At 67.6% G+C, this 53442-nt stretch carries 63 protein-coding genes and 1 riboswitch (2 of these 64 cut by a window edge); of the genes, 32 read left to right on the top strand and 31 right to left on the bottom strand.

The genetic code is table 11. The annotated features are described in order from the left end of the window. The 20 genes from AC3WR5_RS28715 to AC3WR5_RS28620 all read right to left on the bottom strand — a co-directional run. Positions 1-206, bottom strand: the beginning of a protein-coding gene (locus AC3WR5_RS28715) for a flagellar hook protein FlgE (protein ID WP_492488930.1). Its footprint begins 1003 nt before the window's first position; only the first 206 of its 1209 coding nucleotides appear in the window; its start codon is at positions 204-206; the stop codon falls past the left edge of the window. 49 nt (positions 207-255) lie between these two features. Further along, positions 256-657 carry a flagellar hook assembly protein FlgD gene (locus AC3WR5_RS28710; RefSeq protein ID WP_492488929.1) on the bottom strand — a complete coding sequence of 134 codons (402 nt, stop codon included), beginning with the start codon at positions 655-657 and terminating at the stop codon, positions 256-258. Continuing rightward, positions 654-1469 (bottom strand): hypothetical protein, encoded by an 816-nt coding sequence (locus AC3WR5_RS28705; RefSeq protein WP_492488927.1) that lies wholly within the window; start codon positions 1467-1469, stop codon positions 654-656. Before AC3WR5_RS28705 ends, AC3WR5_RS28710 begins: the two co-directional genes overlap by 4 nt. After that, the gene (locus AC3WR5_RS28700) at positions 1456-1926 is read right to left on the bottom strand and encodes a hypothetical protein (protein WP_492488925.1); all 471 of its coding nucleotides are present in this window, start codon (positions 1924-1926) and stop codon (positions 1456-1458) included. The genes AC3WR5_RS28705 and AC3WR5_RS28700 overlap by 14 nt, the downstream gene beginning before the upstream one ends. A gap of 32 nt (positions 1927-1958) precedes the next feature. Beyond that, on the bottom strand, positions 1959-3275 hold the full coding sequence (locus AC3WR5_RS28695) for a FliI/YscN family ATPase (RefSeq protein ID WP_492488923.1): 1317 nt from the start codon (positions 3273-3275) through the stop codon (positions 1959-1961). Next, the gene (locus AC3WR5_RS28690) at positions 3275-4042 is read right to left on the bottom strand and encodes a FliH/SctL family protein (RefSeq protein WP_492488921.1); all 768 of its coding nucleotides are present in this window, start codon (positions 4040-4042) and stop codon (positions 3275-3277) included. The genes AC3WR5_RS28695 and AC3WR5_RS28690 overlap by 1 nt, the downstream gene beginning before the upstream one ends. A gap of 29 nt (positions 4043-4071) precedes the next feature. Beyond that, complete coding sequence (locus tag AC3WR5_RS28685) at positions 4072-4623, bottom strand: hypothetical protein (RefSeq protein ID WP_492488919.1); 552 nt, start codon at positions 4621-4623, stop codon at positions 4072-4074. A 20-nt stretch (positions 4624-4643) separates the two neighbouring features. Continuing rightward, the gene (fliF, locus tag AC3WR5_RS28680; protein ID WP_492488917.1) at positions 4644-6050 is read right to left on the bottom strand and encodes a flagellar basal-body MS-ring/collar protein FliF; all 1407 of its coding nucleotides are present in this window, start codon (positions 6048-6050) and stop codon (positions 4644-4646) included. Positions 6051-6172: 122 nt separating this feature from the next. Then, positions 6173-6502, bottom strand: coding sequence for a flagellar hook-basal body complex protein FliE (fliE, locus tag AC3WR5_RS28675; protein ID WP_492488916.1), 330 nt, complete (start codon positions 6500-6502; stop codon positions 6173-6175). After that, positions 6499-6915: a flagellar basal body rod protein FlgC gene (locus AC3WR5_RS28670; RefSeq protein ID WP_492488914.1), complete on the bottom strand. Its 417-nt coding sequence runs from the start codon at positions 6913-6915 to the stop codon at positions 6499-6501. Before AC3WR5_RS28670 ends, fliE (AC3WR5_RS28675) begins: the two co-directional genes overlap by 4 nt. A 54-nt stretch (positions 6916-6969) precedes the next feature. Beyond that, positions 6970-7323, bottom strand: a complete 354-nt coding sequence (locus tag AC3WR5_RS28665) for a flagellar basal body rod protein FlgB (RefSeq protein ID WP_492488912.1) — start codon at positions 7321-7323, stop codon at positions 6970-6972. A 25-nt stretch (positions 7324-7348) separates the two neighbouring features. Continuing rightward, positions 7349-8455, bottom strand: coding sequence for a flagellar basal body P-ring protein FlgI (locus AC3WR5_RS28660; RefSeq protein WP_492488911.1), 1107 nt, complete (start codon positions 8453-8455; stop codon positions 7349-7351). Positions 8456-8490: 35 nt separating this feature from the next. Beyond that, entirely contained in the window at positions 8491-9114 is a 624-nt protein-coding gene (locus tag AC3WR5_RS28655) for a flagellar basal body L-ring protein FlgH (RefSeq protein WP_492488909.1), read from the bottom strand. Continuing rightward, entirely contained in the window at positions 9111-9731 is a 621-nt protein-coding gene (flgA, locus tag AC3WR5_RS28650) for a flagellar basal body P-ring formation chaperone FlgA (protein ID WP_492488907.1), read from the bottom strand. The genes AC3WR5_RS28655 and flgA (AC3WR5_RS28650) overlap by 4 nt, the downstream gene beginning before the upstream one ends. Before the next feature lie 155 nt (positions 9732-9886). Beyond that, positions 9887-10684, bottom strand: coding sequence for a flagellar basal-body rod protein FlgG (flgG, locus tag AC3WR5_RS28645; RefSeq protein ID WP_492488906.1), 798 nt, complete (start codon positions 10682-10684; stop codon positions 9887-9889). Positions 10685-10728: 44 nt separating this feature from the next. Then, positions 10729-11490, bottom strand: a complete 762-nt coding sequence (locus tag AC3WR5_RS28640; RefSeq protein ID WP_492488904.1) for a flagellar hook-basal body protein — start codon at positions 11488-11490, stop codon at positions 10729-10731. A gap of 30 nt (positions 11491-11520) precedes the next feature. Further along, positions 11521-13605, bottom strand: coding sequence for a flagellar biosynthesis protein FlhA (locus AC3WR5_RS28635; RefSeq protein WP_492488902.1), 2085 nt, complete (start codon positions 13603-13605; stop codon positions 11521-11523). Beyond that, positions 13602-14702: an EscU/YscU/HrcU family type III secretion system export apparatus switch protein gene (locus AC3WR5_RS28630; RefSeq protein WP_492488900.1), complete on the bottom strand. Its 1101-nt coding sequence runs from the start codon at positions 14700-14702 to the stop codon at positions 13602-13604. The genes AC3WR5_RS28635 and AC3WR5_RS28630 overlap by 4 nt, the downstream gene beginning before the upstream one ends. Next, on the bottom strand, positions 14693-15445 hold the full coding sequence (locus AC3WR5_RS28625; protein WP_492488898.1) for a flagellar biosynthetic protein FliR: 753 nt from the start codon (positions 15443-15445) through the stop codon (positions 14693-14695). The genes AC3WR5_RS28630 and AC3WR5_RS28625 overlap by 10 nt, the downstream gene beginning before the upstream one ends. Positions 15446-15502: 57 nt before the next feature. Then, a complete protein-coding gene (locus AC3WR5_RS28620; protein ID WP_492488897.1) occupies positions 15503-15769 on the bottom strand; it encodes a flagellar biosynthetic protein FliQ in 267 nt (88 codons plus the stop codon). A gap of 339 nt (positions 15770-16108) precedes the next feature. Between AC3WR5_RS28620 and AC3WR5_RS28615 the strand changes: the two genes are divergently transcribed. Further along, positions 16109-16702 (top strand): hypothetical protein, encoded by a 594-nt coding sequence (locus tag AC3WR5_RS28615; protein ID WP_492488896.1) that lies wholly within the window; start codon positions 16109-16111, stop codon positions 16700-16702. Positions 16703-16712: 10 nt separating this feature from the next. Here AC3WR5_RS28615 and AC3WR5_RS28610 read toward each other — a convergent pair whose 3' ends face one another. From AC3WR5_RS28610 to dapF, 3 genes are read right to left on the bottom strand one after another with little or no spacing between them, the layout of a single operon-like run. Continuing rightward, entirely contained in the window at positions 16713-17666 is a 954-nt protein-coding gene (locus tag AC3WR5_RS28610; protein ID WP_492488894.1) for a tyrosine recombinase XerC, read from the bottom strand. 8 nt (positions 17667-17674) lie between these two features. Next, positions 17675-18361, bottom strand: coding sequence for a DUF484 family protein (locus tag AC3WR5_RS28605; protein WP_492488892.1), 687 nt, complete (start codon positions 18359-18361; stop codon positions 17675-17677). Continuing rightward, entirely contained in the window at positions 18358-19215 is an 858-nt protein-coding gene (gene dapF, locus AC3WR5_RS28600) for a diaminopimelate epimerase (protein ID WP_492488890.1), read from the bottom strand. Before dapF ends, AC3WR5_RS28605 begins: the two co-directional genes overlap by 4 nt. Positions 19216-19377: 162 nt before the next feature. Between dapF and AC3WR5_RS28595 the strand changes: the two genes are divergently transcribed. The 6 genes from AC3WR5_RS28595 to AC3WR5_RS28570 all read left to right on the top strand — a co-directional run bounded on the left by AC3WR5_RS28595 (position 19378) and on the right by AC3WR5_RS28570 (position 25555). Next, on the top strand, positions 19378-20241 hold the full coding sequence (locus AC3WR5_RS28595) for a flagellin N-terminal helical domain-containing protein (RefSeq protein WP_141289263.1): 864 nt from the start codon (positions 19378-19380) through the stop codon (positions 20239-20241). A 142-nt stretch (positions 20242-20383) separates the two neighbouring features. Further along, on the top strand, positions 20384-21250 hold the full coding sequence (locus AC3WR5_RS28590; RefSeq protein ID WP_141289262.1) for a flagellin N-terminal helical domain-containing protein: 867 nt from the start codon (positions 20384-20386) through the stop codon (positions 21248-21250). A gap of 142 nt (positions 21251-21392) precedes the next feature. Next, positions 21393-22298, top strand: coding sequence for a flagellin N-terminal helical domain-containing protein (locus AC3WR5_RS28585; RefSeq protein WP_141289261.1), 906 nt, complete (start codon positions 21393-21395; stop codon positions 22296-22298). A 142-nt stretch (positions 22299-22440) separates the two neighbouring features. Then, positions 22441-23316, top strand: coding sequence for a flagellin N-terminal helical domain-containing protein (locus AC3WR5_RS28580; protein ID WP_141289260.1), 876 nt, complete (start codon positions 22441-22443; stop codon positions 23314-23316). A gap of 142 nt (positions 23317-23458) precedes the next feature. Beyond that, a complete protein-coding gene (locus AC3WR5_RS28575) occupies positions 23459-24316 on the top strand; it encodes a flagellin N-terminal helical domain-containing protein (protein ID WP_231010088.1) in 858 nt (285 codons plus the stop codon). Between the two features lie 39 nt (positions 24317-24355). Next, positions 24356-25555: a hypothetical protein gene (locus tag AC3WR5_RS28570; protein ID WP_492488887.1), complete on the top strand. Its 1200-nt coding sequence runs from the start codon at positions 24356-24358 to the stop codon at positions 25553-25555. On the opposite strand, the gene AC3WR5_RS28565 is transcribed toward AC3WR5_RS28570, so the two are convergent. Genes AC3WR5_RS28565 through AC3WR5_RS28535 form a run of 7 tightly spaced genes read right to left on the bottom strand, consistent with a single transcriptional unit; the run spans position 25462 to position 31820 of the window. Next, entirely contained in the window at positions 25462-27555 is a 2094-nt protein-coding gene (locus AC3WR5_RS28565; RefSeq protein ID WP_492488885.1) for a flagellar biosynthesis protein FlhA, read from the bottom strand. The two genes, AC3WR5_RS28570 and AC3WR5_RS28565, sit on opposite strands and share 94 nt — an antisense overlap. After that, positions 27552-28715, bottom strand: a complete 1164-nt coding sequence (locus AC3WR5_RS28560; RefSeq protein WP_492488883.1) for an EscU/YscU/HrcU family type III secretion system export apparatus switch protein — start codon at positions 28713-28715, stop codon at positions 27552-27554. Before AC3WR5_RS28560 ends, AC3WR5_RS28565 begins: the two co-directional genes overlap by 4 nt. Then, positions 28708-29499: a flagellar biosynthetic protein FliR gene (fliR, locus tag AC3WR5_RS28555; protein WP_492488881.1), complete on the bottom strand. Its 792-nt coding sequence runs from the start codon at positions 29497-29499 to the stop codon at positions 28708-28710. Before fliR ends, AC3WR5_RS28560 begins: the two co-directional genes overlap by 8 nt. Before the next feature lie 19 nt (positions 29500-29518). Continuing rightward, complete coding sequence (locus AC3WR5_RS28550; RefSeq protein ID WP_141289233.1) at positions 29519-29791, bottom strand: flagellar biosynthetic protein FliQ; 273 nt, start codon at positions 29789-29791, stop codon at positions 29519-29521. Between the two features lie 13 nt (positions 29792-29804). After that, on the bottom strand, positions 29805-30563 hold the full coding sequence (fliP, locus tag AC3WR5_RS28545; protein WP_141289235.1) for a flagellar type III secretion system pore protein FliP: 759 nt from the start codon (positions 30561-30563) through the stop codon (positions 29805-29807). Beyond that, on the bottom strand, positions 30560-30925 hold the full coding sequence (locus tag AC3WR5_RS28540; RefSeq protein WP_141289237.1) for a FliM/FliN family flagellar motor switch protein: 366 nt from the start codon (positions 30923-30925) through the stop codon (positions 30560-30562). The genes fliP and AC3WR5_RS28540 overlap by 4 nt, the downstream gene beginning before the upstream one ends. A gap of 4 nt (positions 30926-30929) precedes the next feature. Beyond that, the gene (locus AC3WR5_RS28535; RefSeq protein WP_492488879.1) at positions 30930-31820 is read right to left on the bottom strand and encodes a FliM/FliN family flagellar motor switch protein; all 891 of its coding nucleotides are present in this window, start codon (positions 31818-31820) and stop codon (positions 30930-30932) included. A gap of 438 nt (positions 31821-32258) precedes the next feature. Next, positions 32259-32359: riboswitch (cyclic di-GMP riboswitch) on the top strand. Between the two features lie 584 nt (positions 32360-32943). Between AC3WR5_RS28535 and fliE (AC3WR5_RS28530) the strand changes: the two genes are divergently transcribed. The 17 genes from fliE (AC3WR5_RS28530) (at position 32944) to AC3WR5_RS28450 (ending at position 46718) form a co-directional block, all read left to right on the top strand. Then, positions 32944-33285 (top strand): flagellar hook-basal body complex protein FliE, encoded by a 342-nt coding sequence (gene fliE / locus AC3WR5_RS28530; RefSeq protein WP_211361658.1) that lies wholly within the window; start codon positions 32944-32946, stop codon positions 33283-33285. Between the two features lie 7 nt (positions 33286-33292). Beyond that, positions 33293-35008, top strand: a complete 1716-nt coding sequence (fliF, locus tag AC3WR5_RS28525; RefSeq protein WP_492488877.1) for a flagellar basal-body MS-ring/collar protein FliF — start codon at positions 33293-33295, stop codon at positions 35006-35008. Continuing rightward, positions 34992-36035, top strand: a complete 1044-nt coding sequence (locus tag AC3WR5_RS28520) for a flagellar motor switch protein FliG (RefSeq protein WP_492488875.1) — start codon at positions 34992-34994, stop codon at positions 36033-36035. The genes fliF (AC3WR5_RS28525) and AC3WR5_RS28520 overlap by 17 nt, the downstream gene beginning before the upstream one ends. Continuing rightward, positions 36035-36772 (top strand): flagellar assembly protein FliH, encoded by a 738-nt coding sequence (fliH, locus tag AC3WR5_RS28515; RefSeq protein WP_231010084.1) that lies wholly within the window; start codon positions 36035-36037, stop codon positions 36770-36772. The genes AC3WR5_RS28520 and fliH overlap by 1 nt, the downstream gene beginning before the upstream one ends. Continuing rightward, positions 36769-38079 (top strand): flagellar protein export ATPase FliI, encoded by a 1311-nt coding sequence (fliI, locus tag AC3WR5_RS28510; protein WP_492488873.1) that lies wholly within the window; start codon positions 36769-36771, stop codon positions 38077-38079. Before fliH ends, fliI begins: the two co-directional genes overlap by 4 nt. Beyond that, the gene (gene fliJ, locus AC3WR5_RS28505) at positions 38076-38537 is read left to right on the top strand and encodes a flagellar export protein FliJ (RefSeq protein ID WP_492488872.1); all 462 of its coding nucleotides are present in this window, start codon (positions 38076-38078) and stop codon (positions 38535-38537) included. Before fliI ends, fliJ begins: the two co-directional genes overlap by 4 nt. 120 nt (positions 38538-38657) lie before the next feature. After that, positions 38658-40016: a flagellar filament capping protein FliD gene (gene fliD, locus AC3WR5_RS28500; RefSeq protein ID WP_492488871.1), complete on the top strand. Its 1359-nt coding sequence runs from the start codon at positions 38658-38660 to the stop codon at positions 40014-40016. A gap of 41 nt (positions 40017-40057) precedes the next feature. Beyond that, positions 40058-40444 (top strand): flagellar export chaperone FliS, encoded by a 387-nt coding sequence (gene fliS / locus AC3WR5_RS28495; RefSeq protein WP_492488870.1) that lies wholly within the window; start codon positions 40058-40060, stop codon positions 40442-40444. Next, the gene (locus AC3WR5_RS28490) at positions 40437-40787 is read left to right on the top strand and encodes a hypothetical protein (RefSeq protein ID WP_231010082.1); all 351 of its coding nucleotides are present in this window, start codon (positions 40437-40439) and stop codon (positions 40785-40787) included. The genes fliS and AC3WR5_RS28490 overlap by 8 nt, the downstream gene beginning before the upstream one ends. Beyond that, entirely contained in the window at positions 40784-41965 is a 1182-nt protein-coding gene (locus tag AC3WR5_RS28485; RefSeq protein WP_492488868.1) for a flagellar hook-length control protein FliK, read from the top strand. Before AC3WR5_RS28490 ends, AC3WR5_RS28485 begins: the two co-directional genes overlap by 4 nt. Before the next feature lie 5 nt (positions 41966-41970). Further along, positions 41971-42420 (top strand): flagellar basal body-associated FliL family protein, encoded by a 450-nt coding sequence (locus AC3WR5_RS28480; protein WP_141290324.1) that lies wholly within the window; start codon positions 41971-41973, stop codon positions 42418-42420. A gap of 2 nt (positions 42421-42422) precedes the next feature. Next, complete coding sequence (locus AC3WR5_RS28475; protein ID WP_141290325.1) at positions 42423-43160, top strand: FliA/WhiG family RNA polymerase sigma factor; 738 nt, start codon at positions 42423-42425, stop codon at positions 43158-43160. Positions 43161-43198: 38 nt separating this feature from the next. Next, complete coding sequence (gene motA / locus AC3WR5_RS28470; protein ID WP_141290326.1) at positions 43199-44116, top strand: flagellar motor stator protein MotA; 918 nt, start codon at positions 43199-43201, stop codon at positions 44114-44116. Continuing rightward, positions 44103-45191 (top strand): flagellar motor protein MotB, encoded by a 1089-nt coding sequence (locus AC3WR5_RS28465; protein ID WP_492488865.1) that lies wholly within the window; start codon positions 44103-44105, stop codon positions 45189-45191. The genes motA and AC3WR5_RS28465 overlap by 14 nt, the downstream gene beginning before the upstream one ends. Positions 45192-45222: 31 nt before the next feature. Further along, positions 45223-45513, top strand: coding sequence for a flagellar biosynthesis anti-sigma factor FlgM (gene flgM, locus AC3WR5_RS28460; RefSeq protein WP_492488863.1), 291 nt, complete (start codon positions 45223-45225; stop codon positions 45511-45513). A 7-nt stretch (positions 45514-45520) separates the two neighbouring features. Further along, positions 45521-45964 carry a flagellar export chaperone FlgN gene (gene flgN, locus AC3WR5_RS28455; protein ID WP_231010079.1) on the top strand — a complete coding sequence of 148 codons (444 nt, stop codon included), beginning with the start codon at positions 45521-45523 and terminating at the stop codon, positions 45962-45964. Then, entirely contained in the window at positions 45951-46718 is a 768-nt protein-coding gene (locus AC3WR5_RS28450) for a glycoside hydrolase family 73 protein (RefSeq protein ID WP_492488862.1), read from the top strand. Before flgN ends, AC3WR5_RS28450 begins: the two co-directional genes overlap by 14 nt. On the opposite strand, the gene flgA (AC3WR5_RS28445) is transcribed toward AC3WR5_RS28450, so the two are convergent. Further along, positions 46703-47452, bottom strand: a complete 750-nt coding sequence (gene flgA / locus AC3WR5_RS28445; RefSeq protein WP_492488861.1) for a flagellar basal body P-ring formation chaperone FlgA — start codon at positions 47450-47452, stop codon at positions 46703-46705. The genes AC3WR5_RS28450 and flgA (AC3WR5_RS28445) overlap by 16 nt on opposite strands. Here flgA (AC3WR5_RS28445) and flgB point away from each other — a divergent pair. The 8 genes in view from flgB to AC3WR5_RS28405 are tightly spaced (at most 34 nt apart) and all read left to right on the top strand, a layout consistent with a single transcriptional unit that may run on beyond the window. Next, positions 47451-47813, top strand: a complete 363-nt coding sequence (flgB, locus tag AC3WR5_RS28440) for a flagellar basal body rod protein FlgB (protein WP_141287862.1) — start codon at positions 47451-47453, stop codon at positions 47811-47813. The genes flgA (AC3WR5_RS28445) and flgB overlap by 2 nt on opposite strands. Before the next feature lies 1 nt (position 47814). Continuing rightward, positions 47815-48225 carry a flagellar basal body rod protein FlgC gene (flgC, locus tag AC3WR5_RS28435; RefSeq protein ID WP_141287863.1) on the top strand — a complete coding sequence of 137 codons (411 nt, stop codon included), beginning with the start codon at positions 47815-47817 and terminating at the stop codon, positions 48223-48225. A gap of 2 nt (positions 48226-48227) precedes the next feature. Further along, positions 48228-48881: a flagellar hook capping FlgD N-terminal domain-containing protein gene (locus tag AC3WR5_RS28430; RefSeq protein WP_492488859.1), complete on the top strand. Its 654-nt coding sequence runs from the start codon at positions 48228-48230 to the stop codon at positions 48879-48881. Between the two features lie 22 nt (positions 48882-48903). Further along, complete coding sequence (locus AC3WR5_RS28425) at positions 48904-50091, top strand: flagellar hook protein FlgE (protein WP_141287865.1); 1188 nt, start codon at positions 48904-48906, stop codon at positions 50089-50091. Positions 50092-50101: 10 nt separating this feature from the next. Then, positions 50102-50827 (top strand): flagellar basal body rod protein FlgF, encoded by a 726-nt coding sequence (locus AC3WR5_RS28420; RefSeq protein WP_141287866.1) that lies wholly within the window; start codon positions 50102-50104, stop codon positions 50825-50827. 34 nt (positions 50828-50861) lie between these two features. Next, positions 50862-51650 carry a flagellar basal-body rod protein FlgG gene (flgG, locus tag AC3WR5_RS28415; RefSeq protein WP_492488857.1) on the top strand — a complete coding sequence of 263 codons (789 nt, stop codon included), beginning with the start codon at positions 50862-50864 and terminating at the stop codon, positions 51648-51650. Between the two features lies 1 nt (position 51651). Then, complete coding sequence (gene flgH, locus AC3WR5_RS28410; protein WP_492488855.1) at positions 51652-52320, top strand: flagellar basal body L-ring protein FlgH; 669 nt, start codon at positions 51652-51654, stop codon at positions 52318-52320. Between the two features lie 14 nt (positions 52321-52334). After that, positions 52335-53442, top strand: partial view of a flagellar basal body P-ring protein FlgI gene (locus AC3WR5_RS28405; RefSeq protein ID WP_492488854.1) — the 5' portion only. Its footprint extends 23 nt past the window's final position; 1108 of the gene's 1131 nt are visible here — the first part of the coding sequence; it begins with the start codon at positions 52335-52337; its stop codon lies off the right edge, out of view.

The following is a 53442-nucleotide window of genomic DNA, read 5'->3' as shown; positions in this document are numbered from 1 at the left end:
GTCGCCAAACCCTGTCCCATCTGGTCAGTGCCGTTAACCGACATTGCACCGCCCCCCTGACCGTTGGCATAGAACAAGTCGCCAAATTGCAGTGTGGCGCCCTTGAAACCGGGGGTGTTGATGTTCGCCGTGTTGTTGGCAATGACCTGCAGACCCTTGGAGTAACCCATCAAGCCGCTCATGCCGATGAAAATCGTGTCCAACATTTGTGAATGCTCCCGCCCTGGCTGTTGAATCGGTGGTCTAAAGGGTTTCTCAGCGAATCACAGTGACCTGGGACAGGCCGATGTCGCTTACCGTAGTGCCCCCGGTGACGTTGATGCTGAGTTGGGGCGTTGTACCTGCCCAAGACAACGACGCGACTGTGCCGGTCTGCGTGCCTTGATCCGAAGTGAACTGCACGGTGCGGCCGATCAATCCAATCGCCTGCATTGAAGACTGGGTCGACAGCAGCGCATCGACCTTGCTGCTCAGGTCCTGCGTCTGACCAAGCGTCGTGAACTGCGCCAACTGAGCCATGAATGCCTCGTTGTCCATCGGCTTGAGAGGATCCTGATAGGTCAACTGCGTCAACAGGATGTTGATGAAGTCGTCCATGCTGACGCTGGTCGACTGGACGCTGGTGGAACTGGCTCCGATGGCGCCGATGGAACTCATTGAGACTCTCCTTGGGTAGGCTTGGAAACGAAATCGGCGGTAGACGAACTGGGCAAGTCCCTGTCAAGAGAAAACGGCACTGCTGGCCTTTGCGAGTGGGGCGGGTCGATCACCCGCCCGTTGCAAACCCAGGTGGCCGGGCCGTAGCCTGTGCGGGCGAGCCAACGGCCGATGACATCCTTCGCAGCAGCGAGTTCGATGGCCACCGAAGCGTTCATGCCCAGCCACACGGTGGCGGCTTCTGCGTCGCCTTCGATGTGCACCCGAATCGGCAGCTCTTCGGCGGCACGCGCGGAGGCTTCGCGAGCGGATCCTGGCAATGCGTCAAACGGCTCACTGTCGGACTCGCGAGATGCGACAGGCCATGGCCGGGCCATGAAGCGGCTGGCCGCTGCGGCGTCTGGCACTGGCATCTCGGCCATGAACACCCTGGCACCTGGTGCGATCTGGCCGACGAAAGCTGCGCCGCCCGCGACCAGGCGCCCCGCAGCCGCGGAAGCTTCGTGTGCCTCAAGCCGGTTGCCAGGCAGCGCGGCATCCGCGAATGGCCGCATCGTGGTGTCCACATGGCGTTGGCCTTGAAAAGGCTCGGCTGCGTTCGCCTCCGGTTTGCCGTCGGCCCGGCGGTCGGCCTGGCCATGCTGGGATGCCAACTCCCGGTGCTGAGGCAGCACGCCATGGAACCAGCTGTCTGCCTGGGCGCGCTCCATTTCCTTGCGCCATCCCTGGGGCTCGGCCACCACTTGCGAAGCTGGTTTTCTCACCTGCGCGCCCAGCGTCTGTGCGACAAGGAAGGGGTCAAGTCGGTTCATGGGTGCTCCCCTGCGCATTCGCCTGCAACGCGCGAATCCGCAACACGTGATCGCGAGCGATCCAGTCCTGGTCAATGGCCACCTGCTGCCGCCTCAGCATCTCGATGCCGAACGCTTCCAGGGCTTGCGTGTGGTGCGCATCGAAGCCCTCTTGCGACACCCGTGCCTGCTTCAGCGCAGCTTGTGCGACTTGCACGGCATCTTCGTGCTGGCGCAGCTCGGCTTCGCCCTTGGCAATCGACTCCGCGAGCGAAAGGGCGTGGCCGGATGCGGCCATGGCACGCCAGGGGTCGATGACACCCTTGACCAGCGGCGTGATCCGGCGGGCCAGCGCGGCGTAGTCGTCGCGGCGCTGCTGCAAGTCCCGCTGTGCCGCAATCAAGCGCTGCTGGCAGGCCCCCAGTTCAGCCGTTGCCAACTCCACCTCGTGCTGCGCCCGCTGGCGTGCCGGTGCCAAGGCGTAGCTGAAGCTTCGCGTGTCCACGCCGCTCATGTGCGCCCCCCGGAGGCCACGATGCGCGCCAGGGACTGCAAGGCCTCGGACCTGGCAACACCTCCCTCGTGTTGTTGCAGGAAGGCTTGCAGCGAGGGCTTCATGCGCAGTGCGCGATCCAGCTCCGCATTGCTGCCTGCCGCATAGGCGCCAATCTCCACCAACTGGCGGTTGCGCTCCAGCAAATCCAGCGTCGCGGCGGCAAACCGCGCGGACTGCAGCTCGTCCTGGGTGGCGAGATCGCTCATGACCCGGCTTGCGCTCTTGAGCACGTCGATGGCCGGGAAATGCGCCTGCTGCGCGAGCTGCCGCGACAGCACGATGTGGCCATCCAGGATCGCGCGCAGGTTGTCGGCGATGGGTTCATTCGGATCATCGCCCTCCACGAGCACCGTGAGCAAGGCGGTGATGGCGCCACCGGACGGGGCGCTGCCGCAGCGTTCGCACAGCTCGGGCAGCTCGGCGAAGACCGATGGGGTGTAGCCGCGCGCGGTGGGTGGCTCGCCTGCGGACAGGCCAATTTCCCGCCGCGCCATCGCGAACCGGGTGATGGAGTCCATCGTCAACACAACCTGCTTGCCCTGGTCGCGGAAGGCCTCGGCAATGGCCACCGCGGCATAGGCGGCGTGCAGCCTTGCCAGAGCCGGCTGATCGGACGCAGCTACCACCACCACCGAGCGCTGCAAACCCTCCGGCCCGAGGTGCTTGTCGATGAATTCCTTGACCTCGCGGCCGCGCTCGCCGATCAGGGCGATGACGTTCACGTCGGCCTTCACGTGCCTGGCGATCATGCCCAGCAAGGTGCTCTTGCCCACCCCGCTGCCCGCGAAGATCCCCACGCGCTGCCCGCGGCCCAGCGTGAGCAGTGCATCGATGGCCCGCACGCCGGTCTCCAGCACGGTGTCCAGCCGCGGTCGCTGAAGCGGATTGATCGGCAAGGCCTTGACCGGCCGGGTCTGCAGCCGAGGCGGATCGGGCAGCCCGTCCAGCGCGTGGCCGAAACCGTCGATGACCCGGCCCAGCAGCGCGGGCCCCACCGGGACCTCCGCGCTGGTGCCGGTTGCTTCGACCCGGCAGCCCGCCGCCAGGCCTTGCGCTGCCTTGAAGGGCATCAGCGTGACCACGCCACGCCGCAGGCCGACGACCTCGGCCAGCACCCGGTCCTTGCCAGAGCGCGGCGTGATGATGCACAGCTCGCCCAGGCTGACATCTGGCCCGTCCGACTCGATCGCCAGCCCGCCGACCTGGCGGACCGTGCCCAGCCGGCGCATCAGCTCCGCCCCGGCCGTGGCCTGACGCAATGCGGCCAGCATCAGGTCGCTCCTCCTGCACCAGCCCCGGCTGGCGGCACGCCAGCAGCCACCCACAGGTCCCTAAGCCGCGTCAGCTGGGTGTTCAACCCCACGTCCAACTGACCATGGTCGGATTGGATCACCACGTCCAGCGGGGCCAGCGACGGATCGATGACAAGTGGCATTTCGGGATGGCGCTCGCTCAGGGCGCGGCCCGCTTCGCTGTTCATCAGCGCTGCATGGTCCTGCGCGCTCAACTTCACGCCCAGCCAAGCCTGTCCTTTGAGCTGACGCATGCCCTGTTGCAACAGATCAGCCAGCAGCCCTGCACGGCCATGCACTGGTTCACCAGCCTGCGGTCCGAGGATCTTGCAAAGCGCCTCATAAGCCAATTCCACCGCTTGGCGCTCGAGCACCAGGAAGCGTTCCGGCATGGCCTTCTGCACAGCCTGCAGCAAGGCTTCGAGCGTTGCCTGCCGCTGTGCGTGCTCTTCCTTGCGCCGCTGTTCTGCCTGTTCCCACTGGGTCTTGAGGACCTGCACCCGAGACTCGACCTCGCGGGCCAGCAAGGCTTCGGCGTCAGCCAGCCCTTGCTGCAAACCTGCGGCGCGGCCTTCTTCGAACCCTGGCTGGGCAGCGGAGGGCGCTTCAACGGGTTGCATCACCGATCTCTCAGCCGATGAAGGCTGATGTGGCGCGGCGGCAGCCGGCACTGGCGGAACACGCGCCACGGTTGCCGGTGCCGACGGGCCACCAGCGACGAGAACCTTCCGGTCCTGCCGCAGCATCGGGCTGCGCATCACGGAGCCAGGGACACTCATGCGATGGCCCGCCTGGCTGTGAGCCACCATCGCCGCCAGCCGGGCTGCACCGGCTGACGCGCGGGGGCCTGCCGCCCTTCCGAGGGCGACAGCCTGCCGGCAACGGCCGCGAGCAGCGCATGGTCCAGTGCCGGACTTTCACCGGCCTGCGCACGCGGCTCCACCAAACCGAAGGCCTGGCCGCGACGAGCGCGCAGGAGGCCCAAGGCTTCTCCAGCCCAGGGCCAAGGGCCGAGCGCCAGCAGTTTGTGCACCAGTGCTGCTGGCTCGTGCATCAACACCTGCACGACCTGCCCGACCGGCGCTGCCGCAATGATCGCCCGTGGCCCGCCGTCATGGCGAGCGGGCTGCCCCAGCAGATTGCGCACATGGGCGAGGTCCGCCGCAACACCCAGTGCCTGCAACTCGGACAGCAGCGGCGCCAGCGCGGACCGCTCAGCAGCGGACAGGCGTTGCAGCGCCCAGTCACGATCGAGCTCGCTCATCGCGTGCAGCAGCAGCGCCGCGTGGCGGCGAGGCGTGGACGCGAGATCGCCGGCCTGGCTCATCTCGTCAGAAAAAAGGCGGCTCATCGGCTGCCACTCCCCGGCGTTGGCGCGTCCTGGTGAAGCCAGGTCTTCAGCTGGGCAAGCGCCAGCTCGCGTTCGCCCTCGCTCATCACCGCAGTTTGCAGACGCCGTGAGCGTGCACGCCCGCGCAGGAACACGGCAGCAAGCCCCAGCACCACCAGGGCCAGCAACAGCTCGATGACCTGAACCACGCTGATCGATGTGCCCTGTCCGGCCACCACACGAACGGGCGGCAAAGGCGCAGCGGCAGAAGCCAGAGGCTGAGTCGTTCCCATTTCGCCCTGCGCAGGCTTCGGTGCATCGGCCAACGCGCCCGCCAGACCCATCAGCGGCTGCACGACCACCACGTCGCCACGCTCACGGCTTGCACCGACGGAACTGCCCACCAGCTGGCTGGCCTGCTCGGTCTGCGTGGCGCTCAGCGGCATGCGCAATACCGCCAGCACCTGCAGCTTGGCAATGGCACCCGGCGTGGAGATCACCTGCTCGACACGACGGCCAAGTTGGTAGTCCACCTCGCGGTTCACGTTGGAAGGCGCACTGGTGTCGCTCGGGTTGCTGGCGCCTTCCCGGCCAGTCTCGCGCACCGTTTCGCGCTCGTGCAGCACCAGGCCGACAGGGCCTTCGCCATTGCTGCCGGCGGGTGCGGTCACGTCCTCCGTCGTCACCTTGACCTGGTTCAGGTCCAGCGTCACGTCGACGCTGGCGAAGGCCTGCGCCGGGCCAAACGCCTTGTCCAACACCGCATTGGCCTTCTGCGCGAGGTATTGCTCGATTTCGCGTTTCAGTTCGAGGCGCGCCGACGCAGCCCCTGCGGGCTCGGCGTCGTCGCTCTGCGTCAGCGCCACGCCCTGGTCGTTGACCAGGGTCACGTCGCGGGCTTCGATGCCAGGAACCGCTGCCGCGACCAGACGCTGGATCCCCCGAACCTGATCGCGCCTCAATGCCTTGCCGTCCTTCAAGGTGAGCGTGACAGACGCCTTGCTGTGGTCCTGGTCACGCTTGAAAAGACTGTCTTGCGGGAAGGCCAGATGCACACGCACAGCCGCCACTTCGGACAAGGACAGGATGGTGCGCGTCAGTTCGCCCTGCAGTGCGCGCTGGTAGTTCACCTTCTGCGCGAACTCGGTCATGCCGAAGTCGGAGTTGTTGAACAACTCGAAGCCGACTGCGCCATGCAGCGGCAAGTCCTTGCCCAGCAGCTTCATCCGCGTCTGCGGCACGCTGTGGCTGTCCACCAGGATCGTGCCGCCATCGTCGCTGAGCTGATAGGGCACTTTCATCTGGTCGAGCTCATGCGTCATGGCCGACGCATCCTGCGGCGACAGGTTGGCAAACAACACCGCGTAGTCGGTGCGCAAGGCCCAATAGCCCAAGGCCACCGTGCCCGCCAGGACCACAGCCACACCCAGCCCCAGGGACCAGCGCGCCCCTCGACCCATTCCCTCCCACATCGCCCCGATTCCCATCACACCCTCTGCTTCAAAACTGCGTTCTCGTTCTCATCGCTACTTGCATGGCGCCAGGCTCATACCTGCATGCGCATGACTTCCTGGTAGGACTCGAGCAGGTGGTTGCGAACCTGCAGCATCAGCTGGAACGACAGGCGGGACTCTTCCATCCGGATCATCACCTGGTGCAGGTTGCTGGTGTCGCCACTGGCAAGTTGCTGCATGTCGAGCTGGCTGGCGAGCAGGCTGCTGTTCACCTGGCTCAGGCCTTGCACCACCATGTCGCTGAAGCCATTGCCAGCGGCCGCCGCGCTCACGGTGCCAGCCTGAAGCGCGGCCGTCACGGGGGCCGGGTCAGCCACGCCGGCGATGGCCGTGAGCGGTGGCAGGAACGACGCGGCGCTCATTGGCCGCCCCCGATTTCCAGGGCCTTCATCGCCAGCATGCGGCTCATGTTCATCGCAGCGACGTTGGCCTCGTAGGCCCGCATCGCCCCCATCATGGACATCATCTGGGTCGTCTGGTCCACCGCCGGATAGCGAACGAAACCCTTGTCGTCAGCCAGCGGATGGCCGGGCTCCAGCACCTGCCGCGGCGAAACACCGGTCGGCTGGACGCTGACCTGCGGCGTCCTCATCCACTGCTCGAACTGCAGGCCGGCACTGGGCAGCGATCTGGCCACGACCTGCAGCGGCTGAAAGCCTTGCTCGTTGGGCGCGATGGCCAGATTGGCGTTGGCGAGGTTCAGGGCGGCCACGTCGACGCGCAGCCGCTCGACGTCCATGCCCATGGCGGAGATGGCGAATAGGTTGTAGCTCATGGCGGAAGGTTGCTGTCAGCGTTGATCAAAGGAGGAAACCGAACACAGGCGCGATCAGCGCTTGCCTTCGGAGACCGCGGTGGCCAGCAAGGACAGGTGCCGGTTCACCGCCTTCAACAGCGCCTGGTATTGCGTGCCGTTTTGCGCCATGGCGGCCATTTCGCTGTCCAGCCGCACGGCACCATCGACACTCAGCGCCACCTGTGGCTGCAAGCGCGCCGCGACGCCCCCGCCCTGTGCCGCGTTCGCCTCATCGAAGGCCACGTCGAAGCTGACGCGCTGGGCACTGAAGCCGGCCGTGTTGGCGTTGGCGATGTTGTTCGCAATGACCTGGTGCCGCATCACCGCCGCATCCAGTGCGGCGGACAGGACGGGCAGGGTCAGCGATTCGATGCCGGGCGTGTTCATGTGCGGTCCTCTCTAAGCCTTGGGTTCACTGCACAACCAATTCGGCTTGCAGCGCGCCTGCAGCCTTGACGGCCCGCAGGATGGAAATGATGTCGCGCGTGTTGACCCTCAGGCGAGCCAGCGCCTGCACCAGATCGGCAACCGTGTTGCCACCGGCAACGAAGCCTGCCCCCGCAGGTTCGGACACGTCGACCTGACTGTTCGTCACCAGCGCAGTGCGCGCGCCGGCGGGCGAGCCGCCCAGCACCAGCGGCTGAGAAACCGAGGTTTCCGACGTGATCGACACCCGCAGGTCACCGTGCGAGACGGCGACCTTCTGGATGCGCACGTCGCCGCCGGCCACCACCGTGCCCGTGCGTTCATTGATGACCACCTTGGCACGGCGGTCGGGTTCGACCCAGATGTTCTCGATCCTGGCAAGGAAAGGCACTGCATGCCACTGCTCGTCTTCGGGCACGCGGATCTCGATGCCAGACGCATCGCGTGCATCCGCCATGCCCTCGCCCATCGTCCGGTTGATCGCTTCGGCCACCCGTGCGGCCGTCGTGTAGTCAGGATTCGCCAGCACGAAGGTCACCGAAGGCAGCGGCGCGGCCGTTCGTGGCATGCCCACCTCCACCGTTGCGCCACCGGGAACCGCCCCCACCGTCGGATGGTTCTTCTGCACCACGTTGCCATTGGCGTCGTAACGGTAGCCGCCGACCGCGAGTGGCCCCTGGGCAATGGCGTAGGTCCTGCCGTTGGCCGCCCTCAGAGGTGTCAGCAGCAGCGAGCCACCGACCAGGCTGCGCGCGTCGCCGCCAGAGGTCACGGTCACGTCCAGCGTGTCGCCCTCTCGCGCCAGCATGGGCAGCGCCGCGGTGACCATCACCACCGCGACGTTGCGGCTCTGCAGCTGGTCTGCGGCAATGGTCTGATTGAACTGCGAGAGCAGGTTCGACAGCGCCTGCCGTGTGGCCTTGTTGGACGGCGAGTCGCCCGTGCCAGCGAGGCCGGTGACCAAGCCATAGCCGACCAGCGCGTTGTCACGCCAGCCTTGCAGCCGGCCCAGGTCCTTGATGCGGACCGAGCCTTCCGTAGGCGCACCAGCCGCAAAGACGAGTTGGCAGGACAGCGGCAGCAGGAGGGCCATGACCCGGAGCAGTTGAAGCACAAACACCTGCATGTTCAGAATCCGACGAAATCCGCCAGTTGCCGCCACCAGGCCGGCTTCTGTCGGTCTGCAAGATGACCCTCGCCCACGTAGACGATGTCAGCGTCGGCCACCCTGGAGGACAGCACGACATTGGCCTCGGAAATGTCCTGGGGCCGGACACGGCCGGTGACCGAAATGCGTTGCCGTTCGTCGTTGATCATCAGTTGCTGCTCACCGGCAATCAGCAGGTCGCCATTCGGCAGCACGTCGCGTACCGACACGGTCAGCTGGGCCACGAGCCGGCCCGCACGCTGGGTGCTGCCGCCCCCGTCGAAGTCACCGCTGACGGCAGCATTGGCCGTTGCAGTCTTCTGGTTGATGCGCGGCGGGTAAGAGAGCGCGAGATCCAGGCCCAGGTTGTTGCGACGCTGCGTGCCGGTGTCGGCATTCGCGGTGGCGGTGGCGCTTTCAACGACCTGGACGGTCAGCGCATCACCGACGCGAAATGCCTTGCGGTCCGCAGTCAAGGCGCGGAAGGTGGTCTCGTCATAGAGGCTCTGCGCCAGCGCGGGTCGCCCCTGCAGACCTGCTGCTGCAACCATCAGCAGCAGCGCACTCAGCGGCAGCCGCTTGCTTGTCAAGGTACGAAGGTTCATTTGATCAGTTCCACTTTGCCTGCCGACATCACGCGCGCGAGCACCGCGCCACCAGCAGCCTGCAAGCGCACCTGGACATGCTCGCCAGGCTCGCCGTCCTGAAGCGCCTCTGCGGACGCCAGCACCTCGACCGCGCCCATGCGGTGCAACAACTCGACGCGATCCCCGCGCTGCACAGCCTTGGCCTGAACCGTCTGCAGCGCACCGACGTAGCGGCCGGCGAGCAGCATCGAGCGCAGCACGCGACCCGCGGGCTCGACCTGGGGAATTGAGCCGCCTGCCGCCACGTCCACCTCATCCTCGCGAAGTTGGTCGGCGCTCAGCACCGTGCCTGCCGGCAGGTCACGCCGGGCCACCCAGCCCCGCTGCCAGGCCTTCACCAGCAACGGCACCAACACCGAGCGGCGAAGCTCGCCCTTTTGCATCACGTCGACCCAAACGGACAGCCTCGGCGACCAAGGTCGCTCGGCGGGCAACGACTTGGCCACGAGCTGCAACGCGCCGCCGGCCACCACCAAGCCGCGGATACCTTCCTGCGGCATCGCCAGTTCGAGCCGAGTGGCCGGCCCCTGCTCGGCCCGCTGGCGCACCGCTTGGGCTGCGGCATCGAACAGCATGTCCGGCGACACCCATTGCTCGCCAGGCGCCAACGGAGGCACGGTCGCTGCGGTGGGCACAGGCATGTCCCTGGCCAAGGCGCTTGCACCCTGGCCAAGCCCGACCGCCAACACGATGAAACAGGCGCAGCCCAGACGGCACCGATGAGCGTTGTTCATTTGCGGAGGTTGTTCACCATGCCGAGCATCTCGTCCGATGCCTGGATGACTTTCACGCTGGCCTCGTAGGCACGCTGGGCCACCATCAGGTTGACCATTTCCTCGACCAGCTTCACGTTCGAGCCTTCAAGGTAGCCCTGCTTGATCGTGCCCAGGCCGTCTTCGCCCGCCCGGCCCGTGATCGGCTCGCCGGCCTGCTCCGTCGCGCGAAACAGGCCATCGCCCATGGGCTCCAACGAAGAAGGCGCAATGAAACGCACCATGTCCAACTGGCCTGCCTCGATCGCCTGTGGATGCCGTGCACTCTTGACCTGCACGCGGCCATCGCCGGTGATGGCCAGGTCCTGCACATCATCCGGAATGGCAATGCCAGGCTTCAGCGGCATGCCGCTGAGCGTGGCCAGTTGGCCGTCCGGTGAGACACGCAGGGTGCCGCCCCGCGTGTAGGCCTTGCTGCCATCCGGCAGCGTGACTTCGATGAAGCCGTCGCCTGCGATGGCGATGTCATAGGGCGAGTCCGTCTTGCGAGCTTCGCCCGCGTCGAAGGAATGCAGGACCTTCCCGACAGACACGCCTGCACCGCTGGTGGCCAGGCTCGCAAGACCGAGGTCGGCATGCGGCTGCGCTTCGGTTGCCGCACCGGCCTCGGCTTGTCGCGCCACCATGTCGGAGAAGCTGACTCGGGCCTTCTTGAAGCCCGAGGTGTTGACGTTGGCCAGGTTGTTGGCAATGGCGTCCACACTTTGCTGCTGGGCGTGCATGCCGGTGGCGGCGATCTGCAGGGCGTCGAACATGAGGGCGTTCCTGTGATGTCAATCGGTGTGCGTGCTGCGACGGCTCAGACTTCGCCAAGCTTGTGAATGGCCGTGCCGAGCAGTTCATCCCGTCCCTGCGTGGCGCGCAGCATGGCTTCGAAGTGCCGCATGGTGGCAGTCAGGCCGACCATCTCGCTGGCCAGGTCCACATTGGCGTTCTCCAGGAAACCCTGCCGGACACCAGCTTTGCCAACGGGAATTTCAACCGCCGGCAGGTTGGAGGTGTAGAGGCCATGCCCTTGGGCCTGCAAGCCTTCGTCCGGCAGGTCGACCACGCGGATCTGCGCAACCTGCCGATCCCCTTCGTAGATGCGGCCGCTGGCATCGATCCTGGGATGGGCGTCGCTCAAGGCGATTTCGCCGCCTGTGCCCAGCACAGGCAAGCCATCGGCGGTCGTGAGGCGTCCCCTGGCATCGACCTGGAAGTCACCCCTGCGGGTGTAGGCCGGGCCATGCTCGGTTGCCACCTCGAAAAATCCACGGTCCGCCAAGGACAGGTCCAAGGCGCGTCCGGTGGACTTGGCGGTGCCAACGCTCATGTCACGGCCAATCGAGGCGGCGGCCATGTCCGCACTGAGTGAGGCCTGCCGGCCAACCCCAAGCTGAGATGCGAGTTGCTGGTCGAGCTGTTGATCGAACGAAGTGCCCGCCACGCCGCTGCGCGCCACCCAGATCTCGCGCTTGTAGCCCGGTGTCTGGACGTTGGCGATGTTGGTTGCGACACGATCTAGGCGCGCCTGGTCGTTGGCCATCGAAGTCAGGGTGAGTGCAGCAATGGAACTCATGGTGGTCCTGGGTCAAGAATCTCTGAACGATCAACTGGCTTGGCTCGTGGGCGCGATCACGGCGTACGAGCGAAGCTCTACCGTTGACGGCACTTCTGTCATGGCCACCACCCGCAAATGGGGCAGCACGCGTTCGCTCAACAGCCTCAGGTGACGGCGCAACTCCGGCGCGCACAACAGGACCGGCAGCAGATTGCTCTTCATCATTTTTTCGGCCTGCTGGATCAGTCGCGACAGGAACTGCTCGGTCAGCACCGGGTCAAGGGCGGGGGCCACAGCCGGCTCCGCGGCACGCAGCGCACGCAGGAACTGCCCTTCGGTCTGGGGGTCCAGCGTCAGGACTTGCAGCGCATTCCCCTCGCCCACCAACTGCTGACAGATGGCTGCACCGAGCCGCTGGCGCACGCGCTCGACCAGCGCAGCAGCCTCCTTGGTGTGCCGGCCGGCATCCGCCAGCGTCTCGAGGATGGCGTCCAGATGGCGGATGCTCACCTTCTCTTTCAGCAGGCCTTGCAGCACACGCTGCAAGTCGCTCACCGAGAGCACCGTTGGAATCAGTTCTTCCACCAGCGAGGGCTGCGACTTGCGCACGCGGTCGATCAGCCGCTCGGTTTCGGCGCGCGTCATCAGCGTGGCCGATTCGCGGCGCAGCACTTCGGTCAGATGCGTCAGGAACACGGTTTGCGCATCGACCAGCGTGTAACGCGCAGCCACCGCGGCCTCACGCTGCCTGGGTTCCACCCACAGGGCTGGCAAGCCGTAGGTGGGATCCCTCGTCGCTTCGCCCGGCACCGACTTCAAGTCGCCAGCGGGATGAATCGCCAGCAGCCGATCGCCCCTGGCCTCGCCCTTGCCCGCCAACACGCCATCGATGTGAATTTCGTACTGGTAAGGCGTGAGCTTGGGCTGGTCTCGGAACCTCACGCGCGGCAGCACCACGCCGAGCTCCAACGCATGCTGCTTGCGGAAACTGGCCACGCGCTCCATCAGCGCTGCGCCCGCAGCGCTGGCCTGGGCGGCCCAATGCGAGCCGACGTGCACTTCGATCGCCTCGACCGACAGCGCGGCATAGGGATCGTCCGCTGGGTGACCGTCCTCCGCGCCGGTAGGTGCTGCGTCCTGGCTCGCCTGCATGGAGGCAGCCGCGAGGCGCGACTTGCGGTACGCAAAGAAGGCCGCCATCCCCACCAGGACAAGCAGCACCGCGGTGGGCAGCGCCGGAATGCCGGGCAATGTCAGCAGCACCAACAGGGCACAGGCCACCAACAGCAGCGTCTTGGGGAACGAGGTGATCTGCTTCAGCACCTCCTTGCTGAGATTGCCATCGGCAGCGGAGCGCGTGACGATGATGCCGGTGCCAACCGCGATCACCAATGCAGGCACCTGGGTGACGATGCCATCGCCAATGGTCAGCAAGGTGTAGGTCTTGAGCGCCTGATCCCAGCGCATGCCAGCCTGCATGACACCGATCACCATGCCGCCCACGATGTTGATCAGCAGGATCAGGATGCCTGCGATGGCGTCGCCTTTCACAAACTTGCTCGCACCGTCCATCGCCCCGTAGAACCCGGCCTCCTTCTCCAGGTTTTTCCGGCGGCGCTGCGCTTCAGCCTGATCGATGAAACCCATGTTCAGGTCGGCGTCGATGCTCATTTGCTGGCCAGGCATGCTGTCCAACGTGAAGCGAGCTGCCACTTCTGACACCCGCTGCGCGCCGTTGGTCACCACGACGTACTGCACGACGATGAGGATCAGAAAGACGATCAGGCCAATGACGTAGTTGCCGCCCACGACGTGCGCACCGATGGCGGCGATCACCTTGCCTGCGTCCGCCTGGGACAGGATCAAGCGTGTGGCCGCGACGTTCAGGGACAAGCGGAACAGCGTGGCGATCAAAAGCAGTGAGGGAAAGGTCGAGAACTCGACCGGCCTTGCCATGTAGAACGTCAGCAGCAGGATCAGGAACGCGAAGCTGAAGTTCGACAGGATCAGAAAGTCCAGGACACCTGAGGGTATCGGCGTGAACAGCACGACCAGGACACCCATGACCAATGCCACCATGGCAATGTCGCTGTGCCGGCCCAGCACGCCCTGGTCAGAAGGAATGGCGCTCATCTGACAGTACCCTTTGCCTTTTGCGAAGCGGGCGATTTGAGGCTCAACACCCAGACCAGCAGCCGTGCAACGCCCGGATACAGGTGCGTTGGAATGGGCGCGTCCAGTGGCGTGGTCGCGTGCAAGGCCCGGGCGAGGCTGGGGCTGCGCAAAACCGGAATCTTGTGGCGCGCGGCAAGGAGTCGAATGGCTTGCGCAAGCATGCCGGCGCCTTTGCTGACGACCACCGGGGCCGCCATTTCGCCATGGCGATAGCGCAAGGCCACCGCAATGTGTGTCGGGTTGGTGATCACGATGTCGGCCTCGGCGGTCCGCCGGATGGCCTTGCTGCGCTTGAGCATTTCCCTGCGCAGTTCTCTCAGCCTGGCGCGAATCCTGGGATCGCCTTCCCGATTCTTAGACTCGTCGCGCATCTCTTTCCGGCTCATCCTCATCTTCTTGGCGAACTCGCGGTTCGAGAAAATGAAGTCGAGCGATGCAATGAGCAACAAAGCCAGCGCGATGCGCAGCGCGAGCGCCGCCAAGTCTCGAACCAGCAGCCCAGCCTGCCCATAAGGCGTCACATCCCCCAGCTGAACGAAGCTGGGCAACATGCCCCACAAACTCGCGCCCACCACCACGCTCAGGACCACCAGTTTGATGACCGCCCGCAAAGCATCAAATAGCGTTCTCAACGAAAACACGCGCTTGAAGCCCGTCACGGGATTGATGCGCTGCAGGTCGGGCTTCAAGGGGTGCCAGGACCAAAGAGGCCCGGTTTGCCCGACGTTGGACAGGATGGCCGCGACAAGCACGAAACCCATGCCTGGCAGCAGTAATTGCAGGCCACCGTCCAGGATGCGAACAGAGAGCTGAATGAGCCGTGCCGCCGAAGGGTCGGTGTCAGCTCCCAATGCCGCGAGCGCACGATGGTCGAACTTGAACAGTGCAACCAGGCCATCCCAGCCCTTTGCATAGAGCAGTACCGCGCCCACCATGAACACGATGGACGAGACGATGTCGGCGCTCTTCGCGACTTGCCCGCGTTTGCGCGCCTCGGCAAGTTTGTGCGGCGTCGCATCTTCGTTGCGATCAAGATCACCTTCGCTCATCGCCATAGCGCGCTCCAGGCAACGAAGGTGCTGTCGTAGGCCTTTTGCATGGGATGAGTGGCCATCGATACCCAAAACCCCAGCGCCGCGACACCCACCACGATCTTGACCGGCACCCCCACGACCAAGGTATTCATCTGGGGCAGATTGCGCGACAGCACACCCAGGCCCAGCTCCGCCAACATCAGGCAAAACACGATGGGCGCGACCATGGCGAACCCGAGGCTGAACATCTGTCCGGCTTGCCGCGTGATGGCCTGCAGCAAGGCTTCAGGCGGCCAGTGCGCCCCAGGCGGTATCGCGTCGATGCTCAGCGCGAGCCCTCTCAGCATCGCGTGATGAATGTCCAGCAGGAAGAAACACACGCCTGCGAGCTGGCTGTACAGCACGCCAAGCACGGGCGACTGCTGACGCGTCAAGGGGTCAAAGACCTGTCCGATGCCGAACCCGATCTGCACGTCCAGCAAGCGCGCACCAAGCGAAAACATGGCGAACGCCATGTTCAGACCCAGCGCCATGACCGCGCCGAGCATGGCCTCGTTCGCCGCACCCAACAGCAAATTCCCCAGCGAAGGTGGCCATTGCAAGCCGGTGCTGGTGCCCGGCGTGGCGCCAGCCAAGGCGGCGAAAACGGCAGACCACGACAGGACGATGGCGACCCGCACGGAAGCGGGAATCATCCCGCCCGCCAGCGGCGGCGCCAACAAGGCCACCGCTCCGATCCTGATCGACAGGAAAAAGGCAGCCAAGGCCCAACCAGGGTCTATGCCTGACATGACGAACCCGCGCGTTCGGCGTTGGTCGGGTCAGAGCATGGCTGGAATGCCCGTCCATAAACGGACGGCAAACGCAGACAGGGTGCGGAGCATCCACGGGCCAAACATGACCAGCGTGAGGCTCGCGACCACCAGCTTCGGTACAAAGGTCAGCGACATCTCCTGCACCTGCGTCACCACCTGCAAGACGCTGATCAGCACACCAACCAGCATCGTCAAGCCCAACACAGGAGCGCAGATGAGCAACCCCGTCCAGAACAGATCGCCCAGCGTCTGAAGCGCAAGGTCTGCTTGCATGAACTCACTCCCTCTCCCTGCCGGCTCCATTGCAGAACCGGCACACCCTCTGATCGCTGTTCGTGAACGAACGCGTACTGCTATGTTATTTTTTGTGGCTTGAGTGTAATTGACGCTTTTCGCCTGCGCGCCACCTGCGCCCAACGCATTTTCGTGTGAAAAATCACACTCCGAGTTCGCGTTGTTGTAGCAAATCGCAGGCTCGTCAGCGCCCGGTCAGTCCGCGCCATGCGCCTTGTTCATGGCCTTGTCCATGGGATAGCTCAATGCACGCAGTCGTAGCAACATCCGGACCGCTTGCAGTCCACGCTGCCAAACCTCAGACACCAGGAGACCCCGATGTACTTTGCCTTGCTGCCCGCCGCCACGGCTCGCCTGCGCCGATCAGCCGCCCTCCTCATCTGCATGATGGCCGGCCTCACCGCCTGCGGCAAGGTCCAGGAGGTGGCCACGCAGAAGGCGACCGAGAAGTTGATCGAGTCTTCGATCAACAAGGATGGCAACACCAATGCCAAGGTGGACCTGGGCAGTGGTGGGATGAAGGTCGAAGGTCAGGACGAACACGGCAAGGCCTTCAAGATGGAAATGGGCTCGGCCCAGATCAGCGAGAAGGAACTGGGGTTGCCGTTCTACCCCGGCGCCAAGCCGGCCGACAACAAGGGCACGCGCATTGTCAACGGCGACGGCATGATGATGCAGGTGGAGCTGACCAGCAGTGACGACCCGAAGAAGGTTTCGGAGTGGTACCGCGCGCAGCTCAAGTCCAGCCAGGCAGACAAGCTGGTGATGGACCAGGGCAAGGAAAAAGGCATGACGCTGAGCATCTCGGACACCAAGGCCGAGAGCAACGTGATGGTCGACGTCAGCGACGACGGCAACAACGGCAGCCACATCTCGCTGATGTACAGCGCGAAAACCAAGCCGGGCGCCTGACAAGGCCGCTTCAGGTTTCGCCGGCCTTGCGCTTGGCCCGCGGATGGGCGGCGTCATACGCCTTGGCCAGGTGCTGGAAGTCCAGCTTGGTGTAGATCTGGGTGGTGCTGATGCTGGCGTGGCCCAGCAGTTCCTGCACCGCGCGCAGGTCGCCGCTGGACTGCAGCAGGTGCGAGGCGAAGCTGTGGCGCAGCATGTGCGGGTGGACCGACGTGGGCAGGCCGGCGCTCAGCGCCAGGGCCTTGAGCCGCGTGCGCACCTGGCTGGTGGACAGGCGGGTGCCGCGGTTGCTGACGAACAGTGCCGGCTCGCCGGGGCTGGCGACCAGGTCGCGCTCGGCGCGCCAGGCGGCCAGCGCTTCCAGCGCCTTGCGGCCGACCGGCACGGCGCGGCGCTTGCTGCCCTTGCCGAGCACGTGCACCGTGGCGTCCTGCTCGTCGATCCAGCCGACCGCGGCCGGGCCGGGAGAGGCGTCCAGGCTGACCAGTTCGGCCACGCGCAAGCCGCTGCTGTAGAGCAGCTCGACGATGGCATGGTCGCGTGCGCCCAGTGCTGGGTCGCCGGTGTCGGGCTGGGCTTCGGCCAGCGCCACGGCCTGGTCCACCGCCAGCGCCTTGGGCAATGGCTTGGGGGCCTTGGGCGGGCGCACGCCATCGACCGGATTCAACGGCACGCCGCCTTCGCGGCCCCACCAGCGGTAGAAACCGCGCCAGGCCGAGAGCTGCAGCGCCAGGCTGCGCGGCGCCAGGCCCTGGCCATGCAACTGGGCGGCCATGCGGCGCACGTGGTGCGTGAGCAGCCGGTCCAGCGGCAGGTTTTGCGCGGCGGCGGCGGCGGCCAGCCGGGTCAAGGCGTCGGTGTAGAGGGTGAGCGAGCGTTCGGCCAAGCGCCGGTCCACGCGCAGGTGGCTGAGGTAACGCGGCAGCGGGTCCGGCAACGCCGCAGGCTGAACCTCGTCATCCATCGCGGCGCTTATTCGCCCACCAGCAGCCGGCCCAGCGCGGCGCCGGCAATGTCGCCGACCTGGACCAGGAACTCGGTGCCCATGTCGCTCTGGTAGCGCAGCGCGTCAGGCGAGCCCAGCACCAGCAGGCCGAAGCATTCGCCAGCGGACTTGCCCAGGCGCAGCGGCACCAGCGCGACGGACTGCGCCGGCGTCGGGTCGCCCAGCCAGCTGGTGGCCTCGAACTGGGCGTTCAGGCCGCAGTACGGTTGGGTCAGGCTGGACGCGAAGGTCTTGATGTCGTCGCTCACGGCCTGCGCCCACGGCAGGTGGCTGTGGCCGGCCGAGACGCCCCAGACCCGCACGGCGGCCTGCGGGATCAGGAACTCGTGCTTCAGCTCCTCGATCAGCACCTGGCCCAGCAGCGAGGCGCTGCGCGCCAGCATCACCGCGCAGGTCCAGCGGTGCATGCGCTCGGCGATCACCACGTTGTCCTGCCCGGCGCGGATCATCTCGATGATCTTGCGCTCCAGCCCCTTGATGCGCTCGCGCAGCATTTCCATCTGCCGCTCCTGCAGCGAAACGGCGCGCAGCCCGTGCGGGCTGGTGAGCTGCACGGTGGAGAGCAGTTCGGCATGGCGCTCGAAGAAGCCGGGCGTGTTGACCAGGTAGTTGGCGATGTCGTCTTCGGTGATGCCTTGCAGCGGGGTGGTCACAGTTCGATCTCTCCTTCAAACACGGTCACCGCGGGGCCGGTCATCAAGACCGAATGCCCGGGGCCGTTCCATTCAATCGTCAGCACGCCGCCGCGGGTGTGCACGTCCACCTTGCTGTCCAGCCAGCCCAGGCGGATGCCGGCGACGACCGCCGCGCAGGCGCCGGTGCCGCAGGCCAGGGTCTCGCCCGCGTCGCGCTCGAAGACTCGCAGCTTCACTTCGCTGCGGCTCAGCACCTGCAGGAAGCCAGCGTTGACCTTGCGCGGGAAGCGCGGGTGGGCCTCGATGCGCGGGCCCCAGCTGGCCACCGGGGCAGCGTCCACCTCAGGCACGCGCAGCACGGCGTGCGGGTTGCCCATCGAGACGACGGCCACTTCGGCGGTGTCGCCCGCCCCCAGGTCCAGCGGCCAAAGCTCGAAGCCATTGACCCGGCGCGGCACCAGGCCGGCGGGGTCGAACGGCAAGCGGGCGGGCTCGAAGACCGGCTGGTTCATGTCCACCGAGACACGGCCATCGGCCTGCAGGCGCAGTTCCAGCTCGTTGTTGACGGTGGCCACGCGGATGGTGTCGCGCTCGCTCAAGCCATGGTCGCGCACATAGCGCACGAAGCAGCGCGAGCCATTGCCGCACTGCTCGACCTCGTCGCCACTCGCGCCATTGAAGATGCGGTAGCGGAAATCCACGCCGGGCCGGTCCGCGGCCTCGACGACCAGGATCTGGTCCGCACCGACGCCAAAGCGCCGGTCGCCCAGCAGGCGCAGCTGATCGCGGCTCAGCGCCAGCGGCGCCTGGGTCGCGTCCAGCACGACGAAGTCGTTGCCGGCGCCGTGCATCTTGGTGAATCGCAAACGCATGGCGCGATTATCCGCGCTCGCGCGCTGCCGGCCCCTCGGTTCGCGGGGTTTGCCCAGGGATTTTCGACCGGCTGGCTTAAGGGCCGCGCCAGCACCGACGCCTAGTCACGGTGAGGGCGTCGCAAGGCGGCCCTGACTTCCAACCCAGCCAAGGAGTTCCCCATGCTCAGCCTGAACACCAATGCCGCCGCCCTGTCGACGCAAAGCGCCCTGGCCAACAGCCAGAAAGCCCTGACCACCTCGATGACCCGCCTGGGCACCGGCAACCGCGTCAATTCCGCGATGGACGATGCCGCCGGCCTGCAGATCGCCACCCGCCTGAACGCGCAAACCCGCGGCATGGCCGTGGCCCAGCGCAACACGCAGAACGGCATCTCGATGATGCAGACGGCCGAAGGCGCGTTCAGCGAGGTCACCGACATGCTGCAGCGCATGAAGGACCTGGCCACCGAAGCAGCCAACGGCACCTCGTCTGCCGACGACAAGACCGCCATGCAGTCCGAATACGACGCGCTGGGCCAGGAGCTCTACAACGTGATGAACAACACCACCTTCGGCGGCGCCAAGCTGCTGGCCGGTGGCACGCTGGGCGCCGGTGGCGTGACCTTCCAGATCGGCGCCAGCGCCAGCGAAACCATGGCGGTGAACGTCTCGACCGACATGACCACGCTGGGCACCGACCTGCTGGCCGCCACCGCCAACTACGCGGCAGCTGGCAGCACCGGCACCGAACTCACCGCCGCCGGTGGCGCCAATGCCGCCATCACCAAGCTGGACACGGTGCTGAAGGACGTGGGCAAGGTGCGCTCGGCCCTCGGTGCCGCCTCCAACCGGCTGGACCACGTCTACAACAACCTTGCCAACATGAGCACCAACACGACCGCCGCCAAGGGCCGCATCATGGACGTGGACTACGCCACCGAAACCTCCAACATGACCGCCAAGCAGATGCTGCTGCAGGCCGGCACCTCGATGCTCAAGCAATCGGGCTCGATGTCGCAGATGGTCCTGTCGCTGATGCAATAAGCCTCGGCCCCTCCCATGAGCAAGCCACCTCCGGGTGGCTTTTTTCATGCCCTGCTTTAAGCGCCGAGCGCCACCGGTCGCCTATCAGGGGTGAGGGCGTCGACACGAGGCCCCGACTTTCCAACCCAGCCAGGAGTTCCCCGTGCTCAGCCTCAATACCAACGCCGCCGCCCTGTCGACGCAAAGCGCCCTGGCCAACAGCCAGAAGGCCTTGACCACCTCGATGACCCGCCTGGGCACCGGCTATCGCGTGAATTCCGCGATGGACGATGCCGCAGGCCTGCAGATCGCCACCCGCCTGAACGCCCAGACCCGCGGCATGGCCGTGGCGCAGAAGAACACGCAAAACGGCATCTCGATGATGCAGACGGCAGAAGGCGCGTTCAGCGAAGTCACCGACATCCTGCAGCGCATGAAGGACCTGGCAACCGAGGCGTCCAACGGCACCTCGTCGGTTGACGACCAGGATGCCATGCAGTCGGAGTACGACGCGCTGGGTCAGGAAATCGGCAACATCATGAAGAACACCACCTTCGGCGGCGCCAAGCTGCTGGTCGGCGGCACGATGGCCGCAGCGGTGACCTTCCAGATCGGGGCCTCGGCCGCCGAAACCATGACCGTCAATGCCAGCACCGATCTGGCCACGGCAGTGACGGACATCACCGCCGCCACCGCCAACTACGCGGCCGCCACGGCGCACGCCACCGGCACCGGTGAAATCAATGCCGCCAACGCCAATGGCACGATCGACAAGCTGACCACGGCGCTGAAATCCGTCGGCGCGGTGCGCTCCACCCTGGGTGCAGCGTCCAACCGTCTGGACCATGTGTACAACAACCTGTCCAACATGAGCACCAACACGACCGCCGCCAAGGGTCGCATCATGGACGTGGACTACGCCACCGAAACGTCCAACATGACTGCCAAGCAGATGCTGCTGCAGGCCGGCACTTCGATGCTCAAGCAATCGGGCTCGATGTCGCAGATGGTGCTGTCGCTGATGCAGTAAGCCTCCGCTTTGTCAGCCGCCAAGCCACCTTCGGGTGGCTTTTTTCATTCCCGGGTTTAAGCCCGATCGAAACCTCGTCGCCTATCCGGGTTGAGGGCGTCGACACGAGGCCCCGACTTTCCAACCCAGCCAGGAGTTCCCCATGCTCAGCCTCAATACCAACGCCGCCGCCCTGTCGACGCAAAGCGCCCTGGCCAACAGCCAGAAGGCCTTGACCACCTCGATGACCCGCCTGGGCACGGGCTATCGCGTCAATTCCGCGATGGACGACGCCGCCGGCCTGCAGATCGCCACCCGCCTGAACGCCCAGACTCGTGGCATGGCGGTCGCACAGCGCAACACGCAGAACGGCATTTCGCTGATGCAGACCGCCGAAGGCGCCTTCAGCGAAGTGACGGACATCCTGCAGCGCATGAAGGACCTGGCCACCGAAGGTGCCAACGGCACGGCTTCGACCGACGACAAGACCGCCATGCAGTCGGAATACGACGCGCTGGGCCGCGAGCTGAAGAACGTCATGGACAACACCAGCTTCGGCGGCCAGTCCCTGTTCGCCACCGGCACCAACGCCGCGGCCGTGACCGGCGGCACCAGCACGCTGGGCAAGACCGGCGGCGTGACCTTCCAGATCGGCGCCAGCGCCAGCGAAACGATGACGACCAACGTCTCGGCATCGGTCGCCGGGCTGACGAACGACGGCGGCACGCTGGGCCTGGCCAGCGCCGCCTACAAGACCACGGCCACCGCGGCCACGGTGGGCACCGAGATCGGTGCCGCGGCGACCATCACCTTGCTGGACAACGCACTGAAGGACGTCGGCACGGTGCGCTCGGCCCTCGGCGCGTCCTCCAACCGCCTGGACCACGTCTACAACAACCTGGCCAACATGAGCACCAACACCACGGCTGCCAAGGGCCGCATCATGGACGTGGACTACGCCACGGAAACGTCCAACATGACTGCCAAGCAGATGCTGCTGCAGGCCGGCACTTCGATGCTCAAGCAATCGGGCTCGATGTCGCAGATGGTGCTGTCGCTGATGCAGTAAGCACCGGCCCATCCATCACCAAGCCACCTCCGGGTGGCTTTTTTTCATTCCGGCGTTTAAGTGCGGTTCGCTGCCTGTCGCCTTGACTGGTTAAGGGCATCGAGACGAAGCCCACCCTTCCCCACCAGCCCAGGAGTTCCCCATGCTCAGCCTCAATACCAACGCCGCCGCCCTGTCCACGCAAAGCGCCCTGGCCAACAGCCAGAAGGCCTTGACCACCTCCATGACCCGCCTGGGCACCGGCTACCGCGTCAACTCCGCGATGGACGACGCCGCCGGCCTGCAGATCGCCACCCGCCTGAACGCGCAAACGCGTGGCATGGCCGTCGCCCAGCGCAACACGCAGAACGGCATCTCGATGATGCAGACGGCAGAAGGCGCGTTCAGCGAAGTCACCGACATCCTGCAGCGCATGAAGGACCTGACGACCGAAGGCGCCAACGGCACCGCGTCGACCGACGACAAGGCCGCCATGCAGTCCGAATACGACGCGCTGGGCCAGGAGCTCTACAACATCACCGCCAACACCACCTTCGGCGGCGCCAAGCTGCTGGACGCCGCGACCGGCTCGTTGGCCGCCACCACCGGAGTGACCTTCCAGATCGGTGCCAGCGCCAGCGAAACCATGAAGGTGGACGTGTCGGCCAGCCTGAAGACTGGCGGCACGCTGGACGCCGCGCTGAAAGCCGCCAGCGCCAACAACTACAAGGCCTCGGGCTGGACGGCCGGCACCGAAATCGGCTCTGCCGCGTCGATCACGCTGCTGGACACTGCACTGAAGGAAGTTGGCACCGTGCGCTCGGCACTGGGCGCTGCGTCCAACCGGCTGGACCATGTCTACAACAACCTGGCCAACATGAGCACCAACACCACCGCTGCCAAGGGCCGCATCATGGACGTGGACTACGCCACCGAAACCTCCAACATGACTGCCAAGCAGATGCTGCTGCAGGCTGGCACTTCGATGCTCAAGCAATCGGGCTCGATGTCGCAGATGGTGCTGTCGCTGATGCAGTAAGCCTCGGCCCATGTCACAAGCAAGCCACCTCCGGGTGGCTTTTTTCATGCCCTGCTTTAAGCGCCGAGCGCCACCGGTCGCCTATCAGGGGTGAGGGCGTCGACACGAGGCCCCGACTTTCCAACCCCGCCAGGAGTTCCCCGTGCTCAGCCTCAATACCAACGCCGCCGCCCTGTCCACGCAAAGCGCCCTGGCCAACAGCCAGAAGGCCCTCACCACCTCCATGACCCGCCTGGGCACCGGCTACCGCGTCAACTCCGCGATGGACGATGCCGCCGGCCTGCAGATCGCCACCCGCCTGAACGCGCAAACGCGTGGCATGGCCGTCGCACAGCGCAACACGCAGAATGGCATCTCGATGATGCAGACGGCCGAAGGCGCGTTCAGCGAAGCCACCGACATCCTGCAGCGCATGAAGGACCTGGCGACCGAGGCGTCCAACGGCACCTCTTCGACCGACGACAAGACGGCCATGCAGTCCGAATACGACGCGCTGGGCCAGGAACTCGGCAACATCATGAGCAACACCACCTTCGCCGGCGCGAAGCTGCTCAAGGGTGGCACGCTGGCCACCGCCGCGGTGAAGTTCCAGATCGGCGCCAGCGCCAGCGAAACCATGTCGGTCGACGTGTCCACCGCGCTCGGCACCACGCTGGAAGCCTCGCTGACCGCTGCTTCGAGCAACTACACGGCGGCCGGCACCGGCACCGAACTGACGGCCACCGCCAACGCCACCATCACCAAGCTGGACACCGCGTTGAAGGACGTGGGCACGGTGCGCTCGGCCCTGGGCGCCGCGTCCAACCGGCTGGACCACGTCTACAACAACCTGGCCAACATGAGCACCAACACGACCGCCGCCAAGGGCCGCATCATGGACGTGGACTACGCCACCGAAACGTCCAACATGACCGCCAAGCAGATGCTGCTGCAGGCCGGCACCTCGATGCTCAAGCAATCGGGCTCGATGTCGCAGATGGTCCTGTCGCTGATGCAATAAGCCTGACCCCGCGCCACCCCACGCACTGGAGCGCCCGCCATGCTGGTCACCCCCCGTGTCGGCCCGGTGCCCATGCTGCGCGCGGCGCTGCCGGCCGGCCCCTGGACCGGCCAGGGGCCGCGGCCGGGCGACGTGCTGTGGCTGCGCCTGGCCGGCGCGCCCGGCGGCGAGCGCCAGTTGCTCGCGCAGGATGGCCGGCCGCTGCAGCTGGGCCGGCTGCCGGCCGAGCTGGCGAACCTGCCGGCCGGCACGCCGCTGGCCTGGACCGTCGTCGGCACCGCACCGCAGCTCATGCTCAGCCTGGGGTCGCTGGACCCGGCCCGTGCGGCGCCGCCGCTGCCAGCCGCGGTGCCCGCCGAAGCCCCCTCCCCCGAACGCGGCACCGCCGCCGAAACGCTGCGGCCTGACGCGCAGGCGCTGCGACTGCAGCATGCCTTCAGCGACGAAGCCACCCGCCTGGCCCTGCGCTGGCGCCAGCGCGCGCTGGCCGGCGTGGACACGCCACCGGACCGCCGCAGCCCCGGGCGCCAGGCGGCGGCGACCGGCCGCTGGCCCTGGTCGCTGCTGCCGCTCGACGGGGAACCGCCACCGCCTCCTTTGCCCAGCCCCGCTGCGGACACGCCCCTGCCCACCCTCGCCGATGCGGCGCGCTGGCAGTTCGAGCTGACCGAAGGCGCCCAGCGCCTGGGCCTGCTGCTGGTGGAGCCCGACCTGTTGATCACCTCGCCACCGCCGCACGACAACGAGCCTGGCTCAGGCCACGCCCCGCTGATGCGAGCCCTGGCGCTGCGCCTGCTGCTCACGCTGCCTGGCCTGGGCCTGGTCGTGCTGCAGCTGCAATTCACCCGCGGCGGCACCGGCCTGGCGCTGCGCATGGCCGCCGGCCAGGCGCAGGCCTTGGCCACGCTGCGCCGTTGCCTGCCGGCCATGGCCTCAGCGCTGGCCCGCCTGGACCTTGCGCTGCAACACTGCCAGCTCGACCTGAATGGACCGGGCCTGCGCCCGTGGTCGCCCGCGCCTCGGCTGCTGCAGGCCGAAAGGCTGCCGCCGCTGCTGTTCCGTGCGGCAACCGAGCTGGTGCTGTGCCTGTGGCAGGCCAGCGGTGTCGTGCAACCCGCCTCGGCGGCGCGGCAGCCGCCTGCAGCTCAGCCCAAGGAGCCGACGATGCTGACGTCCCGCTGCTCGGGCATCTCGTTGTACGACAGCACATGCAGCCCCGGCGCAAAGAGCCGCGCATAGCGGGCCAGCAGCGGTCGGATCTGCGGCATCACCAGCAGCACCGGCGTGGCCGCCTGCTGCTTCATCTGCTCGCGCACCGAAGGCATGTTGATCTGCAGCTGCGAGAGCAGCTGCGGGTCGACCGGGAAGTTGTCCAGCGCGACCTTGGCCCCGCCCTGGCGGGCCTGGTTCAGCGCGCCCAGCAGCATGTTCTCCAGCTCGCCGCTGAGGTTGAAGGCCTTCATCTCGGCGGACGGGCCGCACAGGGCCTGGACGATCTGCCGGCGCAGCGTGCAGCGCACCTCGGCGGCCAGCATCAGCGGGTCCTTGGTGGCCTCGGCATGTTCCAGCAGCGTGGTGGCCACCGGCACGATGTCCTTCAGCGACACGCTTTCGGCCAGCAGCACACGGAAGACCTTCAGCAACTGGCTGTGGTTCAGCGCCTTCTCCAGCGCGGCGGCCAGCTTGGGCGCCTGCGCGGCCAGCCGCTCCTGCAGCGCCGCCACGTCGTCATGGCGGATCAGCTCAGGCAGTTGCTCGCGCACCAGCTTGGACAGGTGCGTGGCAATCGCGCTGGGCACGTCCACCACCTGGTAGCCCAGGCCCAGCGCATGGGCCTTGTCGGCCGGCGCAATCCAGACCACCGGCATGCGGTACGCAGGCTCGACACCTGGAATGCCATCGACCTCGCCATAGGTCTGCGGTGACGGAATGGCCATCAAGCGTTCGGCCTGCACGTCGCCGGTGGCCAGCACCGTGCCATTGAGCAACACCGCGTACTGCGAAGGCTTCAGCGCCAGGTCGTCGCGCACGCCGATGGCCGGCAGCAGCAGGCCCATCTGCTCGCTGAGCGTCTGGCGCAGGCCCTTGACGCGCTGGGTCAGCGGCGCGCCGTGCGCCTGGTCGATCAAGCCGACCAGCTTGTAGCCCACGGTCAGCGTCAGCGGCTCCACCACCGGCAGGCTGCGCCAGTCCAGCTCGGGCGGGCGCTCCATCACCAGCGCGGACTGCAGCGCCAGCTCGGTGGACGGTTCGGCCGGCGCCTTCTTGCGCTGGCTCATGCGCCAGCCGGCGTAGCCCAGCAGCGCGGCAAAGGCCAGGAAGGTGTGCCAGGGCATGCCCGGGATGCTGGCCAGCAAGGCCATCATGCCGGCGGCGCTGAACAGCACGCCGGGCGAGGCCAGCAGCTGCTCGCCGACCTGCTCTTCGAAGTCGCCCGAATCGCTGATGCGGGTGACGATGATGGCCGCGGCCGAGGACAGCAGCAGCGCCGGGATCTGCGCCACCAGGCCGTCGCCGATGGTCAGCAGCGCGTACTGGCGGAAGGACTCGGCGAACGACAGGTCGTGCATCAGCGAGCCGATGGCCACGCCGCCGATCATGTTGATGACCAGGATCAGGATGCCGGCCACCGCGTCGCCGCGCACGAACTTCGAGGCGCCGTCCATCGCGCCATAGAAGTCGGCTTCCATGCCCACGTCGCGGCGCCGCGCCTGGGCTTTTTCCTGGTTGATCAGGCCGGCGTTCAGGTCGGCGTCGATCGCCATCTGCTTGCCGGGCAGCGCGTCCAGCGTGAAGCGTGCCGAGACTTCCGAGATGCGCTCCGCGCCCTTGGTGACCACCACGAAGTTGATGATCATCAGGATCACGAAGACCACCAGGCCGACGACGATGTTGCCGCCGATCACCACGTTGCCAAAGGCCTCGATGACCTGGCCGGCCGCGTGCGTGCCCTCGTGGCCGTGCAGCAGCACCACGCGCGTGGAGGCCACGTTCAGCGTCAGCCGCATCAGCGTGGTCGCCAGGATCACGGTGGGGAAGACCGAGAAGTCCAGCGGCCGCTTGGCGCCCACGCTGACCAGCACCACCACCATCGCCAGCACGATGTTGAAGGTGAACAGCACGTCCAGCAGCAGCGGCGGCAGCGGCAGCACGATCATGGCCAGCACGGCCAGCACGAACATCGGCGTCGCGATCTTCTGGCGGCGCAGTTCGGTGATCAGGCGAGTCAGGGTGTTCATCGGGAGGGGGCTGGTTCAGGGGATTCGGTGGTGACGGGGTCGGCCAATTGGGCCGGCACCGGCAGTTCGGTGGGCAGCACCGGCGCCAGCGGCCGTTTGCCGTTGTGGAAGGCCTGCAGCTGCATCAGGTGGTTCAGCACCAGGGCCACAGCCTTGTAGAGCGCGGCGGGGATCTGCTGCTGCACCTGGCTGGTGTTGTAGATGGCACGCGCCAGCGGCGGCAGCTCCAGCACTTCCACCTTGTGCTCGCGCGCGATCTGGCGGATGTAGAGCGCCATCTCGTCCACGCCCTTGGCCACCACATAGGGCGCCTGGGCGCGGCGCTCGTCGTACTTCAGCGCCACGGCGTAGTGCTCGGGGTTGACGATCACCACGTCGGCCTCGGGCACGGTCTTGCGCGCGCTGCGGCGCGACAGCGCCATCTGCAGCTGGCGGATGCGCTGGCGCACCTCCGGCCGGCCTTCGTTGCTCTTGTGCTCTTCCTTCTGGTCCTGCTTGCTCATGCGCTGCTGGCGCATGAACAGGAAGCGCTGCAGCGGCATGTCCAGCACCGCGAACAGCACGAAGATCATGCTCATCGTGAAGATGCCGTCCAGCATCAGGCCAGCGCCTTCGGCCACCGCCTCGCCCAGCGGCAAGGCCTGCAGCCGCAGGTGCTGGGCCATGCTGGTGCGCACCACGTGCAGCAGCACGGCAATCAGCAGGCAGGCCTTGAGCAGGGACATGCCGAAGTCGCTGTAGTGCTTGCCCGAGACCATGCGCGCCAGGTTGCTCAAGGGGTTCAGCCGCTCGAACTTCGGCGCCAGGTTGGCGCTGCTCATGACCCAGCCGCCCGGCCACAGCGAGCCCAGCACGATGGCCAGCGGGATGACGGCCAGCGGCGCCAGCATCTTCAGCAGCAGGCCGATCACCGCCGGGAAGATCAGCGTGCAGAGGTTCTCCAGCGCGCCGTCGCCGTCCAGCGGCGAGATGACCAGGCCGAACAGGCTGCGGAAGTCGGCCAGCCAGCCTGGCGTGAGCAGCACCACCAGCTTCAGGCTCAGCACCAGGCCGATGGCGGTGGCCACGTCGCGCGAGCGCACCACCTGGCCCTGCTCGCGCACCTTGCGCAGCTTTTGCTGCGAGGCCTGTTCGGTCTTGTCGCCACTGCTCTCAGCCACGGCCGGCCCCCGCGCTGTTCAGGCCGTGCTGCAGCATGTCCAGCACGCGCTCGCTCATTTGCAGGTAGTGGGCCGGGAAGGTGGGCGCGAGCAGCACCAGCATCATCACGCCAAACAGCGTGACCACCGAGAAGCCCAGCGCGTACAGGTTCAGTGATGGCGCCACGCGGTTCAGGAAGCCGAAGCCGATCTGCACCACCAGGCTGGAGAAGACCATGGGCAGCGCCAGCAGCATCGCGGCCGAGAAGATCCACGCGACGTTCAGCGCCAGCGTGTCGAACGACAGGTTGGCAAACCCGCCGCCCACCGGCCAGGCCTGGAAACTGGCGCCGACAATGCCGGTGATCACCAGGTGCCCGTCGACCGAGAAGAAGACCAGCGTGCAGAGGATGAACAGCAGGTTGGAGACGGCGTCCGACGAGCTGCCGTTGAGCGGGTCGTTCATCACCGCCATCGACAGGCCCATCTGCGAGGACAGCACGAAGCCCAGCGTCTGGATGGCGGCCATGCTCAGCTGCAGCGCCAGGCCGATGGCCACGCCGATCACCGCTTGCTCGAAGGTGGCGGCCAGGCCGTGCAGCGAAAACGGGTCGATGGCCACGGCGTTGTGCGCGGCCACCGGCATCAGGATCACCGCCAGCGCCAGCGCCAGCAGCACGCGGATGGTCACCGGCAGCATGGCCTCGCCCAGCACCGGCGCGGCGCTCAGCAATGCCAGGCAGCGGCAGAACGGCCACCACAAGGCCGTGACCAGCGCCGGCAGCTTGAGCAGCAAGGCTTCCATGGTTGCCGCGGCGATCTCGTCAGCCGACCAGCGTGGCCGCGCGGTGGAAGATCGACACGCAGTAGTCCATCAGCGTGACCACCATCCAGCGGCCCATCACGCCCACGGTCACCAGCGTGACCATCAGGCGCGGCAGGAAGCTCAGCGTCTGTTCGTTGATCTGCGTGGCGGCCTGGAACAGGCTGACCAGCAGGCCCATGATCAGGCCAGGCAGCACCAGCAGCGTGACCAGCAGCATCACCAGCCGCAGGCATTCGGCGATCAGGTCCGAGGCGATTTCAGGCGTCAGCATTCGGGCACCTTTTTCAAACCGGATGCACGCTGCTGATCAGCGTCTGCACCGTCAAGGTCCAGCCGTCCACCAGCACGAACAGCAGCAGCTTGAGCGGCAAGGAGATGACCAGTGGCGACAGCATCATCATGCCCATCGCCATCAGCACCGAGGACACCACCAGGTCGATCACCAGGAAGGGGATGAACAACAGGCAGCCGATCTGGAAGGCCGTCTTCAGCTCGCTCAGCACAAAGGCCGCGAGCTTGACGGTGAAGGCATGGTCCTCGGGCTTGGCCACCTTGGGCTCGCCCGCCAGGCCCGCCACCTGCTGCAGCGCGGCCTTGCTGGTCTGCGCCAGCATGAAACGCGACAGCGGCACTGAGGCCACCTGCAGCGCCTGCTCCAGGCCGATCTTGTCCTGGTCGAACGGCATGAAGGCCTGGGTCCAGATCTGCTCGCCGATCGGGCGCATCACCAGCAGCGTGAGGATCAGCGCAACGCCGGTGACGATGCGATTCGGCAGGCCTTGCTGCAGCCCCAGCGCCTGGCGCAGCAGCGACAGCACGATCACGAAGCGCGTGAAGCTGGTCATCATCAGGAACAGCGCGGGCAGCAGCCCGAGCAGGGTCATGACGACGAAGACCTGCATCTTCACCGACATCGCGCCGCCGCCGCCCGCGGCCTTGCCGGGCGCGACCACGTCCAGCAGGTTCAGCTCCGGCGCCGCCTGGGCCGACGCGGCCAGCGCCAGGCCGCCCAGCAGCAGGGAGACTCGGCCTAGGCGGTTCATCCGCGCAAACCGTCCAGGTCCAGCGCGCTCAGCTCCACGACCTTGAGCCCGTAGTTCTCGCCGGAGACCACGACCTCGGCGCGGCCGACCGGCGTGCCGTTGGCCTTGATGACCAGCGGCTCGCCGGCCAGCACGTCCAGCTCGATGACCGACTCCGCGCCCAGCTCGGCCAGCTCCTGCAGCGTGACCCGCGCGCTGCCGACCTCCAGGGTCAGCGTGATCGGGATGCGCCGCATCATCTGCGACAGGTCGCGCTTGGGCTTGGCCACCGGCGCTGCCGACGTGGCTTCCGCGTCCAGGCCCAGGGATTCGGGCATGTCGGCCAGCAGCTGGTCCAGGTCGAGGTTCTCGTTCATGTTCATCGCGTCACTCCGCATCTTCAAAAGTAGTCAGGCACAACTTGCCCTGGCGCTCGGCCACCGTCGCGGTGAACAGCCGGGCGTCGTCAATCAGCACATCGGTGGCACCCAGGCGCACCGGCAGCACATCGCCAACCTTCAGGTCCAGCAGCGTGCCCAGCGACAGCTCCTTCTGCAGCAGCCGCGCCGTCATGGCCAGGCCCAGTCGGTGCGGGAAGGGACGGGCAGCGTTCGCTGCGTCCCCCCGGCTGCGCACGCGCTCCGTGCGCGCCGGCTCCAGGGTCTTGAACAGCCGGTCCATGCAGGCGTCGTCCAGCGTGATCTCCAGCGCGCCGGTGGCGCCGCTGCGGCTGTCCTGCAGTTCGCCGCGCAGGCGCCAGTGGCGCAGGTCCGGCTGCACGACACCCAGGCATTCAATGTCCGCCAGTGCTGCAGGCTGCAGCGGCGCGGTGCCGGCCGGCCGGTCCAGGCACTGCACCAGCAGCGCCAGCACCTGCTGGCCGAGCTGCTGCACCAGGCGCTCTTCGGAAGCCGTCACCGGCCCGGGCTCGCGCGTGGGCGCAGCAGGATTTGCAGCGTCGGCCGCAGCCTGCTGCGGCAGCCCGTAGCGGTAGGCCAGCAGCCCCAGCGCCACCTCGCGTGCCAGCCGCCAGCCCCAGGCACCGGCGGCACCGCGGAAGGCCAGCCAGCGGCCTGGCGAGGCCGGCGCATCGCCGCGCGAGAAGGCCAGGCCACCGACATGCCAGTGCGCCTGGTAGCGGCGGTTCAGCGGCTCGGCCCAGAGGCTGTTCAGCGCGTCTTCAAGCAGCAGGGCGAAGCTGGCCAGGCGGTGCACAGGCCGGCCCAGCGAGCGGGGGTCCAGCACCGCATGCGTGGCAACACGGGCAGGCTCGGACACGGGCGGAATGGCGTTCAAGGGCATGGCGGCTGTGGCAATGAAGAAGATCGATGGCGCCGCGCGAGAAACTCGCTGCGACCTGCCGGCTTGTGGCCGACATCTCGTTGCCAGGCATATTAGAGGCAGACCCGCCAAACCACGCCGACGACAAGCAGGGTTTTCGCCTGCTATTTCACGGCCAGCGCATTCCATACTCGCCGAGCACCCATCCAGCCCCTTTGTGAATAGTTTCCCATCTTGGGGTGGCAGTTAACTGACTCTGTCAGATATGCGACAGACGTCCCTCGATTGGTGCATCGAGATAACACAGGCTGGTGAGCGATCCATTCACCTCGACCACGAGATTTGCAGGCCTTGCTGTGAAACACATCACGGAACAGTTCGGTGCAGTGCAGCATGCCCTTGTTTCCAGATGTGATGCACCTGCAGAATGGAAGCAACAACTTAGGGCACACCCGAGCGAAAGCCGGGGTCGCAAAGCTTCCGGTCTGTCGTTCCTGGCGTTCTTCGCCAGGGGCCACGATAGCGGGGCCGCCAAACCGGCAGAGGGCCAGCGCGCAAGCGCGATGCCCTCGTGCCTGGCTCACGCCATGCGTGGCCGCCTCCTGGGGCAGCCACGCAGGTTTGTCTGTCGTCATCCGTGTGATGGCGGCGCGCGTCCCCGCGTGCATACCGGGTGACCTGAGTTCGACCGCATCGGCAGCACTGTGCCGAGTCACCTCAGGAAAGGACGCGCCATGACCCCTACCGCCGCTCACTTCAGCAGTGCCGCACCCCGACAGACGGGCTGCGGCCGCAGCGCTTGCGCGTCTGTCAGGCCGAGGGTCGAAGCGTGTCGGTCGTGTGACGTACCGCACGGAAAAGCGCCGTGTTTCCACCCTTCACTTTGCTTTGAGCAGACCGAAATCCTGAGGGATGATGCACTGCATCAAACATAAGAAACACGTCATGTTGGGAACCAATCAAACACTTCGCACCCTGCCTGCCTGATCTTTTCAAGACAGGCGCGCCGCGCAATTTCCGTTCCGCAGATTTCATCATTCGATATTGATGATCGAGTTTGGCGGAGCTTTGCCTGGATGGTTGAAAACCTCGGGCCGACATTCCATACCAAGACAGTTTCATGACCGTCAACATGCTGGTTTCAATGCAGGCCGACCTGAGTCAGATCAAGACCCAGCTGGATACCCTGCAAACGACCTCGCCGATTCTCCCGGCGCAGGCCTCGGGTGAATCTTCGCAGGGCGATTCCTTCCTGCACGCGATGCTGGACGCCGCGCACGGCGTGGACGGCCAGGAGCAGCAGGCGCGCCAACGCATCGAGGCGGTGGAGAGCGGCCAATCCGACGACCTGGTGGGCGCGATGGTCGCCAGCCAGGAGGCCAGCCTGTCGTTCTCCATGCTCATGCAGGTGCGCAACAAGGTGATGGGCGCGGTCGACGAAATCATCAAGCTGCCGCTGTGAGCCGGACATGAGCGCACTGACCGGCTTCCCTCCCCTGTTCGCCCGCCTGCGCAGCCGCCTGGGCGGCGGGCTCCCGCTCGCCGCCCTGACGCGCGGCCTGCTGCCGCTGGTGCTGCTGACCGCCGGCGTGACCGCGCTGGTGCTGATGCTGCTGTGGCGCGACCAGGCCGGCTACAAGCCGGTCTTCGGCCAGCGCGAGAAAGTGTCGGCTGGCGACATGGTGGCGGTGCTGGACGCCGAGCACATCCCCTACCGGCTGCACCCGGACAGCGGCCAGGTGCTGGTGCCCGAAGACAAGCTGGGCCAGGTGCGCATGCTGCTGGCCGCCAAGGGCGTGACCGCCCGCCTGCCGGCCGGCCTGGAGCTGATGGACCGCAACGACCCGCTGGGCGTGAGCCAGTTCGTGCAGGACATGCGTTTCCGGCGTGGCCTCGAAGGCGAGCTGGCGCAAAGCATCATGACGCTGGACCCGGTCGAGTCGGCGCGCGTGCACCTGTCGGTCGCCAAGTCCACCTCCTTCGTGATGAACGACGGCGAGAAGAGCTCGGCCTCGGTGGTGCTGCAGTTGAAGCCCGGCCGCCACATGGCCCGCGAGCAGATCGCGGCGACCATCAGCCTGGTGGCCGGCAGCCTGGCCAGCCTGGACCCGCAGCGCGTCAGCGTGGTGGACCAGGCCGGCAACCTGCTGTCTGCCCATGTGGACCTGAGCGAAGGCTTTGATGCCGGCCAGGGCGGCGAGGCGGCCAACCGCTTCCAGGACGACGTGCGCCGCAATGTCAACGACCTGCTGGCGCCGGTGCTGGGCAGCGACAACTACAAGCTCAGCGTCACCGCCGAGGTGGACAACGACAAGATCAGCGAGACCCGCGAGCAGTACGGCGCCGCGCCCAAGGTCACCTCCGAAGCCATGCGCGAGGAGAAGGACCGCGACGCGATGGCGCTGGGTGTGCCGGGCTCGCTGAGCAACCGGCCGGTGGCCTTGCCCAGCGCCGCCTCGGCACCCGCCGGCGGCGAGGCCAGCACGGCGACCAAGAACGCCACCAGCCGCCAGTTCGCCTACGACCGCAGCATCACGCAGATCCAGCGCAGCCGCGGCCGGCTGTCGCGCATGAACGTGGCGGTGGTGCTCAACAGTGCGGCCGCGCCCGGCGGCGCCAAGGCCGGCTGGAGCAAGGAAGAGCTGGCCAATGTCGAGCGCATCCTGCGCAGCGGCCTGGGCATCAATGCCGAGCGGGGCGACACGCTGACCGTCTCGGCGCTGGCCTTCCCGGCCCTGCCTGCCGCCCAGCCCTGGTGGCAGGAACGCGACACGGTGCTGGACGCAACGCACTGGGCCAGCTGGGCCGTGGGCGGCCTGCTGCTGCTGTTCCTGGTGCTGCGCCCGCTGACCCGCGCCGCCCAGCAGCGCCTGGCGCCGCAGCCCGAGCTGACGCCGTTGACCCCGCTGCCGGCGAATGCACCGGTTCAGCAAGGCGCCACCGTCATCGCCGGCGCACTGCCCGCGCCAGACGCGCTGGCTGCCGGCCCCGCGCTGGCCTCGCCAGCCGAGGCTGCGCAGCGCGCCAACCCGGTGGTGCCGCTGCTGGAGAACTACGACCTGCCGCCACCGGGCTCACCGGTGGACGTGCTGGTCGATCACCTGAAGTCGCTGGCCGGCAAAGAGCCGGAACGCGTGGCCGAAGTCGTCAAGCAATGGATGCAAAAGCATGCCCAGCCTCAATGAATCCCTGGACGCCCTGGCGTCCGCCCTGCCCGCAGGCATCTCGCTGAGCCCGGTTGAACAGGCCGCCATCGTGATGCTCAGCATCGGCGAGGAGCCCGCGGCCGCGGTGCTGCGCTGCCTCAGCCGCGAGGAGCTGCTGGAGCTCACGCAGGTGATGTCGCGCATGAGCGGCATCAAGGTCGAGTCGGTGAAGACCGCGCTGCAGCACTTCTTCGACGACTACCGCGAGCAGAGCGGCCTGCACGGCGCCTCGCGCCAGTACCTCAAGCGTTCGCTGGACCTGGCGCTGGGCAGCGAGATCGCCAGCAGCGTGCTGAACAACATCTATGGCGACGCGATCCGGCCCAAGGTGGCGCGCCTGCAATGGGCCTCGCCGAAGTGGCTGGCCGACCGCATCGTGCGCGAGCACGTGCGCATGCAGGCCGTCTTCCTGAGCTTCCTGCCGGCCGCGCTGGCCGGCAGCGTGATCGAGGCCTTGCCGGTCGAAGGCCGCGACCTGGTGCTGATCAACGTCGCCCGCCTGACCGAGATCGACCCGGAGCTGCTGCGTGAACTCGATGAGCTGGTCGAGCGCTGCCTGCAGTCGCTGGGCTCGCAGAGCGCCACCGTCGAAGGCGTCAAGCAGGCCGCCGAGATCCTCAACCGCCTGCCCGGCGACCGCCAGCAGATGGTGGAACTGCTGCGCGCGCACGACCCGGCGGTGGTCTCGGAAATCGAGGTCAGCATGTACGACTTCTTCATCCTCAGCCGCCAGAGCGAAGCCACGCTGCTGCGCCTGATCGAGGCGGTGCCGATGGACCAGTGGGCGCTTGCGCTCAAGGGCGCCGAGCCGGCCATCCGCGACGCGGTGCTGCAGACCATGCCGCGCCGCCAGGCGCAAGGCTTCGAGGACGCGATGCGCCGCAGCGGCCCGGTGCCGATGAGCCGCGTGCTGCAGGCCCGCGAGCAGATCATGGCCGAGGTCAAGTCGCTGGTGGATGCCGGCGAGATTGAAGTGCAACTGTTCGCCGAAGCGGTTGTCGAGTGATGTTCGAACAGGCCCGCCCCCATCGCTTCCCGCCCCTGTCGCAGGTGCGTTCGCTGGTCACGACGACCGAGGCCGGCGCTGCCGCGCCGGTCGCCGGCCAGCTGCAGGCGGCCGTGGCTGCCGGCTTCCAGGAAGGCCTGGCCAAGGGTTACCAGGAGGGCCTGGCCAGCGGCCGCGAAGCGGCGCTGGAACAAGGCCTGCGCGAAGGCCGGCAGCAGGGCCGCCAGCAGGCGTCGGCCGAAGCCCGCCGCGAAGGCCAGGCGCTGTTGGAAGCCCTGGCCACGCCGCTGGAAGCCATGCTCAGCGCGCTGAAAAACCAGCGCGCCGAATACCAGTCGGCCCAGCGCAAGGAAGTGGTGGAGCTGGTGGCCAAGGTGGCGCGCCAGGTGATCCGCTGCGAACTCGCCTTGCAGCCGACACAGCTGCTGGCGCTGGTGGATGAAACCATTGCCACGCTGCCGCCAGCTCGCGACGAAGACATCGAAGTCTTCCTGAACCCCGAAGAGCTGGCGCAGATCCGCGAGCTGGACCCGGCCCGCGCCGAACGCCTGCAGCTGCGTGCCGACGCCGCGCTGGCGCCCGGCGAATGCCGCGTGCGCGCGGCGGGCCGCGAAGCCGATGCAGGCTGCAAGCAGCGCCTGACCGCGTGCATGGAACAGATCGAACAACAGCTGGGCGCCAGCGAAGAAGACTCGCTGCCTGACGCCGACGACGACTTGCTGAGGGCCGCCGCATGATCGCCGAAGCCTTGCGCCGCCTCGAGCTGGGCCAGGTGCCGGTGGCCACGCCCACCGGCCGCCTGGTCGGCGCTTCCGGCCTGCTGCTGGAAAGCACCGGCTGCCCGCTGCGCACCGGCCAGCGCTGCCAGATCGAACTGGGCGACGGCCAGTGGATCGACGCGCAGGCGGTCGGCTTCAAGAACGACATCTCCTACCTGATGCCCTTCAAGCACACCGACGGGCTGGCCACCGGCGCCCGCGTGCTGCCGGTGCCCGACCGTGGCCTGCTGCGCATTGGTTCGAGCTGGCTGGGCCGCATCGTCAACGGCCTGGGCGAGCCCATCGACGGCCTGGGCCGGCTGGGCGGCGAACACACGCTGGACCCGCGCCCGCCCAAGGTCAACCCGCTGAAGAAGCAGCCTGTGCACGAGCGCCTGGACGTGGGCGTGCGCGCCATCAACGGGCTGCTGACACTCGGCCGCGGCCAGCGCGTGGGCCTGATGGCCGGCTCCGGCGTGGGCAAGAGCGTGCTGCTGGGCCTGATCACGCGCCAGACCGTGGCCGACGTGGTCGTGGTCGGCCTGATCGGCGAACGTGGCCGCGAGGTGCGCGAGTTCATCGACCTGTCGCTGGGCCTGGCCGGGCTGGCGCGCTCGGTCGTGGTGTGCGCGCCGGCCGACGAATCGCCGCTGATGCGGCTGCGCGCCACCGAGCTGTGCCATTCGGTGGCCGCCCATTTCCGCGACCAGGGCCAGCACGTGCTGCTGCTGGTCGACTCGCTGACGCGCTACGCGATGGCACGCCGCGAAGTTGCGCTGGCGCTGGGCGAACCACCGGCCACGCGCGGCTACCCGCCTTCGGTGTTCGGCCTGCTGCCGCAGCTGGTGGAAAGCGCCGGCAATGGCGAGCACCCGCAAGGCAGCATGAGCGCGATCTACACCGTGCTGGCCGAGGGCGACGACCAGCAGGACCCTGTGGTGGACACCGCCCGCGCCATCCTCGACGGCCACATCGTGCTCAGCCGCGAGCTGGCCGAGCGCGGCCACTACCCGGCCATCGACATCGCGCAGTCCATCAGCCGCTGCGCCGCGCTGGTCGCACCGCGCGAACAGCTGCAGGCCGCACGCGCCTTCAAGGCCATGGTCGCCCGCCACGCGCAGGTGCGCGAGCTGCTGCCGCTGGGCGCCTACGTGCCCGGCGCCGACCCCGCCACCGACCAGGCCGTGCAGCGCTACCCGCAGATGGAAGCCTTCCTGCACCAGGGCACGCACGAGCCGGCGCCGATGGCCACGGTCGAACAACAACTGATGGAGCTGATGGCATGACCCGTGAAGCACGACACCTGAAGCAGCTCGACACGCTGGCCGATTTGCGCGAGCGCGAGCGCGACCGGCTGGAGGCCGACCTGGCAACGCGCCGCGTGACGCAGCAGCGCTTCCAGACCAACCTGGCGCGCCTGGAGCAGCTGGCCCAGGGTGGCACCAGTGCGAACAGCAGCGCGGGCGGCAACCTGCCACTGGCCTTGTCGCTGAACAACGCCAACTACAAGCAGGCCGTGCTGCAGCTGGCCGACCGCCACCGCCAGGACCTGGCGCTGCACGAGGCCCAGATGGCCCAGGCCCAGCAGGCGCTGCAAGGCGCGGCGCTGGACCACCTGGTGATGGGCAAGGTGCGCGAGCGCCAGCAGGCCCTGGTGGGCCGGCTGCAGGCCGGTCGTGACCAGAAGACCCAGGACGACCTGGCCAACCAGGCCTGGCTGCGCCGCCTGGCGGCCAGCCAATGAGGACCGCCGCCATGCCGCGTTTTGCCGACCGCCCGACCTTTGTCGCCGCCGGATTTCAGTCCGGCCGCTGCACGGTCGCCTTTTGACAGGCAACCCCCGTCAATCGACCAGGAGATCTCAATGGGCAGCACCACCATCGACCCGGCCAGCACTGCGCAGCAGCTGGCCACCGCGTACACCTCGGCCACCCAGTCGCAGCTGACCACGCAGTCCACCAAGGCACAGAGCACCGCCTCGGCGCTGAGCAAGCTGCAGTCGGCGCTGAGCGCGTTCGACACCGCGCTCTCGGCCATGACCACCAAGAAGAGCGTGCTGAGCTACGGCGCCACGCTGAGCAGCAGCGGCTTTGCCACCGCCACCGCGGGCGCGGGCGCCACGGCGGGCAACTACTCGGTCTTCGTCGAGCAGGTCGCCAGCGCGCACCAGATCGCCTTCGAAGACCTGCCGGCCGTGCCGGTCTCGCTGGGCGGCCCGCTGGTCGTGCAGATGGCCAATGGCAGCAGCTTCAACGTCAACCTGGCCGGCGCCGACCAGGACAACAACGGCACGCTGTCGCAGACCGAGATCGCCCGCGCGATCAACCAGGCCTCGGGCAACAACGGGCTGGTCAGCGCGATGGTCGTGACCTCCGGCAGCCAGACCAACCTGGTGCTGAGCGCCGGCAGCACCGGCGCCGGCAGCCAGATCACGCTGGACACCAGCGGCCTGCCGGCCAGCGCACTGAAGACCACGCTGGACGGCGGTGGCAAGCAGCTCAGCGCCGCGCAGGACGCCGTGATGTGGCTGGGCGCGCAGACCACCGGCGTGAAGATCCAGCAGGCTTCCAACACCTTCACCGCGGTGGCCGGCGTGAACCTCACCGTGACCCAGGCGCAAACCACCGGCAGCAGCCCGCTGACGCTGGCCGTGACCAACAACGACAGCGGCACGGCCACCAATGTGCAGAGCTTCGTCGACGCCTACAACAAGCTCGAATCGGCGCTGGACGACCTGACCAAGATCGGCAGCAGCACCACCACGGCCGGCGCGTTCGCTTCGGACTCCGGCGTGACCTCGCTGCGCTCGCACCTGGCCAGCATCCTGCGCCAGGACGTGGGCGGGCTGCGGCTGATGGACTTCGGCATCACGGCCGGCCGCGACGGCCAGCTCTCGCTGGACCAGACCAAGCTCAGCAAGGGCCTGACCGCGCACCCCGACGGACTCGACAGCCTGCTGGGCAGCAACAGCAGCAGCGCCCCGACCGGCCTGATGGGCGCCTTCAGCACGCTGAGCAAGCAATGGACCAACAGCAGCACCGGGCTGATCAAGAGCCGGCAGGACAGCGTGCAGCGCACCCAGGCCAGCATCACGACGCGCCAGACCAAGCTGGAGGACCAATACAACATGCTCTACCAGCGCTACCTGGCCCAGTTCACCCAGCTGCAGTCGCTGCAGTCGAGCATGAGTGACAACACCAGCCTGCTCGGCAGCCTGAGCTGACCTGCACGGCCCCACGACCTCCCCTCGCCAGGAAAACTCCCTTGTACCAAGACGCCTATCAAAGCTACCAGACCGTCAACCTGGGCGCGCAGACCGCCCAGGCCTCGCCGGTCGAACTGGTGCTGATCCTGATGGACGGCCTGCTCGAAGAGCTGGCCCGCGCCCGGGCCCACATCGCGGCCAGGCGCTTCGAGCAGAAGGCCAGGAGCCTGGACAAGTGCATCGGCATCCTCAACGGGCTGTCCAGCGCGCTGGACACCGATGGCGCTGGCGAGGTCGTGGGCAACCTGCAGGCCCTGTACGAGTTCTGCGCCGACCGGCTGTGCCGCGCCGGCATCACGCTGGACCCGGCCATGGTCGACGACGTGAGCGGCGTGGTGCAGACGCTGCGCCAGGGCTGGCAGGACGTGCAGGCCCACCATGGCTAGAGCCCAGCGCCTGCAGCAGCTGCGCGAGGCTTTGCAGAAAGCCTTGCAGCGCACCATGCCCGCCGCTTCGGCGAGCAGCCAGGCGCCGGACTTCGGCGACTGGCGGGCGCTGGTGCAGGCCGAGGCCGCACTGTCTCGCGCGCTGCCGGCGCTGGCCGGCGAAGGTGAATGGAGTGCGGCAGAGCGCCGGGCGCTGGCCGAGCTGCGCGAGGTCCACGAGGCCGCCCGCACCCGCTGCGAACAGGCGCTGGCCACGCTGGGCACCCAGCTCCACGAGATGGGCCTGCAAAAAGAAGGCTGGCTGGCCTATGCCGGCATGAGCGCAACGCTGCAATCGACATGAACATGGCTTTGAACACCCTCTCGGTCAAGGTCGCGGCAGACACCGGCGCCATCGCCCCGGCGACGCCAGCGAACCCCGCCGCCAACACGGCCGATGCCGTCGCCGGCACGCCGGTCGCCACGCCGCTGGCCGGCTTCGGCGCCACGCTGCAGCGCGCCGCGGTGGCCGACACGTCGACCCCAGCCTTGCCGCTGCCGCTGCCGGTCACGCCCACTGGTGGCGCGGACGTCAAGCTGCCGGTCGACAGCTCGCGGGTCGCGCCACCCGAGCTGCCCGCACAGGCCGCCAAGCCGGCGGCCGACGACAGCCAGGACGCCATCGACACCGGCACCGCCGCGCTGCAACCCGACTGGCCCGCGCTGTCGCCGCTGCTGGCGAGCTTGCTGGCCTCGGCTTCGGCCGCCACGGCTGCCGCCACCTCTACCGCACCAGCACCGGCCGGCAACACACCCCGCCCGGCACCAGCGGCCGCTGGCCTCGCGGCATTGGGCAAGCCTGCCACGGCAAACGCCGCCGCAACGCCGGTGGCCGCGCAGGCGGCAACGCCAGGCATTGCCGCCACGCCGGTCGCTGCGACACCGGTGCAGGCGCCCTCCGCCAAGGCCGGCGTGGCCAGCCCCGCGCAGCAGGCATCGGTGGTCGACGCCGCGGAGGCCGACGATGCCTCTGCCACGCTGCCCAGCGTCGGCAGCGCCACGGCCGCGGCACCGAGCCGCCAGGAAATGAGCACCTCGCTGGCCCTGCCGGCCGGCCCGGACGCCGACTTGCGCCAGCCGCTGCGCGAGGCCCTGGGCCCGCGCCTGGCCTGGCAGGCCGACCAGCGCAGCGAGCAGGCCCAGCTGCGCCTGTCGCCGCCGCAGCTGGGCCACATCGACATCCAGATCCGCCACGAAGGCGGCAGCCTGCAGGTGCAGCTGTCGGCCAGCCATGCCGAAGTGGCGCGCCAGCTGGCCCAGGTCAGCGACGGGTTGCGCCAGGACCTGTCGCAGCGCCATGCCGGCGAAGTGCGGGTGCAGGTCAGCCAGGGCGCGGCCAACGGCAGCGACTTCGGCCAGTCCGGCCGCCAGCAGCCGCAGCGCACCACCTCCGATGAAGCGCAGGCCCCCGGCCGCGCACTGGCCGAGGCCGATGCAGAAACCGGCACGGTCACCACCCCCTTCCGTCTGCGCAAAGGCTGAACGCGATGTCCAAGAAACTGATCCTCGGCGGTGTCGCCACCGTCCTGCTGTTGTCCGCTGGCGGTGCCGCGGCCTGGTGGAAGCTGAAAGACCATGGGTCGGCCGGCGAGGCCAAGGCGCATGTGGCCGAAGCGGTGGACTACAAGTACGTCACGCTGGACAAGGTCATCGTGATGCTGCGCAACGGCGAACAGGAAAGCGGCTCGCACTACCTGGCCGTGGACCTGGTCTTCAAGGCGCCGCCCAAGACCGAGAAGCAGACCCGGGACCACCTGCCGCTGCTGCGCAGCGTGGCGGTGAAAGCCCTGTCGGAGCGCACCCGCGCCCAGGCCAGCTCGATGGGCGTGGACGCCCTGGCCAGCACGCTCAACGAGGCGTTCCATGAGGCCTATGCAGCCGAGCATCAGGAGATGCCGTTTGCCGAGGCCATGATCGGCAAGCTCATCGTCGAATGACCATGGACTTGCACGCGGGTCATTTCGAGGTGGCGGCCTATGCCGAGGCGGGCGGCGAAGCTGCGCGCGCCGCGCTCGACCCGGCCCGCGAGCAGCGCGAGCTGATCGCGCACACGCCGCTGGTCAAGCGCGTGGTGCGCCAGCTCAGCGCCCAGCTCAGCGCCACGATGGACCGCGACGACATGCAGCAGATCGGCCTGATGGGGCTGCTGGAAGCACTGCGCCGCTACGGCCCGCCGGACGAGAAGTTCGCTGCCTTTGCCTCGCTGCGCATCCGCGGCGCGATCCTCGACGAACTGCGCCGCCAGGACTGGCGCCCGCGCAGCGTGCGCCAGGACAGTCACAAGCTGCGCGACGGCCTGCGCGAGATGACGCGCCGCCTGGGCCGCGAGCCGACCGAGGCCGAAGTGCTGAAGGTGCTGAAGCTCACGCCGGAAACCTACCAGGCCCACCTCGCCGCAGAAAACGCCGAGCAGATGGCCAGCTTCGACGAACTGCTGCACGAGATGGCCGAATTGCCTTCGGCGCAGCGCTCGCCCGAGGAGATCCTGATCCAGCGCCGCAGCCTGGCGCAAGCCCTGAGCGCGCTGGACGAACGTGAACAACGCGTGATCCAGCTGTACTACGAGTACGAGCTGAGCCTGAAGGAAATCGCCGCGGTGCTGGACCTGACCGAGGCCCGCATCTGCCAGATCAACAAGGCCGCGCTGCAGAAGATGAAGCGCCACCTGGCCGCCTGACCGCCGCCTGACCCGCTAGCCCCCAAAGAGACCACCCCATGCAATCCATCCTCGGCATCCTCATCATCGTCGGCTGCGTCTTCGGCGGCTACATGATCCACGACGGCGACATGAAGATGATCTGGCAGCCCACCGAGCTGCTGATCATCGTTGGCGCAGGTGCAGGCGCCATCGTGCTGGGCAACCCCAAGCACGTGCTCTCGGAGATGTGGCTGCAGGTGCGCAAGGTGATGATGCGCAAGAAGCCCGGCGAGGAATTCCAGCGCCAGCTGCTGCTGCTGATGTACGAGCTGCTGCAGACGGCGGCTGGCGGCCTGAAGGCACTGGACGCACACGTTGAAGCCCCGCATGAGAGCGATCTCTTCAAGCGTTATCCGCTGATCCTCGAAGAGCCCAAGCTGCTCCACTTCATCGTCGACAACTTTCGCTTGATGGCGATGGGCAAGATCAATGCACACGAGCTCGAAGGTGTGCTCGAACAAGAGATCGAAGCGATCCACGAAGAGATGGCGCAGCCAGCCAAGTCGCTGGCCAAGATCGGGGAGGCGATGCCGGGCTTCGGCATCCTGGCCGCGGTGCTGGGCATCGTGATGACCATGAACGTGGTGGCCGAGGGCGCAGGCACTGCCGAGATCGCCGTGCGCGTCGGCGCCGCGATGGTGGGTACCTTCATCGGTATCTTCATGTGCTACGGCGTACTGGACCCGATCAGCAACATGATGAAGCAGCTGGTCAGCGAGGAGCTGCAGGCCTTCGAGTCGGTCAAGGTGGTGCTGGTCACGCATGTCTCGGGCAAGCCGGCGCTGCTGGCGATCGACGCCGGCCGCCGCCTGGTGCAGCTCAACATCAAGCCCAGCTTCGCCCGCCTGGAAGGCTGGATCAACAAGATGCAGGACGCCGGCGACGCCGGCGCCACCCCGCAACGCCGCGCAGGAGACAAGCGTGCCCAAGCCTGATGCCCATCACGGCGAGACCGTCGTCAAGCGCGTCTCGGCCAAGGGCCATGACGAGGCCCACGGCGGCGCGTGGAAGGTGGCGTTTGCCGACTTCTGCCTCGCGCTGCTGTGCCTGTTCCTGGTGCTGTGGCTGCTGGCCTCGCGCGACAAGGAAGCGGCCGAGCAGAACCTGCTGTCCGTCATGGGCACGCCCATCGACGAAGGCAGCCAGGGCCACATCCCGGACCTGAAGGGCAGCCAGTTCGGCAGCCTGATCACCCGCGAGCCGGTGCCCGGCCAGGGCGGTACCAACGCGGCCCGTGGCCCCAACCAGGGCAACGGCCAGACCGACCAGGCCCACCCGCTGCAACGCAAGCACATGGACGGCCCGGAAGACATGCAGTTGCTGGCCCGCAAGCTCTCCGGCCTGGCCGAAGACGCCGGCCTGGAAAGCCACCTGAAGACCGAAGTCACGCCGCAGGGCCTGCGCGTGCTGCTGCACGACACCGACGGCGAAGGCATGTTCGCCCGCGGCAGTGCGGTGCCCAACACCAGGTTCCGCAAGCTGCTGACCCAGATGGGCCCGCTGTTCGCCGAGATCGACAACCAGCTGCTGGTGCTGGGCCACACCGACGCGACGGCCTATGCCAACACCGACGCCGCGGCGTTCTCGAACTGGACGCTGTCCAACCAGCGCGCAATGGCCGCCCGTCTCAGCCTGACCTACGGCGGCATGCCGGCGGCCAGCGTGCTGCAGGTCATCGGCATGGCCGACCGCGCGCCGATGAAGATCGAAGACCCGCGCGCCGCCGTGAACCGTCGCATTGAACTGGTGGTGCTGAGCACGGCCCAGGCCCGTGCGCTGGCTGCCGCCTTCGGCATGCCCGGCCAGGTCCAGCCGCTGGCCGAAGGCGCCGACATGGTGGTCAGCCAGGCCGCGCCTTCGGCCAACGGCGCGGCGGCGATTTCGAAGATGGGCCTGCACCCGACGCGCCTGCCGGCCGCCGAAGCCTTGCCGCTGAAAGCCACCGTTGCCGAAAACGCCAAGGCGCGCCATCAGCTGACCCAACAAGCCTCGACGCTCGCGGAGCGCTGAGATGCAAACGAAACCTACCCGAGGTGCCCGCATGCGAATCACCGGCCGAACCACACTGGACCCCTTGACCGGCGCCGCTGCGCCGGCTGCCGCCGAACCGGTGAGCCCTGCGGCCCCGGTTGGCGCCAGCGCCGCCGCCGACACGGCCGCGCCGCTGCAGTCCGACGCGCTGGCGCCCGCCATGCAGGCGCTGGACGCGATGCCGGAGATCGACGGCGCCCGCGTCGCCGAGCTGCGCGACGCGCTGGCCCGCGGCGAGATCAAGTTCGATGCCGACCGGCTGGCCGGCCTGGTGCAGCGCTTCCACAACGGCCGCGGCTGAACCCGCCATGAGCCACGTCCAAGCCCGCGCCAACAACAGCCGCCAGGCGACTGCGCTGCTGCTGCAGGACCTGCGCAGCGACTTGCAGGAGGCGCGCCAGCTGCAGGTGCTGCTGAACCTGCAGTTCGACGCGCTGCTCAAGCATGACCCCAAGCCGCTGCCGGCACTGGCAGCCGACATCGTCGTCTGCGTGGAGCGCATGCAGAAACGCCGCGCCCGGCGCACCGCGTTGGTCGAGCGGCTGGTCGGCCAGGACGCCGGCATGGACCAGGTGCTGCAAGGCCTCGGCCCGTCGCTGCAGGCGACCGGCACGGCCTGGTGGACCGCGCTCGAAGACCTGGTGCGTGCCTGCAAGGACGCCAACCTGCGCAACTGCGCGCTGCTGACCCAGCAGCACGAGCTGATGCAACGTGTGCTCGAACCCGACAGTGACCTTTATGCGCCTGCCTGACCCGTTCACCACCGCCACCCCGGCCACCGCACCGACGGCGGCCACGCAGCCGACTGCAGCGCTGGGCGCCACCAGCCCCGCTGGCTTCGGCGCGGTCTACAACGAGCTCGGCCGCTCGCTGCGCCAGGACGTGCAGCAGTTCATCGAGCAGGGCGACAGCGGCGAAGCCTTTGGCGGTGCCAGCACCTTGAATGCCGAAGCCCGGGCCCGCCTGGCCACGCTGAACGGCATGCGCTCGCCGGCCGGCAACCCCGACGCACCCACCGATGCACCCGCAGGCGCGTTGACCGGCCCGCAACAGGCCTTTCTCGAACAGGTGGCCCCGCTGGCCGCCGAGGCCGGCGCGCGGCTGGGCGTGTCGCCGCATGTGCTGGCGGCGCAGGCCGCGCTGGAGTCTGGCTGGGGCCAGCGGCCGCTGCGCGACGCGCAGGGCACCGACAGCCACAACCTGTTCGGCCTGAAGGCCGGCAAGGCCTGGCAGGGCGCCAGCGGCGACAACACCACCACCGAATACGCGGATGGCGAAGCCGTCTCCGAGGTGGCGCGCTTTCGGGCCTACGACGACCCTTCGGCCTCGTTCAAGGACCTGACGCAACTGCTGCTGAAGGCGCCGCGCTACCAGGGCGCGCTGAACACCGGCCATGACGCGCTGGCCTATGGCCAGGGCCTGGTGCGCGGCGGCTATGCCACCGACCCGGCCTACGCGACCAAGCTGGCGCGCGTGGCGGGCCAGATCCGTCAGTCGCGGGACTGATCGGGCGCCGCCATGTTGTTGCTGTCCATCTCCACAGGCACCACTTCACCGGCACCGGTGATGCGGGCGCGCAGGATGCGGCCGGTGCGGCTGTTGCGCACGCGCACGGTCTCGTTCAGACGACCCGGGTCCATCGCCTCGCCGGCATTGGTCACTTCCACCGGCCCGCTGCGCGCGACGATGCGCACAGACTCGCCGCGCCGCACCAGCAGCGGCGCCGACAGCATTCGTTTCTGCAGCACCTGGCCGGCACGCAGCGCACGGCGCGGGCTCATGCCGACCAGCTCGGCCAGGTCCGAGCTGGCATCGGGCAGCGTGCTGATGTCGCGCCGCTCCAGCGCCACGTCGCGCTCGGCAATCGGCTGGTTCGCATTCAGTGCCACCAGCGCCACGCCGACCTCGGCCGACAGCGTGGCCCGCACGTTCACCAGCTGCCGGGCGCCGACACCAGGGCAGACCAGCACGAAGCGCATGTGCGCCGGCTGGCGCAGGTCCACCGGCTCGATGCGCGGCTCCGCGCAGCTCGGCGGCGTGCTCGGCAGCGCCGCGAGTTCGGCCTCGACTTCCACGCCCTGCAGCCCGTCGCGCTCGGCCTGCTCGATCACCGCCTGGCGCGCTGCCGCCGCCACGCGCGCAGCCAGCGGCTCCGTCGCCTGGGCCGCAGACAGCAGCAGCGGCAGGCAGGCCAGCCCCCACTTTACGTTTGACCGTCGTCCTGAACAAAGGAATCGCATGAGCATCGACTTCACCAAGGCCCTGGGCACACACCCCGAGGCGCTGCGCTTGCGCGCCGAACGGACACAGGTCCTGGCCGCCAACCTGGCCAACGAAAGCACCCCCGGCTACCAGGCCCGCGACCTGGACTTCGGCGCGGCCTTGCAGAGCGCCACCGCCGACGAGGCCAGCGGCCTGTCGCTGGACAGCGACGGCTCGGCGAAATACCGGGTGCCCAACCACCCCTCGGCCGACGGCAACACCGTGGAGCTGGGCGTGGAACAGGCCGAATTCTCTCAGAACGCCAGCGACTTCCAGGTCAGCCTGACCTTTCTGAACATGCAGCTCAAAGGCCTCGCCAAGGCCATCGCAGGACAGTGACATGCCATTCCACGACATCACCCGCATCGCCGGCTCGGCCATGACCGCCCAGACCGTGCGGCTCAACACCGTCGCCAGCAACTTGGCCAACGCCCAGTCCGCCGCCAGCAACGCGACCGACGCCTACCACGCCCGCAAGCCAGTCTTCGCAGCCGTGATGGGCCGCGACAGCGGCGCCGGTGCCCGCGTGCAGGTGCTGGACGTCGTCAGCAGCACCGAGCCGCTGCGCGAAGCCTACGAACCCGAGAACCCCATGGCCAACGAGGAGGGCAAAGTGTTTTATCCGAACGTGAACCCGGTCGCCGAAATGACCGACATGATGGCCGCCTCGCGGGCCTTCGAGACCAACGTCGAAGTGCTGGGCCGGGTGCGGTCTATGCAGCAGTCGGTGTTGCGGCTTGGGGAGGCTTGAGCATGAGCACCACCCTCACGACGCAAACGCAAAGCACCGGCACCAGCGCGCTGTCCAACGCCCTGGTCAGCGCCAACGGCAGCGGCACCGACCTGTTCACCACCTTGCTGGTGGCGCAGATCCAGAACCAGAACCCGCTGGAGCCGAACGACCCGAGCGACTTCGTGAACCAGCTGACGCAGCTGAGCCAGATGGAGTCGCTGCAGTCGCTGAGCAGCCAGAGTGCCGCCACCAACACGCTGCTGGACAGCCTGCAGACGCTGGCACTGGGCAACCAGGTCGGCAACAGCGTGGACGTGGTGACCGACCACGTGCAGCTGGACGCCTCCGGCACGGTGCCGGCGAAATTCACGCTTGCCAGCGCCGAGAACAACGCGACGGTGGTGCTGACCGGCGCCGACGGTGTGAAGCACAACGTGGACCTGGGCAGCAAAGGCATTGGCGAGGTCTCGCTGACGCTGGACCCGGTCGCGCTGGGCCTGCCGGCCGGCACCTACGACATCGCGGTGAAGACCACCAGCGGCGCGACGCCGGCTGTCGCGGTGACCGGACGGATCCAGAACATCCGCCTGTCCACCGCCGGCATGACGCTGACCGTCAGCCACCTGGGCGAAGTCTCGCCCGGCAACATTTCCCAATTCAACGGCAAGTCCTGAACGTCCTGAAGGAGTCCCGACCATGAGCTTCGAAATCGCCCTGTCCGGCATCAATGCTGTCAACACCCAGCTCGACAGCATCAGCAACAACATCGCCAACTCCGGCACCTACGGCTTCAAGTCCAGCCGTGCCAACTTCAGCGCGATGGTGGCCGGCTCCAGCCCCACCGGCGCCGAGATCGGCTCGCTGACGCAAAGCATCGGCACCGGCGGCAGCACGCTGTCCACCGGCCGTTCGCTGGACGCCGCCATCCAGGGCCGCGGCTTCTTCGCACTGCGCGACAGCACCGGCCTGATGAGCTACAGCCGCGTCGGCAACTTCGTGGTCGACAAGACCGGCATGCTGGTCGACGCCAGCGGCCGCAAGGTCCAGGGCTACGCGGTGACGCCGGGCTCGACCGCGCTGGGTGCCATGGGCGACATCAGCGTGCCCAGCGGCCAGATCGCCGCCAAGGCCAGCAGCAAGCTTTCGTACGTGGCCAACATGTCGAAGGACTGGACCACGCCGACGCTGACGCCTTTCGACAAGACCGACGCGCAGACCTTCAACAGCTCGATGGTCTCGGTGGTCTACGACTCGCTGGGCACCCAGCACACCATGACGCAGTACTTCGTGAAGTCCGGCAGCAACGCGGTGGACGTGCACTACACGATGGACGGCAACGACCTGGGCACGACCAACACGCTGAGCTTCAGCACCAACGGCGTGCTGACCGCGCCGGCCGGCGCGGTGACCCTGGCACTGGGCACGCCGGACGGCGCCAGCGCGCTCAGCATCGACGTGGACTACACCGGCACCACGCTGTACGCCGGCGAAGCGACCAACAGCGTCAACGCCGCCGACGGCTATGCCTCCGGCACGCTGACCGGCACGACGATCTCCGACGACGGCTCGGTGCTGGCCCAGTACAGCAACGGCCAGAAGCAGACCATCGCCAAGCTGGCGCTGGCCACCTTCCCCAGCGAAGACGGCCTGACCCCCACCAGCGATACCAGCTGGACGGCCTCGCAGGCCTCGGGCCAGGCGCTGTACTACGCCCCGGGCACCGGCATGGCGGGCTCGCTGACGGTGGGCGCGCTGGAGCAGTCCAACGTGGACATGACCGGCGAGCTGGTCAACCTGATGTCGGCCCAGCGCAACTACCAGGCCAACACCAAGGTCATCTCCGCCGAGAGCGAGATGATGCAGGCGCTGTTCCAGGCCGTCTGAGGCAAGCCGCATGGACGCCCTGATCTACACCGCGATGAGCGGTGCCGAACGCGCACTGCGGGCCCAGCAGGTGCACGCCAACAACCTGGCCAACCTGGACACCTCCGGTTTCCAGGCCGACATGGAACTGGCCACCAGCCAGACGGTGAGCGGCTTCGGCTACGACGCGCGCCACCTGAACAAGCTGCAGGCCAATGGCGTGTCGGCCCGCGAAGGCACGGCCAAGCCGACCGGGCGCGACCTGGACGTGGCCCTGCAGGGCGGCGGCTACCTGACGGTGCAGTACGGGGCCAGCGAGGCCTACACGCGGGCCGGCCAGCTGCAGCTGGCCGAGGACGGCGCGCTGACGGTCAATGGCCGGCCGGTGATGGGCGAAGGCGGCCCCATCGTGCTGCCGCCGTACCGCAAGCTGGAGATCGCCAGCGACGGCTCGATCTCCATCCAGCCGGCGGGCGAAGAGGCCATGCAGGTGGTCGACAAGCTCAAGCTGGTCAAGCCCGAGGCCAAGGACGTGGTCAAGAACGAAGCCGGGCTGATCGTCTCGCGCCGCGGCGACACGCTGGAGAGCGACGACAGCGTGCGCGTGCACGGCGGCTTCGTCGAAGGCAGCAACGTCGGCGCGGTCGAGGAAATGGTCGCGACGATGACGCTGAACCGCGACTTCGAGATCCAGATGAAGCTGTTCCACGCCGCCGACAGCATGGCCGACAGCGGCAACCGGCTGATCCGCGACTGAACCTCAGGTTCCTCAATTCAAACAGGAGTTCCCTATGAATCCCGCCATGTGGATCAGCAAGACCGGTGTGCAGGCGCAAGACGCCAAGCTGCAGGCCATTGCCAACAACCTCGCCAACGTCAACACCGTCGGCTTCAAGCGCGACCGGGTGATGCTGGAAGACCTGTTCTACCAGGTCGACAGCCAGCCCGGCGCCCAGAAGGCCGAGGGCACGACCTCGCCGGTCGGCACCATGCTGGGCACCGGCACGCGCGTGGTCGGCACGCAGAAGGTGTTCACCAACGGCAACCTGCAGACCACCGGCCAGAGCCTGGACGTGGCCATCGTCGGCAACGGTTTCCTGCAGGTCGCGATGCCCAATGGCGAGACCGGCTACACCCGCGCCGGCCAGCTGCAGGTCAATGCAGAAGGCAAGCTGGTGAATTCGCAAGGCCTGTCGCTGCAGCCCGAGATCACGATTCCCGCCACGGCCACCGCGGTGTCCATCTCCGAGTCCGGCCTGGTGACCGCGACCGTGAGCGGCAGCACCGCACCGACCGAACTCGGCCAGCTGCAGCTGGCCGGTTTCATCAACCCGGCCGGCCTGATGGCACGCGGCGAAAACCTGTTCCAGGAAACCGCCGCCAGCGGCACGCCGACCACCGGCAACCCCGGCACCGACGCATTCGGCAAGCTCAAGCAGGGCGCGCTGGAAGGCTCGAACGTGCAGGTAGTCGAAGAGATGGTGGACATGATCGCGGCGCAGCGCAGCTACGAGATGAACACCAAGGTGCTGTCTGCGGCCGACAACATGCTGCAGTCCCTGGCGCAGGCGGTGCGCTGAGATGCGTGCGCTTGTTCTTGCAGGGCTGATGGCAGGCGCGGCGCTGCTGGTCGGCTGCGCCGGCATCGAGCCGCCCAAGGCGCCGGAGCTGACGCCGCCATCGCCGCTGCCGCTGGTGCAGCAGGCGCCGCGCCGCGGCAGCTCGGGGGGCGTGTTCGTGGCCGACAACGGCTGGTCGCTGACCTCCGACGTGCGCAGCTTCCATGCCGGCGATGTGCTGACCGTGCTGCTGGACGAAACCACGCAGGCCAGCAAGAAGGCCAACACCAGCTTCGGCAAGAACAGCGATGTGTCGATCTCGCCGGCCACGCTGGCTGGCAAGGCGCTCAAGACGGACATCGGCCTGAGCAGCCAGAACAACTTCGCCGGCAACGCCGCGAGCACCCAGCAGAACGCCCTGCAGGGCGCCATCACGGTGATCGTGCACGAGGTCATGTCCAACGGCCTGCTGCGCGTGCAGGGCGAGAAAAGCCTGTACCTCAATCAGGGCGAGGAAATGATCCGGTTGAGCGGCTATGTGCGCGCTGCCGACATCACGCCGGACAACCGCGTTTCGTCGCAGCGCCTGGCCGAGGCCCGCATTGCCTACGCCGGCAGCGGCGCGCTGGCCGACACCAACAACGCAGGCTGGCTCTCGCGCTTCTTCGCCAGCCCCTGGATGCCGTTCTAAAAAAGAGATCACCCATGACCGCTTTGCGTTGGATCTTCGCCCCCCTGCTGACCAGCCTCTTGCTGGCCGGCGCCCATGCCGCGACACGCACCGCCGCCGAGCCGGCCGGCCAGCCGCTGCGCCAGTTGGTCAGCATCGAGGGCCAGCGCGAGAACCAGCTGCTGGGCTACGGCCTGGTGGTGGGCCTGAACGGCAGCGGCGACAGCACGCAGGTGAAGTACGCCGGCCAGTCGGTCAACAACATGCTCAAGCAGTTTGGCGTGAAGCTGCCGGACAACGTGGACGCGAAGTCCAAAAACGTGGCCACGGTGATGATCAGCGCCAGCTTCCCACCGGGCTACCGCAAGGGACAGACCATCGACGTGACCGTCGCCTCTCTGGGTGACGCCAAGAGCCTGCGTGGCGGCGTGCTGCTGCTCACGCCCCTGCGTGCGGCCAATGGCGAGGTCTACGCGATCAGCCAGGGCAACGTGGTGGTGGGCGGCATGACGGCGCAGGGCGCCAGCGGCTCCAGCGTCACGATCAACACGCCCACGGCCGGCCGCATCCCGAACGGCGCCAGCATCGAGCGCGAGATCGAGTCCGATTTCGACCAGAACCCCAGCGTGCGCCTGAGCCTGCGCCGGCCACACTTCCAGACCGCGACCAACATCGTCGACGCGATCAACAAGCGCTGGGGCGCGATTGCCACCGCGCGCGACGGCACCAGCGTGGAGGTCCAGGCGCCGATGAACCCGACCCAGCGCGTGGCCTTTGTCGCGCAGCTGGAGGCGATGACCATCGAGTCCGGCCTGGCCCGGCCCAAGGTGATCTTCAACTCGCGCACCGGCACCGTGGTGATCACCGACGGCGTGCGCGTGCGGCCGGCGGCCGTCTCGCACGGCTCGCTGAAGGTGGTGATCTCCGAAAGCTCGCAGGTCAGCCAGCCCAATGCCTTTGGCCAGGGCCAGACGCAGGTGACGCCGAACTCGCGTGTCAGCGTGGACCAGGGCCAGTCGCACATGTTCAAGTGGGCGCCCGGCGCCAACCTGCAGGCCATCATCGACGCGGTGAACGCCACCGGTGCGACGCCCGACGACATCATGTCCATCCTGCAGGCTCTGGACCAGGCCGGCGCGCTGG

The organism is Ideonella sp. FW305-24, from assembly GCF_058788035.1.
The sequence above is the reverse complement of the archived record's forward strand: the minus strand, read 5'-3'. Positions and strand labels throughout refer to the sequence as shown.

What these genes read in the sequence shown, in the direction of transcription:
- fliI (WP_492488873.1), top strand. Translation starts at nt 36,769, where the DNA reads ATGATCGCCGAAGCCTTGCGCCGCCTCGAGCTGGGCCAGGTGCCGGTG.
- AC3WR5_RS28490 (WP_231010082.1), top strand. Translation starts at nt 40,437, where the DNA reads ATGGCTAGAGCCCAGCGCCTGCAGCAGCTGCGCGAGGCTTTGCAGAAA.
- fliE (WP_211361658.1), top strand. Translation starts at nt 32,944, where the DNA reads ATGACCGTCAACATGCTGGTTTCAATGCAGGCCGACCTGAGTCAGATC.
- AC3WR5_RS28430 (WP_492488859.1), top strand. Translation starts at nt 48,228, where the DNA reads ATGAGCACCACCCTCACGACGCAAACGCAAAGCACCGGCACCAGCGCG.
- flgB (WP_141287862.1), top strand. Translation starts at nt 47,451, where the DNA reads ATGAGCATCGACTTCACCAAGGCCCTGGGCACACACCCCGAGGCGCTG.
- AC3WR5_RS28610 (WP_492488894.1), bottom strand. Translation starts at nt 17,666, where the DNA reads ATGGATGACGAGGTTCAGCCTGCGGCGTTGCCGGACCCGCTGCCGCGT.
- AC3WR5_RS28580 (WP_141289260.1), top strand. Translation starts at nt 22,441, where the DNA reads ATGCTCAGCCTCAATACCAACGCCGCCGCCCTGTCCACGCAAAGCGCC.
- AC3WR5_RS28570 (WP_492488887.1), top strand. Translation starts at nt 24,356, where the DNA reads ATGCTGGTCACCCCCCGTGTCGGCCCGGTGCCCATGCTGCGCGCGGCG.
- AC3WR5_RS28480 (WP_141290324.1), top strand. Translation starts at nt 41,971, where the DNA reads ATGTCCAAGAAACTGATCCTCGGCGGTGTCGCCACCGTCCTGCTGTTG.
- AC3WR5_RS28585 (WP_141289261.1), top strand. Translation starts at nt 21,393, where the DNA reads ATGCTCAGCCTCAATACCAACGCCGCCGCCCTGTCGACGCAAAGCGCC.
- AC3WR5_RS28630 (WP_492488900.1), bottom strand. Translation starts at nt 14,702, where the DNA reads ATGGCGATGAGCGAAGGTGATCTTGATCGCAACGAAGATGCGACGCCG.
- AC3WR5_RS28475 (WP_141290325.1), top strand. Translation starts at nt 42,423, where the DNA reads ATGGACTTGCACGCGGGTCATTTCGAGGTGGCGGCCTATGCCGAGGCG.
- flgC (WP_141287863.1), top strand. Translation starts at nt 47,815, where the DNA reads ATGCCATTCCACGACATCACCCGCATCGCCGGCTCGGCCATGACCGCC.
- fliH (WP_231010084.1), top strand. Translation starts at nt 36,035, where the DNA reads ATGTTCGAACAGGCCCGCCCCCATCGCTTCCCGCCCCTGTCGCAGGTG.
- AC3WR5_RS28640 (WP_492488904.1), bottom strand. Translation starts at nt 11,490, where the DNA reads ATGAGTTCCATTGCTGCACTCACCCTGACTTCGATGGCCAACGACCAG.
- AC3WR5_RS28710 (WP_492488929.1), bottom strand. Translation starts at nt 657, where the DNA reads ATGAGTTCCATCGGCGCCATCGGAGCCAGTTCCACCAGCGTCCAGTCG.
- flgG (WP_492488857.1), top strand. Translation starts at nt 50,862, where the DNA reads ATGAATCCCGCCATGTGGATCAGCAAGACCGGTGTGCAGGCGCAAGAC.
- AC3WR5_RS28665 (WP_492488912.1), bottom strand. Translation starts at nt 7,323, where the DNA reads ATGAACACGCCCGGCATCGAATCGCTGACCCTGCCCGTCCTGTCCGCC.
- AC3WR5_RS28595 (WP_141289263.1), top strand. Translation starts at nt 19,378, where the DNA reads ATGCTCAGCCTGAACACCAATGCCGCCGCCCTGTCGACGCAAAGCGCC.
- AC3WR5_RS28615 (WP_492488896.1), top strand. Translation starts at nt 16,109, where the DNA reads ATGTACTTTGCCTTGCTGCCCGCCGCCACGGCTCGCCTGCGCCGATCA.
- flgA (WP_492488907.1), bottom strand. Translation starts at nt 9,731, where the DNA reads ATGCTGTTCGATGCCGCAGCCCAAGCGGTGCGCCAGCGGGCCGAGCAG.
- AC3WR5_RS28670 (WP_492488914.1), bottom strand. Translation starts at nt 6,915, where the DNA reads ATGAGCTACAACCTATTCGCCATCTCCGCCATGGGCATGGACGTCGAG.
- AC3WR5_RS28655 (WP_492488909.1), bottom strand. Translation starts at nt 9,114, where the DNA reads ATGAACCTTCGTACCTTGACAAGCAAGCGGCTGCCGCTGAGTGCGCTG.
- fliF (WP_492488877.1), top strand. Translation starts at nt 33,293, where the DNA reads ATGAGCGCACTGACCGGCTTCCCTCCCCTGTTCGCCCGCCTGCGCAGC.
- AC3WR5_RS28485 (WP_492488868.1), top strand. Translation starts at nt 40,784, where the DNA reads ATGAACATGGCTTTGAACACCCTCTCGGTCAAGGTCGCGGCAGACACC.
- AC3WR5_RS28695 (WP_492488923.1), bottom strand. Translation starts at nt 3,275, where the DNA reads ATGCTGGCCGCATTGCGTCAGGCCACGGCCGGGGCGGAGCTGATGCGC.
- fliP (WP_141289235.1), bottom strand. Translation starts at nt 30,563, where the DNA reads ATGAACCGCCTAGGCCGAGTCTCCCTGCTGCTGGGCGGCCTGGCGCTG.
- AC3WR5_RS28685 (WP_492488919.1), bottom strand. Translation starts at nt 4,623, where the DNA reads ATGAGCCAGGCCGGCGATCTCGCGTCCACGCCTCGCCGCCACGCGGCG.
- AC3WR5_RS28550 (WP_141289233.1), bottom strand. Translation starts at nt 29,791, where the DNA reads ATGCTGACGCCTGAAATCGCCTCGGACCTGATCGCCGAATGCCTGCGG.
- flgN (WP_231010079.1), top strand. Translation starts at nt 45,521, where the DNA reads ATGAGCCACGTCCAAGCCCGCGCCAACAACAGCCGCCAGGCGACTGCG.
- motA (WP_141290326.1), top strand. Translation starts at nt 43,199, where the DNA reads ATGCAATCCATCCTCGGCATCCTCATCATCGTCGGCTGCGTCTTCGGC.
- AC3WR5_RS28660 (WP_492488911.1), bottom strand. Translation starts at nt 8,455, where the DNA reads ATGGCCCTCCTGCTGCCGCTGTCCTGCCAACTCGTCTTTGCGGCTGGT.
- AC3WR5_RS28425 (WP_141287865.1), top strand. Translation starts at nt 48,904, where the DNA reads ATGAGCTTCGAAATCGCCCTGTCCGGCATCAATGCTGTCAACACCCAG.
- AC3WR5_RS28540 (WP_141289237.1), bottom strand. Translation starts at nt 30,925, where the DNA reads ATGAACATGAACGAGAACCTCGACCTGGACCAGCTGCTGGCCGACATG.
- AC3WR5_RS28620 (WP_492488897.1), bottom strand. Translation starts at nt 15,769, where the DNA reads ATGCAAGCAGACCTTGCGCTTCAGACGCTGGGCGATCTGTTCTGGACG.
- flgA (WP_492488861.1), bottom strand. Translation starts at nt 47,452, where the DNA reads ATGCGATTCCTTTGTTCAGGACGACGGTCAAACGTAAAGTGGGGGCTG.
- AC3WR5_RS28420 (WP_141287866.1), top strand. Translation starts at nt 50,102, where the DNA reads ATGGACGCCCTGATCTACACCGCGATGAGCGGTGCCGAACGCGCACTG.
- AC3WR5_RS28520 (WP_492488875.1), top strand. Translation starts at nt 34,992, where the DNA reads ATGCCCAGCCTCAATGAATCCCTGGACGCCCTGGCGTCCGCCCTGCCC.
- AC3WR5_RS28690 (WP_492488921.1), bottom strand. Translation starts at nt 4,042, where the DNA reads ATGCTGCGGCAGGACCGGAAGGTTCTCGTCGCTGGTGGCCCGTCGGCA.
- flgM (WP_492488863.1), top strand. Translation starts at nt 45,223, where the DNA reads ATGCGAATCACCGGCCGAACCACACTGGACCCCTTGACCGGCGCCGCT.
- AC3WR5_RS28450 (WP_492488862.1), top strand. Translation starts at nt 45,951, where the DNA reads ATGCGCCTGCCTGACCCGTTCACCACCGCCACCCCGGCCACCGCACCG.
- dapF (WP_492488890.1), bottom strand. Translation starts at nt 19,215, where the DNA reads ATGCGTTTGCGATTCACCAAGATGCACGGCGCCGGCAACGACTTCGTC.
- fliE (WP_492488916.1), bottom strand. Translation starts at nt 6,502, where the DNA reads ATGAGCGCCGCGTCGTTCCTGCCACCGCTCACGGCCATCGCCGGCGTG.
- AC3WR5_RS28565 (WP_492488885.1), bottom strand. Translation starts at nt 27,555, where the DNA reads ATGAACACCCTGACTCGCCTGATCACCGAACTGCGCCGCCAGAAGATC.
- fliD (WP_492488871.1), top strand. Translation starts at nt 38,658, where the DNA reads ATGGGCAGCACCACCATCGACCCGGCCAGCACTGCGCAGCAGCTGGCC.
- fliJ (WP_492488872.1), top strand. Translation starts at nt 38,076, where the DNA reads ATGACCCGTGAAGCACGACACCTGAAGCAGCTCGACACGCTGGCCGAT.
- AC3WR5_RS28635 (WP_492488902.1), bottom strand. Translation starts at nt 13,605, where the DNA reads ATGAGCGCCATTCCTTCTGACCAGGGCGTGCTGGGCCGGCACAGCGAC.
- flgH (WP_492488855.1), top strand. Translation starts at nt 51,652, where the DNA reads ATGCGTGCGCTTGTTCTTGCAGGGCTGATGGCAGGCGCGGCGCTGCTG.
- AC3WR5_RS28705 (WP_492488927.1), bottom strand. Translation starts at nt 1,469, where the DNA reads ATGAACCGACTTGACCCCTTCCTTGTCGCACAGACGCTGGGCGCGCAG.
- flgG (WP_492488906.1), bottom strand. Translation starts at nt 10,684, where the DNA reads ATGTTCGACGCCCTGCAGATCGCCGCCACCGGCATGCACGCCCAGCAG.
- fliR (WP_492488881.1), bottom strand. Translation starts at nt 29,499, where the DNA reads ATGGAAGCCTTGCTGCTCAAGCTGCCGGCGCTGGTCACGGCCTTGTGG.